The sequence below is a fragment of the Dorea ammoniilytica genome (assembly GCF_025567415.1).
Classification (GTDB): Bacteria; Bacillota; Clostridia; order Lachnospirales; family Lachnospiraceae; genus Claveliimonas; species Claveliimonas ammoniilytica.
Genome location: NZ_JAOQJV010000003.1, coordinates 57,672 through 115,342, shown reverse-complemented (window position 1 = coordinate 115,342; position 57,671 = coordinate 57,672). Strand labels below are relative to the sequence as shown.

Annotated in this window: 62 protein-coding genes and 3 pseudogenes (1 of these 65 only partly in view); 56 read left to right on the top strand and 9 right to left on the bottom strand. The window is 40.5% G+C overall.

Annotation, left to right across the window (positions count from 1 at the left end; all coding sequences use genetic code 11):
* The 6 genes from OCV65_RS04210 to OCV65_RS04185 all read left to right on the top strand — a co-directional run.
* Positions 1-5,719 carry the 3' portion of a non-ribosomal peptide synthetase gene (locus OCV65_RS04210; protein WP_055057319.1) on the top strand. 1,970 nt of this gene lie to the left of the window's left edge, so the window shows 5,719 of its 7,689 coding nt (coding positions 1,971-7,689); the start codon falls outside the window, past its left edge; the stop codon is at positions 5,717-5,719.
* Between the two features lie 101 nt (positions 5,720-5,820).
* Entirely contained in the window at positions 5,821-6,942 is a 1,122-nt protein-coding gene (locus OCV65_RS04205; protein ID WP_055057320.1) for a saccharopine dehydrogenase NADP-binding domain-containing protein, read from the top strand.
* Positions 6,939-7,187 carry a phosphopantetheine-binding protein gene (locus OCV65_RS04200; RefSeq protein WP_055057321.1) on the top strand — a complete coding sequence of 83 codons (249 nt, stop codon included), beginning with the start codon at positions 6,939-6,941 and terminating at the stop codon, positions 7,185-7,187. Before OCV65_RS04205 ends, OCV65_RS04200 begins: the two co-directional genes overlap by 4 nt.
* A gap of 36 nt (positions 7,188-7,223) precedes the next feature.
* The gene (locus OCV65_RS04195; protein ID WP_055057322.1) at positions 7,224-10,541 is read left to right on the top strand and encodes a non-ribosomal peptide synthetase; all 3,318 of its coding nucleotides are present in this window, start codon (positions 7,224-7,226) and stop codon (positions 10,539-10,541) included.
* Between the two features lie 14 nt (positions 10,542-10,555).
* Complete coding sequence (locus tag OCV65_RS04190; protein ID WP_055057323.1) at positions 10,556-11,308, top strand: thioesterase II family protein; 753 nt, start codon at positions 10,556-10,558, stop codon at positions 11,306-11,308.
* Position 11,309: 1 nt separating this feature from the next.
* Positions 11,310-12,803: an SDR family oxidoreductase gene (locus tag OCV65_RS04185; RefSeq protein WP_055057324.1), complete on the top strand. Its 1,494-nt coding sequence runs from the start codon at positions 11,310-11,312 to the stop codon at positions 12,801-12,803.
* 126 nt (positions 12,804-12,929) lie between these two features.
* On the opposite strand, the gene OCV65_RS04180 is transcribed toward OCV65_RS04185, so the two are convergent.
* Positions 12,930-13,895 carry a helix-turn-helix transcriptional regulator gene (locus tag OCV65_RS04180; protein WP_055057350.1) on the bottom strand — a complete coding sequence of 322 codons (966 nt, stop codon included), beginning with the start codon at positions 13,893-13,895 and terminating at the stop codon, positions 12,930-12,932.
* Between the two features lie 230 nt (positions 13,896-14,125).
* On the opposite strand from OCV65_RS04180, the gene OCV65_RS04175 reads away from it, so the two are divergent.
* The 8 genes from OCV65_RS04175 to OCV65_RS04140 all read left to right on the top strand — a co-directional run bounded on the left by OCV65_RS04175 (position 14,126) and on the right by OCV65_RS04140 (position 21,846).
* Complete coding sequence (locus OCV65_RS04175) at positions 14,126-14,707, top strand: MptD family putative ECF transporter S component (protein ID WP_055057325.1); 582 nt, start codon at positions 14,126-14,128, stop codon at positions 14,705-14,707.
* Positions 14,707-15,444 (top strand): energy-coupling factor transporter transmembrane component T, encoded by a 738-nt coding sequence (locus OCV65_RS04170; RefSeq protein WP_055057326.1) that lies wholly within the window; start codon positions 14,707-14,709, stop codon positions 15,442-15,444. Before OCV65_RS04175 ends, OCV65_RS04170 begins: the two co-directional genes overlap by 1 nt.
* Positions 15,445-15,449: 5 nt before the next feature.
* Complete coding sequence (locus OCV65_RS04165; RefSeq protein WP_055057327.1) at positions 15,450-16,964, top strand: ABC transporter ATP-binding protein; 1,515 nt, start codon at positions 15,450-15,452, stop codon at positions 16,962-16,964.
* Positions 16,961-18,706 carry an ABC transporter ATP-binding protein gene (locus OCV65_RS04160; protein ID WP_024720762.1) on the top strand — a complete coding sequence of 582 codons (1,746 nt, stop codon included), beginning with the start codon at positions 16,961-16,963 and terminating at the stop codon, positions 18,704-18,706. The genes OCV65_RS04165 and OCV65_RS04160 overlap by 4 nt, the downstream gene beginning before the upstream one ends.
* A gap of 14 nt (positions 18,707-18,720) precedes the next feature.
* Positions 18,721-20,457, top strand: coding sequence for an ABC transporter ATP-binding protein (locus tag OCV65_RS04155; RefSeq protein WP_024720761.1), 1,737 nt, complete (start codon positions 18,721-18,723; stop codon positions 20,455-20,457).
* A gap of 11 nt (positions 20,458-20,468) precedes the next feature.
* A complete protein-coding gene (locus OCV65_RS04150) occupies positions 20,469-20,849 on the top strand; it encodes a metal-dependent transcriptional regulator (RefSeq protein WP_024720760.1) in 381 nt (126 codons plus the stop codon).
* A 512-nt stretch (positions 20,850-21,361) separates the two neighbouring features.
* The gene (locus OCV65_RS04145; protein WP_024728260.1) at positions 21,362-21,541 is read left to right on the top strand and encodes a hypothetical protein; all 180 of its coding nucleotides are present in this window, start codon (positions 21,362-21,364) and stop codon (positions 21,539-21,541) included.
* Between the two features lie 5 nt (positions 21,542-21,546).
* A complete protein-coding gene (locus OCV65_RS04140; RefSeq protein ID WP_024728259.1) occupies positions 21,547-21,846 on the top strand; it encodes a hypothetical protein in 300 nt (99 codons plus the stop codon).
* Between the two features lie 14 nt (positions 21,847-21,860).
* Here the strand turns inward: OCV65_RS04140 and OCV65_RS04135 are convergent, their stop codons facing one another.
* A complete protein-coding gene (locus OCV65_RS04135) occupies positions 21,861-23,240 on the bottom strand; it encodes a relaxase/mobilization nuclease domain-containing protein (RefSeq protein WP_055057329.1) in 1,380 nt (459 codons plus the stop codon).
* Complete coding sequence (locus tag OCV65_RS04130) at positions 23,207-23,530, bottom strand: plasmid mobilization protein (RefSeq protein ID WP_024720757.1); 324 nt, start codon at positions 23,528-23,530, stop codon at positions 23,207-23,209. The genes OCV65_RS04135 and OCV65_RS04130 overlap by 34 nt, the downstream gene beginning before the upstream one ends.
* A gap of 250 nt (positions 23,531-23,780) precedes the next feature.
* On the opposite strand from OCV65_RS04130, the gene OCV65_RS04125 reads away from it, so the two are divergent.
* On the top strand, positions 23,781-24,155 hold the full coding sequence (locus OCV65_RS04125; RefSeq protein ID WP_024720756.1) for an MmcQ/YjbR family DNA-binding protein: 375 nt from the start codon (positions 23,781-23,783) through the stop codon (positions 24,153-24,155).
* Positions 24,152-24,586, top strand: a complete 435-nt coding sequence (locus OCV65_RS04120; protein WP_024720755.1) for a flavodoxin family protein — start codon at positions 24,152-24,154, stop codon at positions 24,584-24,586. The genes OCV65_RS04125 and OCV65_RS04120 overlap by 4 nt, the downstream gene beginning before the upstream one ends.
* Before the next feature lie 57 nt (positions 24,587-24,643).
* On the opposite strand, the gene OCV65_RS04115 is transcribed toward OCV65_RS04120, so the two are convergent.
* A complete protein-coding gene (locus OCV65_RS04115) occupies positions 24,644-24,844 on the bottom strand; it encodes a helix-turn-helix transcriptional regulator (protein WP_005344265.1) in 201 nt (66 codons plus the stop codon).
* A 56-nt stretch (positions 24,845-24,900) separates the two neighbouring features.
* On the bottom strand, positions 24,901-25,401 hold the full coding sequence (locus OCV65_RS04110) for a S24 family peptidase (protein ID WP_155512137.1): 501 nt from the start codon (positions 25,399-25,401) through the stop codon (positions 24,901-24,903).
* A 1,057-nt stretch (positions 25,402-26,458) separates the two neighbouring features.
* Here OCV65_RS04110 and ltrA point away from each other — a divergent pair.
* The 6 genes from ltrA to OCV65_RS04080 all read left to right on the top strand — a co-directional run bounded on the left by ltrA (position 26,459) and on the right by OCV65_RS04080 (position 30,936).
* A complete protein-coding gene (ltrA, locus tag OCV65_RS04105) occupies positions 26,459-27,928 on the top strand; it encodes a group II intron reverse transcriptase/maturase (RefSeq protein ID WP_055057330.1) in 1,470 nt (489 codons plus the stop codon).
* A gap of 17 nt (positions 27,929-27,945) precedes the next feature.
* Complete coding sequence (gene dinB, locus OCV65_RS04100) at positions 27,946-29,253, top strand: DNA polymerase IV (RefSeq protein ID WP_262581046.1); 1,308 nt, start codon at positions 27,946-27,948, stop codon at positions 29,251-29,253.
* A 14-nt stretch (positions 29,254-29,267) separates the two neighbouring features.
* Complete coding sequence (locus tag OCV65_RS04095) at positions 29,268-29,480, top strand: LexA family protein (RefSeq protein WP_024720752.1); 213 nt, start codon at positions 29,268-29,270, stop codon at positions 29,478-29,480.
* A gap of 12 nt (positions 29,481-29,492) precedes the next feature.
* Positions 29,493-29,732 (top strand): hypothetical protein, encoded by a 240-nt coding sequence (locus OCV65_RS04090; protein WP_024720751.1) that lies wholly within the window; start codon positions 29,493-29,495, stop codon positions 29,730-29,732.
* Positions 29,733-29,982: 250 nt separating this feature from the next.
* Positions 29,983-30,555: an ArpU family phage packaging/lysis transcriptional regulator gene (locus OCV65_RS04085; RefSeq protein WP_008688147.1), complete on the top strand. Its 573-nt coding sequence runs from the start codon at positions 29,983-29,985 to the stop codon at positions 30,553-30,555.
* Between the two features lie 9 nt (positions 30,556-30,564).
* On the top strand, positions 30,565-30,936 hold the full coding sequence (locus OCV65_RS04080) for a hypothetical protein (RefSeq protein WP_008688148.1): 372 nt from the start codon (positions 30,565-30,567) through the stop codon (positions 30,934-30,936).
* A gap of 76 nt (positions 30,937-31,012) precedes the next feature.
* Here OCV65_RS04080 and OCV65_RS04075 read toward each other — a convergent pair whose 3' ends face one another.
* Entirely contained in the window at positions 31,013-31,219 is a 207-nt protein-coding gene (locus OCV65_RS04075; RefSeq protein WP_024720750.1) for a DUF6219 family protein, read from the bottom strand.
* Between the two features lie 179 nt (positions 31,220-31,398).
* Here OCV65_RS04075 and OCV65_RS04070 point away from each other — a divergent pair, with 179 nt between their 5' ends.
* The 10 genes and pseudogenes from OCV65_RS04070 (at position 31,399) to OCV65_RS04025 (ending at position 38,482) form a co-directional block, all read left to right on the top strand.
* Positions 31,399-31,716: a helix-turn-helix domain-containing protein gene (locus OCV65_RS04070; RefSeq protein ID WP_008688152.1), complete on the top strand. Its 318-nt coding sequence runs from the start codon at positions 31,399-31,401 to the stop codon at positions 31,714-31,716.
* 150 nt (positions 31,717-31,866) lie between these two features.
* The gene (locus tag OCV65_RS04065; RefSeq protein WP_024720749.1) at positions 31,867-32,079 is read left to right on the top strand and encodes a sporulation initiation factor Spo0A C-terminal domain-containing protein; all 213 of its coding nucleotides are present in this window, start codon (positions 31,867-31,869) and stop codon (positions 32,077-32,079) included.
* Between the two features lie 4 nt (positions 32,080-32,083).
* Complete coding sequence (locus OCV65_RS04060; protein WP_055057331.1) at positions 32,084-32,515, top strand: hypothetical protein; 432 nt, start codon at positions 32,084-32,086, stop codon at positions 32,513-32,515.
* Between the two features lie 326 nt (positions 32,516-32,841).
* Positions 32,842-33,315, top strand: a complete 474-nt coding sequence (locus OCV65_RS04055; RefSeq protein WP_172677496.1) for a sigma factor-like helix-turn-helix DNA-binding protein — start codon at positions 32,842-32,844, stop codon at positions 33,313-33,315.
* Between the two features lie 244 nt (positions 33,316-33,559).
* Positions 33,560-33,742 (top strand): hypothetical protein, encoded by a 183-nt coding sequence (locus tag OCV65_RS04050; protein ID WP_055057332.1) that lies wholly within the window; start codon positions 33,560-33,562, stop codon positions 33,740-33,742.
* A gap of 153 nt (positions 33,743-33,895) precedes the next feature.
* Entirely contained in the window at positions 33,896-34,261 is a 366-nt protein-coding gene (locus OCV65_RS04045; RefSeq protein WP_055057333.1) for a type II toxin-antitoxin system PemK/MazF family toxin, read from the top strand.
* A gap of 136 nt (positions 34,262-34,397) precedes the next feature.
* Complete coding sequence (locus tag OCV65_RS04040) at positions 34,398-34,577, top strand: hypothetical protein (protein WP_008688169.1); 180 nt, start codon at positions 34,398-34,400, stop codon at positions 34,575-34,577.
* Positions 34,578-34,654: 77 nt separating this feature from the next.
* A complete protein-coding gene (locus tag OCV65_RS04035; protein ID WP_055057334.1) occupies positions 34,655-36,067 on the top strand; it encodes a recombinase family protein in 1,413 nt (470 codons plus the stop codon).
* 121 nt (positions 36,068-36,188) lie between these two features.
* Positions 36,189-36,686 (top strand): annotated as a pseudogene (locus OCV65_RS04030) (sigma-70 family RNA polymerase sigma factor); the annotation flags it as partial.
* A gap of 347 nt (positions 36,687-37,033) precedes the next feature.
* On the top strand, positions 37,034-38,482 hold the full coding sequence (locus OCV65_RS04025) for an ATP-binding protein (protein WP_262581044.1): 1,449 nt from the start codon (positions 37,034-37,036) through the stop codon (positions 38,480-38,482).
* Here the strand turns inward: OCV65_RS04025 and OCV65_RS13495 are convergent.
* A complete protein-coding gene (locus OCV65_RS13495) occupies positions 38,445-38,612 on the bottom strand; it encodes a helix-turn-helix domain-containing protein (RefSeq protein WP_416810574.1) in 168 nt (55 codons plus the stop codon). The two genes, OCV65_RS04025 and OCV65_RS13495, sit on opposite strands and share 38 nt — an antisense overlap.
* Before the next feature lie 117 nt (positions 38,613-38,729).
* Between OCV65_RS13495 and OCV65_RS04020 the strand changes: the two genes are divergently transcribed.
* The 16 genes and pseudogenes from OCV65_RS04020 (at position 38,730) to OCV65_RS03945 (ending at position 48,832) form a co-directional block, all read left to right on the top strand.
* Positions 38,730-38,894 carry a hypothetical protein gene (locus OCV65_RS04020; protein ID WP_199665558.1) on the top strand — a complete coding sequence of 55 codons (165 nt, stop codon included), beginning with the start codon at positions 38,730-38,732 and terminating at the stop codon, positions 38,892-38,894.
* Positions 38,882-39,568: a stage V sporulation protein AA gene (locus OCV65_RS04015; protein WP_262581043.1), complete on the top strand. Its 687-nt coding sequence runs from the start codon at positions 38,882-38,884 to the stop codon at positions 39,566-39,568. Before OCV65_RS04020 ends, OCV65_RS04015 begins: the two co-directional genes overlap by 13 nt.
* A pseudogene (locus tag OCV65_RS04010) lies at positions 39,528-39,950 on the top strand (stage V sporulation protein AB). Before OCV65_RS04015 ends, OCV65_RS04010 begins: the two are co-directional and overlap by 41 nt.
* Before the next feature lie 17 nt (positions 39,951-39,967).
* Positions 39,968-40,429, top strand: coding sequence for a SpoVA/SpoVAEb family sporulation membrane protein (locus tag OCV65_RS04005; RefSeq protein WP_262581042.1), 462 nt, complete (start codon positions 39,968-39,970; stop codon positions 40,427-40,429).
* 83 nt (positions 40,430-40,512) lie between these two features.
* On the top strand, positions 40,513-41,427 hold the full coding sequence (locus OCV65_RS04000) for a hypothetical protein (RefSeq protein WP_262581041.1): 915 nt from the start codon (positions 40,513-40,515) through the stop codon (positions 41,425-41,427).
* 69 nt (positions 41,428-41,496) lie between these two features.
* Positions 41,497-41,946 carry a MarR family winged helix-turn-helix transcriptional regulator gene (locus OCV65_RS03995; protein ID WP_262581040.1) on the top strand — a complete coding sequence of 150 codons (450 nt, stop codon included), beginning with the start codon at positions 41,497-41,499 and terminating at the stop codon, positions 41,944-41,946.
* Complete coding sequence (locus tag OCV65_RS03990) at positions 41,936-42,607, top strand: hypothetical protein (RefSeq protein WP_262581039.1); 672 nt, start codon at positions 41,936-41,938, stop codon at positions 42,605-42,607. Before OCV65_RS03995 ends, OCV65_RS03990 begins: the two co-directional genes overlap by 11 nt.
* Positions 42,608-42,636: 29 nt before the next feature.
* A complete protein-coding gene (locus OCV65_RS03985) occupies positions 42,637-43,296 on the top strand; it encodes a DNA-3-methyladenine glycosylase family protein (RefSeq protein ID WP_262581038.1) in 660 nt (219 codons plus the stop codon).
* A 304-nt stretch (positions 43,297-43,600) separates the two neighbouring features.
* Positions 43,601-44,287 (top strand): TMEM165/GDT1 family protein, encoded by a 687-nt coding sequence (locus OCV65_RS03980; RefSeq protein WP_262581037.1) that lies wholly within the window; start codon positions 43,601-43,603, stop codon positions 44,285-44,287.
* A 91-nt stretch (positions 44,288-44,378) separates the two neighbouring features.
* Positions 44,379-45,728: pseudogene (locus tag OCV65_RS03975) on the top strand (MATE family efflux transporter).
* A 404-nt stretch (positions 45,729-46,132) separates the two neighbouring features.
* A complete protein-coding gene (locus OCV65_RS03970; protein WP_262581036.1) occupies positions 46,133-46,663 on the top strand; it encodes a GNAT family N-acetyltransferase in 531 nt (176 codons plus the stop codon).
* Positions 46,664-46,799: 136 nt separating this feature from the next.
* Complete coding sequence (locus tag OCV65_RS03965) at positions 46,800-47,165, top strand: HD domain-containing protein (RefSeq protein WP_262581035.1); 366 nt, start codon at positions 46,800-46,802, stop codon at positions 47,163-47,165.
* Entirely contained in the window at positions 47,134-47,499 is a 366-nt protein-coding gene (locus tag OCV65_RS03960; RefSeq protein ID WP_262581034.1) for a VOC family protein, read from the top strand. The genes OCV65_RS03965 and OCV65_RS03960 overlap by 32 nt, the downstream gene beginning before the upstream one ends.
* A gap of 1 nt (position 47,500) precedes the next feature.
* Positions 47,501-47,638: an HAD family hydrolase gene (locus tag OCV65_RS03955; protein ID WP_262581033.1), complete on the top strand. Its 138-nt coding sequence runs from the start codon at positions 47,501-47,503 to the stop codon at positions 47,636-47,638.
* Positions 47,629-48,096 (top strand): YbaK/EbsC family protein, encoded by a 468-nt coding sequence (locus tag OCV65_RS03950; RefSeq protein WP_262581032.1) that lies wholly within the window; start codon positions 47,629-47,631, stop codon positions 48,094-48,096. The genes OCV65_RS03955 and OCV65_RS03950 overlap by 10 nt, the downstream gene beginning before the upstream one ends.
* Before the next feature lie 7 nt (positions 48,097-48,103).
* Positions 48,104-48,832: a nitroreductase family protein gene (locus OCV65_RS03945; RefSeq protein ID WP_262581030.1), complete on the top strand. Its 729-nt coding sequence runs from the start codon at positions 48,104-48,106 to the stop codon at positions 48,830-48,832.
* 57 nt (positions 48,833-48,889) lie between these two features.
* Here the strand turns inward: OCV65_RS03945 and OCV65_RS03940 are convergent, their stop codons facing one another.
* Both OCV65_RS03940 and OCV65_RS03935 read right to left on the bottom strand, forming a co-directional pair.
* Entirely contained in the window at positions 48,890-50,218 is a 1,329-nt protein-coding gene (locus OCV65_RS03940; protein WP_262581029.1) for an FtsW/RodA/SpoVE family cell cycle protein, read from the bottom strand.
* A gap of 3 nt (positions 50,219-50,221) precedes the next feature.
* Complete coding sequence (locus OCV65_RS03935) at positions 50,222-50,551, bottom strand: PadR family transcriptional regulator (RefSeq protein ID WP_334307819.1); 330 nt, start codon at positions 50,549-50,551, stop codon at positions 50,222-50,224.
* A gap of 132 nt (positions 50,552-50,683) precedes the next feature.
* Between OCV65_RS03935 and nudC the strand changes: the two genes are divergently transcribed.
* From nudC to OCV65_RS13310, 8 genes are all read left to right on the top strand, one after another.
* On the top strand, positions 50,684-51,598 hold the full coding sequence (gene nudC, locus OCV65_RS03930) for an NAD(+) diphosphatase (protein WP_317258777.1): 915 nt from the start codon (positions 50,684-50,686) through the stop codon (positions 51,596-51,598).
* A gap of 504 nt (positions 51,599-52,102) precedes the next feature.
* Positions 52,103-52,885: an EFR1 family ferrodoxin gene (locus OCV65_RS03925; protein ID WP_262581027.1), complete on the top strand. Its 783-nt coding sequence runs from the start codon at positions 52,103-52,105 to the stop codon at positions 52,883-52,885.
* An 83-nt stretch (positions 52,886-52,968) separates the two neighbouring features.
* Positions 52,969-53,247, top strand: coding sequence for a helix-turn-helix domain-containing protein (locus OCV65_RS03920; RefSeq protein WP_262581026.1), 279 nt, complete (start codon positions 52,969-52,971; stop codon positions 53,245-53,247).
* Entirely contained in the window at positions 53,234-54,367 is a 1,134-nt protein-coding gene (locus tag OCV65_RS03915; RefSeq protein WP_262581025.1) for a type II toxin-antitoxin system HipA family toxin, read from the top strand. Before OCV65_RS03920 ends, OCV65_RS03915 begins: the two co-directional genes overlap by 14 nt.
* 37 nt (positions 54,368-54,404) lie before the next feature.
* Positions 54,405-54,893: an HD domain-containing protein gene (locus OCV65_RS03910; RefSeq protein WP_330666876.1), complete on the top strand. Its 489-nt coding sequence runs from the start codon at positions 54,405-54,407 to the stop codon at positions 54,891-54,893.
* 22 nt (positions 54,894-54,915) lie between these two features.
* A complete protein-coding gene (locus tag OCV65_RS03905) occupies positions 54,916-55,536 on the top strand; it encodes a methylated-DNA--[protein]-cysteine S-methyltransferase (protein WP_262581092.1) in 621 nt (206 codons plus the stop codon).
* A gap of 41 nt (positions 55,537-55,577) precedes the next feature.
* Entirely contained in the window at positions 55,578-56,537 is a 960-nt protein-coding gene (locus OCV65_RS03900; protein WP_262581023.1) for a ketopantoate reductase family protein, read from the top strand.
* A gap of 13 nt (positions 56,538-56,550) precedes the next feature.
* Positions 56,551-57,588, top strand: coding sequence for a GNAT family N-acetyltransferase (locus OCV65_RS13310; RefSeq protein ID WP_317258775.1), 1,038 nt, complete (start codon positions 56,551-56,553; stop codon positions 57,586-57,588).
* Positions 57,589-57,671: the final 83 nt, after the last annotated feature.

The window sequence follows — 57,671 nt, the reverse complement described above, 5'->3', positions numbered from 1 at the left end:
ACTGGACTGGCCGGAAGGTACGGAAATCCTTGTGATGGAAGGTATGGAAGAGGGACAGGAAAATGTGAGACTGCCAGAGGTGTCGCCGAAGGACAGCGCCTATATCATCATGACGTCAGGCTCTACAGGTGTTCCGAAGGGTGTAGAGATTGCGCATGAAAGCGCATGGAATACGGTTCAGGATATTAATGAAAAGTACCATGTGACAAGTGCAGATCGGGCGCTGGCTGTATCAGCTATGGATTTTGACCTGTCGGTATATGATGTTTTTGGAATTTTAGGCGCAGGAGGAACATTGGTATTGCTTCCAGAGCAGGAGAGAAGGAATGCGGATTACTGGCTGGAACAAGTGTTGAAATATCAGATTACCGTTTGGAATTCAGTGCCGGTGCTTCTGGATATGCTTTTGATACGGGCGGAATCCATGAAACAGAAACTGCCGATCAGGGCGGTTATGCTTTCCGGAGATTGGATTGGGATGGATCTCCCGCAGAGGGTTGCGGCATGGACAGAGGATTGCCAGTTTGTCGCTATGGGAGGAGCTACAGAGGCAAGTATCTGGTCCAATTATCAGAATGTTACCCTGCCGATGCCGAAAAACTGGAAATCTATTCCTTATGGAAAGCCACTCAGATATCAGGCATATCGTGTTGTGGATGAGTATGGAAGGGATTGCCCTTACTGGGCAGAAGGCGAACTCTGGATTGGCGGTTTTGGTGTAGCAAAAGGATATAGGGGAGATTCTGCGCTTACGGGGCAGAAATTTATCACAGATCAGTATGGAAGATGGTATCGGACCGGAGATCTCGGAAGAATCTGGGATGATGAGACAATTGAATTTTTGGGAAGAAAAGACCATCAGGTAAAGATCCGCGGACACAGGATTGAATTGGGAGAAATTGAACATGCGATTCAGGAGTTTCCGGGTGTGGCTCATGCAGTTGTTGATACAGTTAGTGATGGTCATGGCAATAAAACGCTGGCTGCTTATATCGGAGCGCCGATACAGGAAGATTCTAAAGTTACAACGTATTTGTACGGCACAGATATCTTTGGCGGAGGCTGGAAAGAACTGAAGGATGATGTCAGCAATTGGCAGATGCAGCAGGAACGGAAGACAGCATACAAAAATTTCCTTGCCTATGCAGACCAGAGATGTGTACAGCTTATGCTGGAGACACTCATAGAGTTAGGCATTTTTGTATCAGAGAAGGAAGTTCTTTCGCAAAAGGAAATTTTTGAAAAAGGGAGCATTACGGAAACACAGAAGAATACTGTGGCAAGATGGTTGGAAATTTTAAAGAAGGAAGGAATCCTGAGAGAAGAGGACGGCAGACTATCGCGTACCGGGAAGGAAGTGGCTGTACCGGAAAAAGCTGGAGATGCGGAAACGTATTTTAAGAAACTGAAGCCGTATCTGAAGCATATGGTTACTGGGAATGAAGTTCCGCTGGACGTATTCTACCAGAAAGAGCCGGCTTTGGCTCCGAATATGCTGCTTCGGAGGATTCCGGGCTGCGAGGAAACAGTGGAAAGACTGGTGCAGGGATTAAGGCTTCTGGCAGAAGAACGCAGAAAAGAGCCACTCCAGATTATAGAAATTGGTACAAGGGACACTGCAATTACAAGACAGTTTTTGAATGCACTGGAAGATGTAAGCGTGGCTTATACATATGCGGATTCTTCAAAATATTTTCTGCAGGAAGCAGAGAAAGAACTTGCGGGATATGAGAGAGTCGAGTTTGAGATGCTGAATCTGGAAGAAGGCATGGATAAGCAGCAGATGTCCTTGCATAGTTATGACGTTGTGATATCGGTAAATGCTTTACATAGAAATATTGATGCTGCGGATGCGGTAAAGAAAGTAGCGGAATTACTGAAGCCAAACGGAATATTGCTGATGACTGACCTTGTGGTAAGGACATACCTTCAGGAACTTACAGCGGCTTTTTTGGAAAAGGGTTTTGCGGATATTCGGGACAAGAGAAAAGAAGCAGGGCTGGTTACCCCGGACTGCCTGCTGTGGAGAGAATGTTTATCAGAGGCAGGATTGGGCGAAGACTGTGCTGTGACAGAGAGATATGGAAGATGTATATGCTGCAGCAGACAGCAGGCGTCTGTCCTGTCCTATCATAATGGAGCACTAAGGGAATATCTGTCAGAAAAACTGCCGGAGTATATGGTTCCACAGAACTATCATTTCATGGAGCAGCTCCCAACATTGTCCAATGGGAAGATTAACAGGAAGCAATTGCGGGAAGATTTTAAAGAAGAAACTGCGGTTATCCGATTTTCAAAGGCAACGACAGAAACAGAAGAAAAGCTTTTAGATATCTGGAAACAATTATTTGGATATGAAAATATCGGAATTGAAGATAATTATTTTAGCCTTGGGGGAGACTCGCTGATTGCCACAAGGTTGATCTCGGAAGTACAGACAACCTTCGGCTGCAAAATAACGATCAGTACGATTTTTGAAAATCTGACCGTAAAATCTCTGGCAAAAGCTATTGAACAGTCCGAACAGAAAGAAGATACACTGCAGATCAAACCGAATCTGGAGGAAGCATATCATCCGTTCCCATTAACCGATGTGCAGTATGCTTACTGGCTTGGCAGAAGCGGATTGTATGAATTGGGAAATGTTGCAACGCACTGTTATTTTGAACTGGATGCAGACGGCCTTGATACTGAGTGCGCAGAGGCGGCATGGAATCTGTTGATACAGAGGCATGGGATGATGCGTGTTATTATCCAGCCGGATGGTATGCAGCGCATACTGGAGAATACTCCACAGTATCATATTGACGTGACGGATATCCGACAATTGGAAGTGACAGAAAAAGAAAAGGCATTGGATGAAAAACGGGCAGAGATGTCTCATCAGGTAATTCAGACAGATGAATGGCCTCTGTTTGATGTGCGAATCACTAAAATAGAGAACCAGAAGCATAGAATCCATATCAGTTTTGATAATATTATCTTTGATGGCTGGAGTATGTTCCATCTCTTAAATGAGTGGGCAGAAGTATATCGAAATGGAAAAGCGGAAATGCCGATTACTTTGTCTTTCCGGGATTACGTGCTGGGACTGGAGCAGATAAAGTCTACCTCTGCTTATGAGAAAGATAAAAAATATTGGGAAGACCGGGTGGAGACTTTTGCGGACGCACCGGATCTGCTGCTTGCAAAGAACGAAAGCCAGATTACAGAGCAGCGTTTCTGTCGCCGGAGCGCAAAACTGTCACAGAAAGAATGGCTGTCTGTAAAAGACGCGGCGGGAAGACTGGAGGTAACGCCTTCTGTTCTTTTGATGAGTGCTTATGCGGAGACTCTCCGCTTGTGGAGCAGTAATAAGGATTTTACACTTAATCTGACGCAGTTTGACCGGAAACAATTGCATCCGGAAGTGAACAATCTGGTTGGAGATTTTACAACACTGACATTGCTGGAGATAAAGAATGCAGGGAATAATTTTGCGGAAAGGACAAAGGCAATTCAGAAGCAGCTTACAGAAGATCTGGAGCATACAGCTTATGGCGCGGTTGAACTGGAGCGCGAATTAAAGAAAAAGACTGGAAATATGCGGGGCGCTATTATGCCGGTAGTGTTTACCAGTGGTCTTGGCGTGGAGCAGTGGAATGAAGGCAAGTGGCTTGGAAAACTGAATTATAACATTTCACAGACACCGCAGGTGTGGCTGGATCATCAGGTGGTTGAAATGGATGGCAGCTTATGCCTGTTCTGGGATTCTGTAGATGAATTGTTTTATCCGGGAATGCTGGATGAGATGTTCCGGGCATATACCGGCCTGCTTCATACGCTGGCAGTTCATCCGGAGATCATGCAGGAAAAAACGGCAAGTTTGGTAACAGCGGAAATTTCAGATAAACGGCGTCAGGCGAATGAAACGGCGATTGAATTTGAAGAGAAAACATTGGATGGATTATTTTTGGAGGCGACAGACAGATTCCCGGATAAGGAGGCGCTGGTAACGTGCAGCAGGCGGATGACATATAGGGAGATAAAAGAAGAGGCGTTTTACATTTCCGGGCAGTTGAAGAGCATGGGAATAAAAAAAGAAGAGACGGTAGCTGTATTTATGGAAAAAGGGTGGGAGCAGGTAGTTGCTGTTTATGGAATCATGTTTGCCGGAGCCGCATATCTTCCGATAGATATCCATAATCCGAGAGAACGAGTTGAAAAGATTCTCCGTGACAGTGGAACAAGAATCATTCTTGTGCAGAATCAGGCGGATGAGCAGGATACCGAATGGATGCACGAGTGGGATTGTATTCCTGTGTCGGGATTAAAAGGTAATTCTGAATACAAAGCACAGGAGAATAAGGTGGGAGATCTTGCGTATGTGATCTATACGTCGGGAACAACCGGGACGCCGAAAGGAGTAATGATTACCCACCATAATGCAGTTAATACAATACTGGATATCAATGCACGCTATCAGATTACTGAGCAGGATACTGCGTTTGGAATTTCTAATCTTCATTTTGACCTGTCTGTTTATGATGTTTTTGGCATTTTAGGCGCAGGCGGAAAATTGGTCCTTCCAGATCCGGAATATGGAAAAGATCCGGCACATTGGATTCAGTGGATGAATCAGGAGAACATTACCGTATGGAACAGCGTGCCAGCTTTTGTAGAAATGCTGGCTGAATATGAGGAATATCAAAGACAGGTAACTTCACAATCACTGAGGTTGGTAATGATGAGTGGCGACTGGGTTCCGGTGTCACTTCCGGGGAGAATCCGTAATCTGTTCCAGAATGTTGAGATTGTTGCTCTTGGAGGTGCAACAGAAGGCAGTATCTGGTCCAATCATTTCGAGATCCCAGAGGTCGTGCCGGAAGATTGGAAGAGTATTCTGTATGGGAAACCGCTTGCAAACCAGAAGTATTATGTTCTGGATCAGAATATGGAAGATTGCCCTGACTGGATACCGGGAACGCTTTATATTGCCGGAGATGGCGTCGCGCAGGGATATTTAAACGATAAAGAAAAAACAGAGGAAAAATTTGTTGTCTTAGATAGAACTGGGGAACGGTTGTATTGTACAGGGGATATGGGACGGTACTGGAATGACGGTAATATTGAATTTCTTGGAAGACTGGATAATCAGGTGAAAATCAATGGGTATAGGGTAGAGTTGGGCGAAATTGAAGCTGCGATTAATAGATTTGTTGGCATAAGACAAAGTAAGGTTGTGTGTGTTGATAAGAAAAATTTAATAGCTTTCTATTGCGAAAACGAGCAGGTGGACAGAGATAGATTAAAAAAATATCTAAAAAAAGTATTACCGTTATACATGGTTCCAATAAAGTTTGAAAAAATAAACATCTTACCACAAAGCAAGAACGGAAAGATAGATGTAGGAAATTTATATAAGCGCGCACTTGCTATATCAAAAGACAAGCATATAAAAAGCAAAAAGGAGCCTATAACAGCTGAAGAAAGGAAATTGGCAATAATTTGGCAGAGGGTTTTGGAAGGCGAAAATGTGTCTGTGTACGATAATTTCTTTAGCTGTGGTGGAAATTCATTAAAAGCAATTCAATTGGTTAATGAGATTAATAAAGACTTTCAAAAGCAAATTGCTATAAACGAATTGTTTGAAAATTCGACAATAGAAAAATTGGCAAAACTATTAACAACATCGACTGATGAGCTAGAAAGCGATGAGCAAGAAGAAGGTTTTTTATAATAATAGAGAATCTTACTTTTGGGAATAAAAGAAAAAATGTTACTCCTAAAAGTAAGAGACTTTCTTCGAATATTGGACATATTAGAATGGGAGGCAGATTTATGAGCTTAAATACAATTGGAATTTTGGGTTGTGGAGGGCATATAGGGAAATACGCGACTGAAAAGTTGCTAAGATTGGGTTTTCAAGTTTTGGGTGCACAAAGAAATAGTGTTACATATTTTGATGATTATAAGAATTATTCATTTACAAATATTGATGTAATGGATAAGGGACAGCTAGATGGTTTTGTTGAGAAATGCGATATAGTTATCAATTGCATAAGTCCTTCCCATTTATATGGGAAAATCGTTAAAGACGCCGTATGCAAGAAAGATAAGATATATATCGATCCTTCTGATATGAGTTTTGAGCAAGAGGAAAGAAATGTAACTGGAAAATGTGTAACATCTTGTGGATATATTCCTGGTATTTCCGAATTTTTACCATATATCGTTGCACATAAACAGTTCGATAAAATAAGAAGAACTGTTATATATCAGGGTGGTTTTGATGGTTGTTCACCAGGAGCATTTGTTGATATGATTCTGGGCGCTGCGAATAAGAACCTTTTTGGAGATTCTTATATTTTACATGGGAATATATGCCCTTTGTCAATAAATATTAAAAAGACATATGAAACTCCCTTCTCAAAAAATAAAGTTATTTTTAAGCCACTTATAAATAGAGATACAATTAGATTACAGAAAAAAATTGGTTCGGATCAGCAATATTTCTTTTGTGCATATGACAATATGGAAACACTTCGCTTTTTTATGAAACTGCTTATTGAAGGATCAAGGTATGAATCTAATGTTGCTGCTGAAAATATTAAGCGAAAATTATACGAGAGAATAGAGCAGGATGAAACTTTTGGGAAGGAGGAAGTAGGTGCATATTTATTTTTTGAATTAATTGGAGAAAAATCAGGATATGAAAAATGTATATCGGGGAAATTATTTTTAAAAAATGTGAATAGGTTGTGTGGTAATTTTTTGGGTGAAGTTGTGAAAGAAATTGCTATGAGTCCGGGAAAGGTATTATCAGGGTTAAACTATGGATTTGAAATTTTGAATCCAGAATATTTAGAGAAAATTTCAACTGAATTGGAAAATGGAGAATATATGAAAATTAATGAGATACCAATAAAAAATAAGATAGCTATTGAAGAGTTTATAAGATGAATTTAAGAGGAGAAAAAATGGAAAGAATAATGCAAGAAATATGGAAAGAAGTTTTGAAACTTCAGAAAATGCCGTCAATTGGAGATTCATTTTTTGATTTAGGGGGCAATTCTTTTTTGGCAGTTCAAGTTATAGCTATTTTAGAAGAAAAATATGGAAAGACAATAGATATTATTGCATTTTATGAGTGCGAAACTATAGAGAATTTAGTTGCCAGAATCGAGAATAAGGAATCGTTGGACTAAAGACATCCCAATAAATAAAATAGAATTGGAGAAAAAATGAAAACAGAGAAATTGATATTAAATTATCAAAGAAGAGGAATTAAATTATCGGTCAGTGATAATAAATTACATTTTTCTGCACCTCAAAATATACTTACTGATGAGGATAAAGACATTTTAAAGAAAAATAAGAAAGAAATTATAAAATTTCTATTAGATCACACAGAAAGTGAAATCATTGTTGACGAAGAAGATAAATATGAAAAGTTTCCTTTAACTGACATTCAATTATCATATTTAGTCGGACAGGATAATGTTTATAAATTTGGTGGGACAAACTGCAAAATTTATACGGAAATAGAATATGAGCAAATAGAGTTGAACAAAGCACAATATGCGTGGGAGCAGGTTATTAAATATAATGATATGCTGCACGCTGTTATTAATCAAGAGGGAACACAAGAAATATTATCATCATATACAGTGCCACAAATAGTATTTTCGGATTTGTCAGATATGGAAAATGCAGAAGTTATTATTGCCCAAAAAAGGGAAAGTTTAACCAAAAAGCAATATCGCGTAGGCACTTGGCCTTTATTTGATGTTGAGATAACAAAATTGAAAAACAAATATATTTTACATATTTCATTAGATATGCTTGTTGCTGATTTTGTAAGCATAAATGTTATTTTGAATGAATTTGAAGAAGTATATTATAACGGTAAACTTTCATTTAAACAACAGTTATCATTTAGAGATATTGTACTATACAAGGAAAGCCTGAAAAAAACAGTAAATGGGAAGAAAAAATACGAGGAGGATAAAAAGTATTGGGAAAAAAGGATTCCTAGATTGTCAGAAGTACCAGAATTCCCAGTGGTAGAACAGCAGGAAAAAGAAGTCCTTTTTACACAATATAAATTTTTCCTTGAATCAGATGAATATGAAAAGTTATGTGATTTGGCAAAGAACTTTCAGCTTACCACTTCAAGCTTAATATTAACAGCGTATGCAGAGGCATTGAGAAAAATTTCAAAAAACCAAAGTTTTTGCATCGACGTTACGATGGTTGATCGCCCTCCATTTCATCCGAGTATTGACAGAGTTATAGGGGATTTTACAACTGCTAATATTTTGGAAGTTGAAGATCTTGATTATACAAATTATTTTGAAAAAGCCAAAAAAATTCAATATAGATTATGGGAAGATTTAAGCCATAATTCTTTTTCTAGCAAAGAAGTTTTAAGGGAAATGGGAAAACGAATAAAAAAGGAGATTACAGTTCCGGCAGTATATACAAGTACACTTGGGGCAGTTAAGTATAGTAATCAACGAAAAGGAAAAATCCTTTATACGATTAGTCAGACACCTCAAGTCCTTATAGATTGTCAGGTTTTAGAATTGGAAAAAGGAGTTCGTTTAAATTGGGATGTGCGTTTAGGCGTGTTCCCGAAAGGATTAATAGAAGAAGCTTTTGAAAGTTTCCGTGAATTAATATATAGGATTATTGATAATAATACTTTGGATATTTCGTTAGAATCAATCTTACCAAAAGCTGTTAGAAAAATCAGATGTGTTACTAATAATACGAGGAAAGAATTTGAAACTAAATATTTGCATGAAGGTTTTTTTGAAACTTTAGAATGTTGTCAAGAGAACAAAGCCCTTTATTCAAATGGGAAATATTATTCATATAAAGAACTTTCGTATTATGTTGATACAATAATTGAAGTTCTTGAATCTGAGGATGTATTTAAAGGGGATATTGTCGCGGTAGCAGTATCTAAGGGAGTTTGGCAGATTGCAGCAGTTCTTGGCATATTGTCAAAAGGAGCGGTTTACCTTCCTTTGGACATTCATCAACCATCAGAAAGGGTCGATAAAATTATAAAAAGTGCTCACGTGAAATGTTGTATACTTGAAGAAGATAATTTTATAAGCCATGATTTAACAAAAAAGTTGAATATACGAGATATTAAGAGGAAAGAGAGGTCTGGCAATGATTATAAACAGATAAACATAGATATAGAAGCACCAGCATACGTGATTTTTACATCAGGAAGTACAGGAAATCCTAAAGGAGTAATTATTTCTCATAGTGCTGCAACTAATACTATATTGGACATTAACAATAAGTTTAAAATTAACTCCGATGACAGGATTTTGAATATTTCTAATCTGAGTTTTGATTTGTCTGTGTATGATATTTTTGGAACTTTTTTTGCTGGTGCAGAACTGGTTCAGGTGAATGAGGAGCAGGCGAAAGATCCTGCACATTGGTATGATCTTCTGAAACATGAAAATATAAGTGTGTTTAATGGGGTTCCAGGACAGATGAAAATGCTAACTATGTTTTTGAAAGGGAAGGAAAAACCTATATTAGATGCAGTAAGGCTTATATTACTTTCTGGAGACTGGATACCTGTAGATTTACCGAAGGAGATTAGCAAGTACTTTCCAAATGCTGAAATTGTAAGTTTAGGAGGAGCAACTGAGGCTGCAATATGGTCTATATATTATCCGATTAATATAAAGCAAAATTATATTCGAAGCATTCCTTACGGAAAGCCATTGGCTAATCAAAGGTTTTATATATTAAATGAAAAGGGAGAAGAGACGTTAGACTGGATTTCTGGGGATATTTATATTGCCGGAAAAGGGTTGGCAATTGGATACTTGGGAGATCCGGAATTGACAGAGAAAAAATTTATATATTCGAGGCAGTTGAAAGAACGCTTATATAAAACAGGAGACATCGGGAGATACATGCCAGATGGAACTATTGAATTTCAAGGACGATCTGATTTCCAAGTAAAAATACGTGGACATCGGGTTGAACTGGGCGAAATTGAAATGGCAATAGTAGAGATATTGCATCCTAAAGATTTGAAAGTAATAACTGTAAATAATAATGATGTAATTTCTGTATGTATGTTTGCTGTTTTGGAAAATGAAAGTGATGCGCTCTCTAAAGAAGAATTAGGAAAATATTTATCCGAAAAAATTCCACAGTATATGATCCCGGTATATTGTGAATATCTTAGTGAAATTCCATTAACGGTAAACGGGAAAATTGATATCAAGGTTCTTACGTCAAGAGCAATTGAAGGAATGAAGAAGAGCAGAAGTAGAGGGAAATCTGAACAAAAATTATCAGAAACAGAGGAGAATATATACAAAGTTTGGTGTGAGCTATTCAATACAACGGATATTTCAGTTGATGAAGATTTCTTTGAATGTGGTGGAGACTCTATTCTTGTTGTAAAACTTCTCACAGAACTTGAAACTAGATATCAGTATAAAATGTCGTTAATGGATGTTTATTCATCACCCACAATATATAAGATGGCAGAATGCATAACAAACCAGCAATAATATAGGAGGAACGTATGTACGATAATAAATGGATAGCGCATGGTAGAATGTCAGAAGAGAATAAAATTAATTTATTATGTTTTTCTTATCCAGGAGGGAGTGCAAGTAATTTTGCTACTTGGAAGAAATTAATAGATTCAAGAATAAATTTGCTCCCTATATTATATCCAGAAAGGGAACTTAGAAAAAATGATCCAATGGAAGAGAATTTCGAGTTGTTTGTAGATGATTTTATAAACGAAAATAAGGAACTCTTTTCTGTTCCATATGCTTTTTTTGGGTATTGTGGAGGGGCGGTTTTGGCTTATGAAATTTCTGCAAAAGTGAAAAAGGTATATGATAGAGAACCTATAGCAGGCTTTATAGCTTCGAGCGAGTCCCCAGAATATTTAAAAGGTTCTATTTTGGAGTTTCCTGCAGAAGGAACAAGAGAAGATGTAATTGAATATTTATTGAGATTGGAAATGTTTGATGAGGCTATTGTTAAAAATAAAGTGTTTTTAGATTATTATATTCCTATGTTAAGAGCAGATTGTAATATGCTTGCTACTTATCAATATAGATCGCACGAAAGAATGTCTTGTGATTTTGATATATGGTATGGAAAGGAAGACAAAAATATTCATCGTGAAAAAATAGAAAAATGGAGAGAATGTACCAATGGAAATGTAAAAATAGAAGAAATGGCTGGAGGACACTTTTTTGTAGATATAGAAAAACAGTGTATATGTGAAATGATAAATCAGAAATTATTGGAGGTTCAATAATATGGACGAGAAAAGAAAAGAACAGTTTTATCAGAATATTGTGTATGATGCTTGGAAAGATACACTTCAAGATAATACATTTGATATTGATGATAATTTCTTTGATCTAGGAGGAAGTTCTTTACAGGCGATTGCCATTATAAGTAAATTGAGCGAGCGTTTTGAAGTGGATATACCACAATTTTTTGCCAATCCAACAATCAGAAACATTGCAGCTAATTTAAAAGAAGATGCAAACATAATGTTAAGAAAATTTGAACAGACTTTTGCGTTCAAACAGTTAAAAGAAATTAATGAAACAGAGAAGCGAGAATATCAAAAGAAATATGCAAAAGTAAATAATGTAAAGAAAGAAGACGATAAATATAAAGATGTATTATTGCTAGGAGCAACGGGTTTTTTGGGCATATATCTTTTGCACCAATTGTTACTAGAAAGCGTGGCAACCATTACTCTTTTAATCCGTGCAGATTCTATGCGTCAAGCTCAAAATAGAATAAAGAAGCATTATGAATACTATTTTGGAAATGGAAGTTATGATCAATATTCACATCGGATAAAAATAATTATAGGTGATTTGACATTAGATATGTTTGGGTTAACAGAAAATGAATATAAAGAATTAGCAAATCATATAGAAGCTATCATTAATTCGGCTGCCCTAGTTAAACATATGGGTAAAAATTCGGAGTTTGAATTAATCAATGTTAAAATTGTTGAAAATATAGTAGATTTTGCAAAAAATGGTATAAATAAAGATATCCACCATATGTCTACAATAGGAATTGTATACGGAGCTAATATGGAAAAAAGTAAAACAATTTTTACAGAATATGATGAAAGCACTTTAGATGGGTTGGAAAATCAGTATTTACGCTCTAAAGTAAAAGCGGAAAAGGTATTAAAGAATGCTAAAAATCAAGGGGTTCAAAGCAGTATATATCGTATGAGTGGTATTCTGTTTGATTCAAAAACGGGAAAATATCAAATAAATGTAAATGAAAGTTCTGCCTATATTTATTACCGTAATTTGTATAGATTACGAATAGTACCGTCTGAAATTCAAAGAAAAATGGATATTTCATGTGTGGATAAAATTAGTGAAGCTGTTGTAAAGTTGATTTTGTCGGACGATAGATCTAATGATGTATATCATGTTATAAATCCTAACGGTCTTACAATTAAGGAAATTCTAAATTGTTTCAAGGACTGTGAAAATAACAAAGATATTATTATGAAAGAGTTATCGGTGGAAGAAATTTATAATTATTATAAGAAAACAGATACAAAAGAACAGGAATTATTTAAACAACTGGTTTTTGAGTGTGAAATAGTGAATGATATTGGAAAGTGTGACCTAAATATAGGGGGTGACAGAACAATATTTATATTGGAACAATTGGGGTTTAAATGGGAGAAAGTGGGTAGAGAAGAGATAATCCGTGCATATCATGCGATTAGAGAGTCAAAAAAGAGTGGTAAAAAACAATATTAAAAAACGATATACGATTTTGAACTGAATAAAGAGAATAAAATTATAACGATTGTTATCTATGGAGCCACCAGTCTAGTCGACAAGTGGCTCTAAGAATTGAATAATCAGTTAAAAAGTATAATATTTTCAAGATTTATCTAAGTTTTTTAAACGCCGGTATTCCAAAGGCGATAAACCAAATCGTTTCTTAAATACTGCTGCAAATTTCCCCTGATTGGAATATCCGACCTGTTCAGAAATCTCAGCGATCGGACGCTTCGTATTTGACAAAAGTTCGGCAGCTGTATCCATGCGGATTTCACGCAGCCAGGTTGAAATGTTCTGACCATATACTCCTCGGAAATAGTTTTTCAGGCTCGTTTCACTAACGGAAAACCGTTCGGCTATCTGGCTTATGGGGATATGTTTGTGCAAATCTTCACTGATAATCTGTGCAGCCCTCTTTGCAATTTCAACCTGAGTTTCTGTATAGAAGCCGCAGGTTTTGGACGGGTGGATCTCCATGCAGAGAAGCTCGTGCAGCAGTTCAAGCGTATAGATCCGCAGGTAAAAAGGAGAAGGGTTTTCTGAAAGAGACCAGAGTTTTTGAAAAACCGCTGTTAGGTCATGGTCCGCTTCATTGATATAGGTCTTTCTTTTTCTGCAATAGAGTTCTTCTAATTGGGCGGGGTCAATATCAAAAGTCTCCATGATCTGTCCGCTGGATTGCGAAAGCAGCGCAAGGTCAAAATATATCTTTATCCCCTGATACTTGCCTGTGGGGAAAATGTATTCTTTTTGTGCGGTCTGTTCGCTGACACAAAAATCATTTTCTTTCAGATAGATATAGCTGCCGTCATCTAAGAGCAGCTCACTCCTTCCAGAAATGCAATAATTGATCAGCAACGGCCTTAAATCAGAGTTTTCGTCAGACTCCGGCCATGCGGGAGCATTCACAAAAATAAACGCAACCGTCAGGCCGGGGAAAAGAGTATAGAATGTCATGCGCCCTTTTCCAGTGGCTTGGTCTAATAGTAATTCTCTGCTGTTTGGGGTATTTTTTAAAGCCACTCCTGAAATCGAGTGGCTGTTCTCTAAAATGCTGTCTATCATATCCCGCAATGGTATCCTCCCCTTTCGTCCTGTTATGGTTCCAAATTTGTTGAAATTATTATAAGCGTATTTTTGTGTCTGGTCAATCCAATACCCGGACAGACAGAAAAACTCGTTGCTATTTGGGCTTAAAACACCGAAACGGGCATAGAAGCAATTCCAGATGTGTGCTACTATTATAAATGGTTAGCTAAGTCTAATCAATAGAAAGCAATCGAGGAGGTTTCGCAATGAACAACAAATTGCAGGGCAAGGACTTAATCAACATCGGTATTTTTACGGCAATCTATTTTATTGTCATTTTTGCAGCGGCATCCATCGGGTTTATCCCGATCTTCATCCCACTCATCAGTGTGATCGTCCCGCTGGTCGGAGGCATCCCCATGATGCTGTTTTTCTCTAAAATCAAGAAGTTTGGGATGCTGACTATCTGCGGCGTGCTGTTGGGAATTATTATGCTGCTGACAGGCATGGGTTATTGGTGCATCCCCACTGGCTTGATCTTTGGGTTGATTGCCGATTTCATGCTGAAGGCTTGTGATTACAAAAATGCAAAGCGCGAAGTGCTGACGCATGGCGTTTTTTCCATGTGGGTCATCGGCGCATTTATTCCCATCGTAGTAACCCGCGACGCTTACTATCAGAGCCTTCTTCCCGGCTATGGCAAGGAATATGCCGATACGCTCATGGCTTATATGCCGGACTGGATTCTGCCGATCCTGCTGGCGGCGTCCTTTGTCAGCGGGATTGTGGGCGGCCTGATCGGGCAGAAGATTTTCAGGAAGCACTTTGAACGGGCGGGAATCGTATAATGAGCCGCGAACTTCTTGCAAGCCAGAAAAGCAACAGCGGGATCATACTTGACCCACGGACAAAGCTGGCGGTACTGATTACCATAGCCGTTTTTATCCTGGGCGGTTCGTATGAGGGTATCATGCAGTATTACATAATCGTACTTGCTGCGATTCCGCTGCTGCTTCTGCTGGCGGCAAAAAAATGGAAAGATTCAGTCCTCTACATCCTGATTTTTGGCGGTAGCCTGTGCCTGAAAATGTTTGGACTGTCACGGCTGACCGGCGTTCTCAATTATATTGCGGTTGCCGTTGTCGGCATACTGCTGCGGTTTACGCCCGGCATAGTAATGGGATATTTTGTTGTCACCACGACAACAGTGAGCGAATTTGTGGCGGCTATGGAACGGATCCATCTTCCAAAGCAGATCACAATCCCCATGTCCGTGATGTTTCGGTTTTTCCCGACAGTCGCGGAGGAATGGAGCGCGATTGGGGACGCCATGCGGATGCGCGGCGTCCGTTTTGGCGGTGGCAAAGCAGGCACGATCCTGGAATACCGCATGGTTCCCATGATGATATGCTCGGTAAAGATCGGGGAAGAACTTTCTGCCGCTGCCCTTACCAGAGGTTTGGGCGGTCCTGTAAAACGGACAAATATCTGCAAGTTAGGGTTTCATGTGCAGGATGTGATTCTGCTGCTGATTTGTATCGGTGCATTTGCCGCACAGATTTATGTGCTGGTTGCAAGGGGGTGAATATCATGATCGAATGTCAGAATGTGTCGTTTTCCTATCCGGCCAGTGGGATTCCTGGCAATGATACGCAGACTGGAGGGGCATTACAGAATATTTCCTGTACGATTGAGGATGGTTCTTTTGTCCTGCTTTGCGGACCCTCCGGCTGTGGAAAAACTACGATGACACGTTTGCTGAATGGCCTGATTCCCCATTACCATGAAGGGAATTTTACCGGTTCTGTCCGGTTGGACGGAAAGGATACCCGCGAATTATCACTGTTTGATATTTCATTGAAGGTAGGCTCTGTATTCCAAAATCCCCGTTCCCAGTTCTTCAATGTGGATACGACCAGCGAGCTGGCCTTTGGGCCGGAAAATCACGGGATGCCGGAGGAAATTGTACGGGAACGGGTAAACCGTGTGGCAGGGCAGTTAAAACTGGAGCCGTTGCTTGACAGGAGCATTTTCTCCCTATCCGGTGGGGAAAAGCAAAAAATCGCCTGCGGCTCGGCTGCGGCGGTTGATCCCCGGATTTATGTTTTGGACGAACCATCATCCAATCTGGATACCTACGCCATATCCGATTTCCGGCAGCTCCTTTCCATCCTGAAAGCACAGGGAAAAACGATTATTATATCGGAACACAGGCTCTATTATCTGTCCGGTTTATTTGACCGCGTTCTATACTTGAAAGACGGGGAAATCCAGGGCGATTATTCGGCGAAGGAATTTACGGGCCTGTCTGCAAAACAGCGGGATGAAATGGGACTTCGTCCTTTATCACTGGACGGGTTGAAAGAGATAACGGGACCGGTTTCGCACAGATCGGATTCATCTTGGATGCTATCCAATATTTCATTTTCTTATAAACATGAGCCGGAAATCCTGCATATTCCAGAAGCGGTCTTTCCGGTTGGCAAGGCAACTGCGGTGATCGGGCATAATGGGGCTGGGAAGTCAACCCTTTCCCGGTGTCTGTGCGGATTGGAAAAGCGGTGCCGGGGCTTGGTACAGGATCAGGAAAGGGCGTATTCCCAAAAAGAAAGGCTCCGGCTGTGTTATATGGTCATGCAGGACGTAAATCATCAGCTTTTTACAGAAAGCGTCCTGGATGAAATCCTGTTGAGCATGAGAGATGAGGACAAAGAAAAAGCAGAACAGATTCTGGATGGAATGGATTTATTGCCATACAAGGACTGCCATCCAATGAGCTTATCCGGCGGGCAGAAGCAGCGCGTTGCGGTTGCCTCTGCGATTACATCGGAGAGGCCCCTTGTATTATTTGATGAGCCGACCAGCGGCCTTGACCTCCTGCACATGAGGCAGGTTGCAAAGGTTGTCAATCAGGTAACGGATACAGGGAGGACTGCTGTTGTGGTAACGCATGATCCGGAATTTATCCTGCGGTGCTGCGAATTTGTCCTTCATTTGGAAAACGGACAGGTTCAGGAGAGCTATTCCATAGAGGACAGCGATGGCAGGAACCGTCTGCTGAAATTCTTCCTGAACGATATGGAGAAGGAGGTGTCCATGAAATGAAAGAAGAAAAGAAAGCGTCGCCAATAAGTGTTTTATTGGGCTGGGGCAAACCGTATCACGGGAAATTCATCGGCAGCGTCGTCCTTGCGGTTTTGGGCGTTGCCTGTCAGATGGTGCCTTATTTCTGTGTGGCGCATATCGTCACAATGATGTTGGACGGGGAGCAGGATTTTTCCCGTTATGTGACAGCTTGCATGGTCGCACTTTGCGGATACCTGGGGAAAGTGCTGTTTTCCAGTCTGTCAACGACTATTTCCCATACAGCGGCCTATTACACGCTGCGGGATATCCGGGAGAGGCTGACAGGGAAACTGGCCCGCGTTCCGATGGGGACGATCCTGGATACTCCGTCCGGTCAGTATAAAACAACGATTGTTGACCGGGTGGAAGGGATGGAATCCACGTTTGCACATCTCATCCCGGAGATGACCGCAAACATCCTGGTTCCGGTGGTAATTGTCGTGTATCTTTTCATTATGGACTGGCGCATGGCGCTGTTGTCCCTTGTTACGCTGGTAGTCGGTCTTGCCGTAATGTCTGTCGGTATGATGAGTTACCCAAAGAAATGGGAGGGCGCGGTCAAAGCCGGGAAAGATATGGCGAATGCCATTGTGGAATATATCGGCGGGATTGAAGTCGTCAAGGCGTTCAGCCAGTCAGCCGGTTCCTACAAGAAATATTCGGACGCCGTGAATTACAATGCGAATTACTATGTGGAATGGATGCGGGAAAACCAGAAAACCATGAGTGCCTACAATGCGATCCTTCCCTCAGTGCTGATCTGTGTGCTGCCCTGTGGGTTTGCCTTCTGGCTGTCCGACAGCCTGGAATTATCTGCGTTCCTCTCCATTGTGATTTTCTCCCTGGGGCTTGTGGGACCGATCATGTCCGTCTTTACCTTTACGGATGACCTGGCTGTACTGGGAACCAATGTGGAGGAAATCAGCCAGCTATTGAACGCGGAAGAACTGAACCATAAAGATACGCCGGTAAATCTGGCAGATACCAGTATCGGACTCGACCATGTTTCCTTTTCCTATGATGGGGAAACTGAGGTGCTGCATGATGTGAGCCTTTCCATTCAGCCGGGAACCATGACCGCCCTTGTAGGACCGTCCGGTTCCGGAAAATCTACCGTGGCGAAGCTGATCGCTGGGTATTGGGATGTTACGTCCGGTAGTATTACCCTGGGCGGCCATGAACTGAAGGAGATACCGCTGTCTGAAATTGTCGCCCAGATTTCCTATGTATCGCAGGATAATTACCTGTTTAACCGCAGCATCCGGGAAAATATCCGCATGGGCAGGCCGGACGCCACAGATGCGGAGGTGGAGCAGGCAGCAAAACAAAGTGGCTGTAACACCTTTATCCGCAAGTTGGATCAAGGGTATGATACCGTTGTCGGCAGCGCCGGTTCCCATCTTTCCGGCGGTGAGCGACAGAGAATCGCCATTGCCCGCGCCATGCTGAAGGACGCCCCTGTGGTCATTTTGGACGAGGCGACAGCATATATCGATCCAGAGAATGAGGCAGTTGTGCAGAAAGCAATCTCTGCCCTGACAGTGGGTAAAACGCTGATCGTGATTGCCCATCGCCTGTCTACCATTATCGGTGCGGACAATATTGTGGTGGTCAAGGATGGAACTATCCATGCCCGGGGAACGCATGATAAGTTACTGGAAACCTGTCCCCTTTACCGGGATATGTGGCAGGCGCATATCGGCGCAAAGGATCATATGTAAGGGGGTGTTGTCAAATGTATGGAACATTGAAAAAAATTTTTGCGTTTGCTGGCAGCAAAGAGGGACTGCTGAAAAAATCCCTGCTGTTTGCGTTCCTCTCCGGCCTGTTTGCGGCTTTACAGTTTGCCGCCCTCTTTATCGTGGTGGAGGCGTTGGTATCCGATAACCGGGACAGCCGGTTTATCTGGATTTCTTTGGGCATCATGGCTGTTTCCCTGGTTGGAAGGATCATCACGACCTATTTCTCCACGATGGAGCAGACGGAAACCGGCTACTGTATGGTGGCGGAAAAGCGTATCCACATCGGAGACCGGCTGCGTTACATCCCGATGGGATATTTTAACAAGAACAGTATCGGGAACATTACCGCTATCGTTACCACCACGTTAGGGGATGTGGAAAATTCGGCGGCGCGTGTGCTGGTATCTGTGTTGGGCGGATTTTTCAATTCGGTGGCGCTTGTCATCGTTTTGGTGGTTTTTGACTGGCGGATCGGTCTGATTGCCGCAGTCGGCGTCCTGCTTTATCTTGCAGCGGCGGAACTGGCGCTCCGCAAATCTGAGCGCTTAAGCGGAGTGCGGCAGCATACACAGGAAAGCCTTGTGGAATCCGTCCTGGAGTATATCCAGGGGATGGGGATCGTGAAAGCCTTCGGTATGGAGAAGGACAGCACACAGTCCATTGACAGCGCAATCAAGGCAAGCTGCCGGGACAATTTGAAACTGACAAAAGCCAGTGTCCCCTATGATGCCCTGAAACAGGTTGTTGTCCGGGTGTTCAGTGTTTTGCTGCTCCTGGCCTCCATTTACTTCTGGCTGAACGGTTCCCTGTCATTGGCCTATGGCGTGATTTTGGTGATCGCTTCCTTTATGGTGTTCAATGATCTGGAAAACGCCGGAAACATGGCCTCCCTGCTGCAAATGCTGGCGGCTTCTATGGATACGGCAAACTCTATTGACGATACGCCGGTCATGGATGAAAAGGGCGCAGATGTGGTTCCGGCATCCTCGGAAATTATATTTGATAATGTGGACTTTTCCTATGCAGACCGAAAAATTCTGGATCATGTCAGCTTTACGATCCCTGCCGGAACGACCACTGCCATTGTCGGCCCGTCCGGTTCTGGCAAGACGACTATGTGCAACCTGATTGCCCGATTTTGGGATGTAGACGCCGGGAGAATTACGGTTGGCGGCAAAGATGTCCGGGATTTTAAACTGGACAGCCTGATGAAGAATATCGGCATGGTATTTCAGAACGTGTATCTGTTTGCCGATTCGATTGAGAACAACATCAAATTCGGCTGCCCGGATGCCACGCACGAACAGGTGGTAGAGGCGGCGAAAAAGGCTTGCTGCCATGAATTTATTTCCGCCCTGACCGACGGGTATGATACGGTGATCGGGGAAGGCGGAGGAACCCTGTCCGGTGGTGAGAAGCAGCGTATTTCCATTGCCCGCGCCATATTGAAAGACGCCCCGATTATCATTCTGGATGAAGCCACAAGCAGCGTTGACCCGGAAAATGAAGAAGAATTGCAGCGGGCGATTGCGGAATTGACGCACGACAAGACTATTATTATGATCGCCCACCGCCTGAAAACCGTCCGGGGTGCGGATCAGATATTGGTATTGGATGATTCCCATATCGTTCAGCGCGGCACTCATGCAGAACTGATCCAGCAGAAGGGTCTGTATGCGGACTTCGTATCCGAAAGGCAGGAAGCTATCGGCTGGAAACTGGCACAGTAAAGGAGGCGGCAATGAAGATTTATGCGTCGGGCGAGGATTATTTGGAAGCAGTCCTTGTATTGCAAAAGGAAAAAGGCATGGTTCGCTCCGTTGACCTTGCCCGACACATGGGATTCAGTAAACCGAGTATCAGCCATGCAGTAGGTGTGTTAAAGAATGGCGGTTTTCTGACCGTGGATGAAGATGGATATCTCCATCTGACCGAAGACGGGCGGGAGGTTGCTGAGAAAATTTATGAACGGCATCAGTTCTTTACGGAGCAGCTTGTAGCTGTCGGGGTTGATCGGGAAACCGCAGAAAGGGATGCCTGTCGGATAGAACATGCAATCAGCGAAGAGACTTTTCAGAAATTGAAAGCTTCGGTTGAAAAACAGAGCAATGATACAGCATAACTTGAATGAATTATTTAGCACAGAAATTTGCATCTAATCAACAGATATTATCTATATATTGTGATTGAAATGTTGACGCAAACAAAATACAGTGCTATGATAATTGCGTAAATAGTTTTATTTGGGAAATATCCTGAATAAGAAATTTCATTCTGGAGAGGTCCGGGATTTGAAAGTAGATTGTGCGAAAAGTACAGGAGAAGTCTGTTCGGACTTCTGTAATATTGATTCGGGCATCAGCCTGAAAAGACAGAAAAGACATCAAAAAGCAAAGAATTGTTTTTTGGTGTCTTTTTTTATGTTCAGGCTGGCAAAAGGAGGGAAGACAAGAACAACCTTTGATCGAATATATTTATATAATGGATTGGAATGTGGAAAAGTGGAGAACCCAAATACCTTTTACCCGATTTGTATTGTACGGTAAGGAACCTGGAAGAGAGATTTTTCAAAGAAGCGGCCGAAAGAATTACAAGGGATTGTAGGAAATAAAAGATTGGAGGAAACAGAAACGTATGGCAAATACCAGATTATTTGACAGCTGGCAGATTGGGATGGATCTGCCGGCACCTTTTGACAGGGCGATAGATGGAGGCGTGCGGTATTCAACGAAGGAAGAGGACTGTTCCTGCTACAACAAGGCGATAAGGGGGAAAAAGCAACACTCTTTCCCGTCGTGCTCCGTGCGGTGCTGAACCTGATGCGGGGAGGACTGGTCGATGGAAACATCGCTGCGGGAGCGCAGCTTGCCGCAGACCGGCAGGCTGCGTTCTACTGTATGGAGTACACGAAAGCATATCAGGGAAAAGCAGCTTTTGCGAAACAAAAGAAGCAGCAGAGGCGAGCAAGACAGAAAAAAGAAACAAGAGATAATCTGGCTAAAGAAGAAATCTTGCAAGATGACAGATTTTTCTTTATTGCCGGTTATACCTCCGGAGGTGCACCGTATGGTGTCACCTGGGAGGAAATGGGTCTGAAACCTTGGGAAGAAAATGAGTGAGTTGCAGTGCAATCTTATTGACCTCTTGTGACAGAAACGGATTCCCGTTTTGCCGGAAGTAAGTCTGAATTGATTTCCGGAGCATCGAGCAGCACAGAGAAATTTTGCTGAATGATTTCCAAGGTTTTCTGCTTTTTCTGCAATTCCTGTTTTTCCCGGACAGTAGCAGCCTGTTCAGATTCAAGATTTTCAATCAGCTTTTGGACTTTATTAGGGCTTGGGATTTTGGTAACGCCGAGATCCTGAAGCTCTTTTTTTAGTGAATCGTGGAGCTGGTATTCTGCCTGATGTTTGGTGCGGTATGCTTTTGGATTTTTAGCAGATTTACAATCTTCAATTACTTTACGGCAAAGCCGATAAGAATCACAGTGTTTCTGAATGACTTTCTGCGTGCTCAGTTCACTGTTGATTTGTGCTATTCTTTGGTCGGCAACTTTCACAGAAGCTTCAATGTCAGATACATGCTGCCTGAAATCGTCATAATTCAGCAAGTTATTTTCGGAAAGATAGTTGAAGGTGCGGGCCGCCTCTTTCAAATTATTGAGCTTTGCCCATCGTTCAAATCCTTCTCGATTGCCGGTTGTAACATACGTGGAGATATTGATATACAGGCGGGCTTCTCTGGACAGATGCTTTGGAGCTTTTACTTTGCTACGATTTTTTGCCAGGCGGATGCGAACATTTTCTTCGGAATAATAGCTTCCGAGAGATTTCATATAAGTGAAGTTTTTCTGCTCTGGTGCACGGAAGGACAGGTGCTTTCCTTGGCGGATTTCATATCCGGCTAACTGCATCTTTTGCAGAAATTCCTCATAGTTGATGGAAACCCAGATTGCCTTATCAACCGCAACACGTAGCTTGGCTTTCCAACTGGTGCCACGATGATATTCCATGTTCTCTTTATAGTTTTTACCTTTTTCTCCGGTTGGCATACTGGTGGCAAGTCCATTTTCATGACAGATACGATTGCTGATTCTACAAAGTTTGTGGTAGCTCCGTTTATTGGAAACATACTTGTGATGATCAACAAAGCTTGCAGCGTTGAAGAGGATGTGATTGTGAATATGATTTTTGTCAACATGAGTACTGATCACGTATTCATATTTTCCTTTCAGTACTTCGTCTGCAAATTGTTGCCCTAAGCGATGAGCGGTTTCGGCATCAACTTCTCCAGGCTTGAAGGACTGGATCAGATGAAATGCCAGGTTATCACCTTTGTCCATTCCATTCTTTTTTGCCATTTCTCTTGTCATAGAAAATTCAAGATCTGCAGTTTCCGGGGAACAGCCAAAACTGGAAACTAACAGTTTTTCAGCTGTTTTATCTGGATTCGTGATGTAGTCCAGAGCTTTCTTGTCTGTTACTTTAACGGGGAAGATCTTAAGATACGCCATAATTCTTTCACCATCTCTTTCAATTCTTGCATTTCTTCCGGATATAGATCTCCGGTGATATTTACCTTTTTTGCAATCTGGTTTATATTTACACCAATCTTGTGCATTTCCTCATACTGTTTCTTCAGTGGAGTGGTATCGGTGTTGACGATATAACCGTCGATTGCCATTTTTCGCAGATAAGCTCCCATGTTTTTGGTTTTTGATTCTATCATCTTCCTGCGGATTAGCTTCCTTTCTTCTTCGGTGACATAAAAATGAATTTCTTTGTTTCTCTTTCTTTCAGCCATTGGTGGGTTCTCCTTTCTGAGAGGGCAGTAGTATCGTTGCTTTCAGCGTTTTTTCAATTTAGGGCAGGGTACCCTAAATTGGGATTTTCCGGAAGTGTATCCTCACTTCCTGTCCTTGCTGTTTTACCCCTCTATTAGTTAAAGTCAGGAGAACCGGAAAAATGCAAAAGAATTTGGCAGGTAGTATGGGATACGAAAATGTGGTATGATTATGGGCAGGATATCAGAAAAATCAGGAGTTGAATAGATTGTGAAGAAAGAAGAAATTTTTGAATATGTGCAGAAACAGTATGGCACAATGCCGGAATATTTATGGAGTAAACTATCGGACAGTGCAGTACTTCGACATAAAAATGGAAAATGGTATGCAGTGATCATGACGGTTGAAAAATCGAAACTGGGATTAGAGGGAAATGATCTGGTTGACATTATGGATGTAAAGTGCAATCCAGAAATGACCAGCATGATTATTCAGACTTATGGATTTTTACCAGGATACCATATGGATAAACAGCACTGGATCACGATTTTACTGGATGGTTCAGTCAGTGAAGCGAAGATATTGGACTTTTTGGATATGAGCTATGACCTGATTGACGGAGCAGACGGAAAGGAAGAAAAATGAGAACAGCGATAGTATACGCATCTGTGCATCATGGAAATACAGAAAAATTAGTAAAGAGGATCGCAGAAGAATGTCAGGTGGATTTGATTGATGCTGTGAAACAGCCAGATGCAGACCTGAGCAGTTATGATATGATTGGGTTTGCATCAGGAATCTATTTTTCAAAGTTTCATCAGTCGATATTGGAATTTGCAGAGAAGAATCTACCGGACGACAAAAAGATATTTCTGATCTGTACTTATGGCGGGAGTGCGAATTATAAAACCATAGAGCAGATTTTGGATAAAAGACATGCCAGTGTGGTTGGAAAATTTGGTTGTAAAGGGTATGACACATTCGGACCATTTAAACTGGTTGGAGGTATTGCTAAAGACCATCCGAATGAAGAAGATATGAAAAACGCAGCGGATTTCGTAAAAGGATTACACTGATTTTTGAGCAAAAGGAAAACCGGGGATTTTACTCCTCGGTTTTCTGGCAGCTGTGTTTCAGTCTTCAACCTGAAAAATATCTTCTACAGGCACTTTCAGGTAATGTGCCAGCCGGATTGCAATCTCAAGAGAAGGATTACGTTCTCCACGTTCGATGCGGCCTATAGTCTGGCTGCAGGAACCTATGGCTTCAGCCAAATCTGCTTGAATGAGATTCCGTTCTTCACGAATATCTTTTAGTGTATTATTGATTGCCATTCAATCACTTCCTTTGCTTATTGTTATCAGCAGGATCATGAACCTGCTGTTGAAGTCTAATGAAATCCCGGAATTTCTGCACCTTTGCATTTCCCGATTACTTTTCCAAAAATCTTAAAAGAGTCAGATTCCAAAACCTGGATAGGACGATATTTTTGATTTAAAGAAATCAGATAAACACCATCTGGCTCATCGTGTAATTCCTTGATGTAAGTATTGCCGTTGAGATAGAAGATTCCAATTTCACCATTAGCAAGAGAATCTTTTTTCTGAATCCATGCAACATCGTCTGTATGATAAAGTGGCTCCATACTGTCACCGGAAATCCGTACACCAAAGTCAGTCTGCTCAGGAGCAAGGTGTCCTACATCATAGGTTTCTTTTACAGAATCCTCCAGGTAATTTCCAGTACCAGCAGAAACTGGTTCCCAGGTAATTTCTACAGGATGATGGAATGGGATAATTTTTGCAGACAGTGGAGAAAACTTTTTAGAAGCTTTCAAAATATCAGCAAATTCAATCAATTTATTTCTGCCTTCTTCATTCAATCCACTCATAATGTTATATGGGTTTTCTCCAAAGAAGGATTCATATATATCTTCGATATCAAGTAACTGGCAAAGTGTCAGGAAAACATGTAAAGCTGGTTCTCGTGCATTGGTCTCCCATTTGGAGATTGCTTTTGTAGTGACCTGAATACCTTCCTGAGAAAGCAGGTCTACCAGATCTGATTGAGAGTATCCTTTCTTTTTTCTATTTTCTGCTAATATTTCCCCGAAATCACGCATTTGTTCGCCTCATTTCTATTTGAATTTTCTATATGCATTATACCGTATGTTAGAAATAAAATCAACAATAATCTCCAAAATGGAGAAAATACAACCAAGATGTTACTTGACTATCTCCGGAATGTCGATATATACTAAACATACAAAAATTGATAAGACATCATGTTGAAGGAAACAGCTGGGAGGTGAAAAGTTTGAGTGAGCGTGTGATCCTGCATAGTGATATGAACTGTTTTGTGTGACTTGAAAGTCACTACATTTATTGTCTTACCGTAAGGTGTAAGACCTGCTGTTCCGTCAGTTGAGTCTAATATCTACAAAGTAGCGGGTAACTGCTATGAGGAAACGAGATATGAAAAATCATCTTTACAGAGATGTAGAACTGATTCCGTGAGGATAAGAACAAGTAAGAGCAACACTGACTTGAGATGATGACTGGGATAGAATGGCTAAGATATCTGAATCACTGGTAAATGTCGTTATGCGCGAACAGGCCAAAGGTTGCTGGGCCTGGCCCAAAATGGGAATGCGGTTTGGTTGGGGGTTGAAACAGCCACCACACGGACTATAGAACCGTCGGCAGAAAGGTGGAGCCTAATCTACCAGCATAAATGTAGTGGAACAAGGTAAGCCCGTATATCTCCATAAAGATACGGAAAGTAACCCGTAAGGGAAACCGATAGATGTGCGGGTAAGGAGGACGGAGAAAGCGAATGCCTTCTTGTAATGAGAAGGATAGAGAATATACTCACCCGAAAGGGGGCAGACTTCCGTCTGGTCTTATGTTGCAAGAGAATTAGCAGAATTTCTGAAAGGAGAAATGCAAATGTACGAGAAATCGTGTGCATCTTCAAATCACATTAAGAGCTGGAAGGATATTGATTTTGGAACAGCTGAATATGAGGTTAAGAAACTGCAGATGCGTATTGCAAAGGCTGTAAAGGAGAACAGAGTAGGAAAAATCAAATCCTTACAATGGACTCTGACTCATTCGTTTTATGCAAAAGCAATTGCTGTAAAAAGAGTAACAGAAAACAAGGGTAAAAGAACACCTGGAGTAGATGGCGTGTGTTGGATAAGTAATGAGGACAAATTTAACGCCATATTCACACTTCAGAGAAGAGGATACCAACCTCAACCGCTCAGACGAATCTACATTCCAAAGAAAAATGGAAAAAAGAGACCACTGAGTATTCCTACAATGAAAGATAGGGCAATGCAAACATTACACAAAATGGCACTGGAACCAGTCACAGAAACTCTGGCAGACGGCACTTCATACGGATTCAGACCCAACAGATGTGTTCAAGACGCTATAGAGCAATGTTTTGTCGACTTGGCTCGAAAAACAGCACCAGAATGGGTGTTGGAAGGTGACATAAAAGGATGTTTCGATAACATAAATCATGAATGGATGCAAAAGAATATCCCTATGGACAAAGAAATTTTGCACAAATTTCTTAAAGCTGGATTTGTGGAAAAGGGAAAACTCAATGCTACTGACCAAGGAACACCACAGGGAGGTACTATTTCACCGACGCTGTGTAATTATGTATTGGACGGATTAGAAAGATTATTGAAGAATAAGTTCAAACGGTATTGGTCGAAAGGTAGACAGATAAATCCAAAAGTAAATCTGGTGCGCTATGCAGATGATTTCATTATTACAGGAGTATCAGAGGAACTATTAAGAAACGAGGTACTACCTTTAGTAAAAGAGTTCATGCATGAAAGAGGATTAGAATTATCGGATGAAAAGACAGTTATTACGAACATACACGATGGATTTGACTTTTTGGGTTGTAATATTCGTAAATATGGGGATAAATTACTTACCAAACCATCAAAACAGAATGTTAAATCAATTATGCGTAAAATTCGTGGAACAATTAAGAAGTTCCGAACGGGCAAGCAATCCGATCTGATCAAATGCCTGAATCCTATTATCAGAGGATGGGTGAACTTTCAGAAGTATAACGTATCTTCGGTTGCATTTAGATATGTGGACTGGCAGACATTCAAGGCGCTATGGAGATGGTGCCGACGTAGACATAAAAACAAACCAGCCGCATGGATAAGAGATAAATATTTCCACAGAATCGGAAACCGTAGCTGGACTTTCTCTGAAAAGCTGACGGAGGATAATTATCTCGCATTAGTATATGCAACCGACACAAACATTACCCGTTTTACATGTATTAAAGCGGAAGCGAATCCCTACGATGAAATTTGGATGGAATACTTCGCTGAACGCAAAAATAAATCCTACAGCAATTTCAAATTTGTATACGAATGATATACAACCGGCTTATTGTGGCAGCAATAGGCTTTATAAGGCTTGAGCCGTATGATGGGAAACTATCACGTACGGTTCTTAGGGGAGGGAAGGACAGTAATGCTCTTCTCTTACCCGACTATGCCAGTGTAGAAATGCTGCATCATCCGGAATTTGCCGGAATGCCGCTGGCAGTCGGTGGCGATCCGGAAGCCAGACATGGGATTGTGCTGACAGCAAATTATATTGCAAAGCAAAAAGGTGTAAAGACCGGAATGGCATTATGGCAGGCAAAACAGATTTGTCCGGAAATCATATTTGTACCACCACGGATGGATTTGTATTTGAGATTTTCAAAGATGGCAAGAGAAATCTATTCGGAGTATACGGACAAGATTGAGCCATATGGAATTGATGAAGCCTGGCTGGATGTATCGGACAGCAGAAATCTGAAAGGAAGCGGAATGACGATTGCAAGAGAAATCAGCCATCGGATTAAATACGAACTGGGTGTAACGGTAAGTATTGGAATTTCCTGGAATAAGATTTATGCGAAACTTGGTTCAGATTATAAAAAGCCGGATGCAATCACAGAGTTTAATCGAGAAAATTATAAAGACAGGATATGGCAGCTTCCAGCGTCAGATTTGCTTTATGTCGGAAGACAGACAAATAAGAAATTGCAAAAACTTGGAATCCGGACAATCGGGCAACTTGCGGAATCAGACGAAAAGTTGTTAGAGAGTCATTTTGGAAAAATAGGAAATGTATTATGGGCTTTCGCAAATGGCTGGGATGAAGATCCGGTTTGCAAGGAAGGATATGAAGCACCAGTAAAGTCGATAGGTAATAGCACTACAACACCGAGAGATCTGGAAAATGATCTGGATGTCTGGATCATTCAAATAGCATTGGCAGAAAGTGTAGCTGCACGATTGCGGAAACATGGATTTAAATGCAAAACAGTAGAAATTACAGTTCGAGATAATCGATTGTATAGTTTTTCCAGACAGATACATTTACGACAGCCAACGAATATTACAAACGAGATTGTAACTGCAGCATTTCAGCTATTTAAAGATAATTACAAATGGGAACATCCCATTAGAAGCCTGGGAATCCGAGCTGCGGATCTTGTGTTAGATGATATTCCCGTGCAGTTGGATTTATTTGGAAATCAGGAGAAAAAGGAAAAGTTAGAGAAGCTGGATCGTACTGTAGATGAGATCAGACGAAGGTTTGGTTATTTCAGTATACAGCGAGCGGCAATGTATCAGGATAAAGTCTTATCCCACTTAGACGCTGGTACGCACACGATCCATCCACATAGTTATTTCCATGGGTAATTGGAGGGATAGATTTGAAAAAAGCATTAACCAGAAAACAGGAAGAAAGTTATCAGTGTATTTTACGATATACCAATGAACATGGATATCCACCGACAATACGGGAATTTGGAAAATTGATCGGGGTGAAATCAACATCATCAGCATTTTCCAGAATCAAGCAGTTGGAGTTAAATGGATATATCCGCAGAATCCCGGCATCGCCAAGAGCAATTGAGATTTTATAGTGAGGTGTCGGCATGAACAAAGTATATGTAGATGTAGTAGCAGAGTTTCGGAAAAACGGACAGCTGGTTCCCATATTTTTTACATGGGAGGATGGAAGAAAGTATAGCATTGACAGAATTTTGAAAATCGAGCGATGCGCCAGCAGAAAGGCAGGCGGTGTAGGAATGATGTACACCTGTATGATACAAGGGCAGGAAAGCCACTTGTTTTACGAAGTGGATAAATGGTTTATGGAGAGAAAAACAGCATAAGGAGAGCTTGGTATAGACGATATTATTTGGATTATTAACCGGCAGGGATAGTCACTTTCCCTTTTTATTCCTGCAGGTTTTACATAAGAAGATGGATTCCGGTCAGCAAAGGCAGCTCCCACAATGCCTTTTGGATATCCGCTTCTGCAAGTTGTAGTAAGTAATTGCTTCCCATCAAAATCATGGGGAAAGCGAACTGGTCTGAAAGACCGCCAGTTAGTGTGATGATGATAAGGAGATTTTGAAACTGATGACAGACAGAGATTATGCAATTAAATCAATGAAAGAGATTACCTTCCAGATGGCAAGCCATGCACAGGATTATTTGGAAGTAACGATTGAAAGACATTATACTGATATTAAAGAATTGATGACAAGCTATCAGAAATTGATTTTGGAAAATCAGATTGTGTTAGAAGAACTGGATATGGAGTGCCAGGAGAAAATCAATGAAGATATGGCATATGCGTTGAGTTATCTGAGCATTTATAACAATCAGCTGAATGTGCCAAAGATGCACCGGGAAATGAATAACCTGATGATCATTTATGGCTTGTCAGATATGATCTATCGTGGAATGACACTGGTTAAGTTCTATGCACCGAATGGTGTGATGCTCAGTGAGATCCTTCATTCCTGTTTTTGCAGTCATTATAATAAGACAGATGTGGAAGTACAACAGGAGTTAGGAATAGGCAGGACTTCATTTTATAAAATGAAGAAGCAGGCACTTGGGTATTTAGGATTTTATTTTTATGAGATCGTGGTACCGCAGGCAAAGGATAAAAGATTTAAACCGTCACTGGGCGTAGAGGAAGAGTAGGTGAATAATATGAGATACGAAGATTCGATGAAAGGTGTAGCTGATCAGATAATCAAAGAACAGCAACGAGCCAGTAAAATTAAAAACAATCCAGAAGAGTTCCATTGGCATGACGAATATGCAACGTTGAATTTCTTTCGGTTTATCTGCAAAAATATCGGTAACTTGGGAAATGGAGAAATTGAAAAAATGGTCACACGCTTAAAGAGCATAGATCAGAAAGCAGTGGAAAACCATGTGAATGGTGCTGTTTGGGCATTTGATTATGATAAGATGTTCTGTGTATTGATGGAAAATGAAATTTGCCGAAAGGTGTGTGAAAAGAATAAATATAATAGTTGGACGAAGCTGATTGGACAGTATTGTATTTCAATGGCTTAAAGATAAAGAAAGTTGCTGGAGAGAAAAAATATTCTCCAGCAACTTTGTCTTTGATGAATAAAGGTCAAATTTTCATTTAACTATTCTCACTATTATTTGATTCAGTGATTTTTTTCTTCTTTGGAGAAACCAGTTTGTGACCGGAATAAATGGACATGCCAATACAAAGCAATGAAGAATAGGCAAAGTATTTATGTGCAGTCATAGATTTTTTGATTCCAGAATAAATGCATCCCAACATACAGAAAAGTGCGCCTAAGGACCAGTATTTATGTGATTTCATGATTTGATACCTCCTTTGATTTAACTGATTCAATCATAACGCTTTTTTACGAAAATGCAAAGAAAATCTTGAAATATAGTTCTATAGAATTAGAACTTGGTTTTGCGATTCTGTATATTGAAGACATCCACAAGTATACTAAATCCAGAACGATTATTCGTTCCGGAGGAGGTGTTACGATGGATTTGAAAGCAGTAGGACAGCGAATCAAATCGGCACGAGAAGCAAAAAATCTCACACAAGAGGAACTGGCTGCATTAGTAAATTTAAGCCCGACGCATGTGAGTGTAATAGAGAGAGGCTTGAAAGTTACAAAATTGGATACCTTTGTTGCAATTGCAAATGCGTTAGATGTTTCTGCAGATACTCTTTTAATTGATGTTGTGGCACATTCAGTTACAGGTGTTACAAATGAACTGACAGAAAAAATTGAAAAACTTCCAATCAAAGAACAGAAAAAAATCATCAAAGTAATTCACACATTATTGGAAGAGTGATATGACAAACTGGGAAGAGCAAGTAGCTCTTCTTTTTTTGACCATTTATTCAGATTTAAGTTGTAAAGTGTCTTTTCATGATAATAGAAATATGCTAAATTGGTTCTATAGAACAAGTTGTAAATCCAGTTATATATCGGAGGAAAATGAATGAGAGAAAAAACTATTTATGAGAAGATTGCAGAAAAGTACAACACAACACCAGAAGAAGTACGCAGAGAAATGCAGATAGCCATAGATGCAGGATTTGATAATCCTGATCCGGCTGTGCAGGAAGAATGGAAGAAAATGACACTTAAAGGAGAAAGACCTACACCGGAAGAAGTAATCAATTACGCAGTAAAAAAACTAAAAGGAAAATAAAAATATGAAGAAAAAGATAATTGCATTGATTTCAGGAGCAGTGATCTTGATAATTGCTGCAGGAAGTATTTATGGGAAATCTGAATCTGGTCATGAGGAAGGCGAACCGGATGTAGTTGGAACATTTTCCGTAAATCGGGATGAAAATTTAACCGTGGTTGCTAACCGGAAAAATATTGAGGATAGAGAAGCGTTTGTAAGAGAGCTTTTGCAGATGTACAAGGATGATTCTTTTTATTCGACAAAATTCTCCACAGACAGGGGATATGCGACGAGTCTTGATATGAACATCTATTTATGGAAAGAGGATATTGAAGATGGGGAATCGGTAATGACAGCCGAATACAGACCTGTAGAATATGGAAAGGACTATGATGTAGTCAATAATCCTGATAAATTTCAACTATATATAGATGGAAAAGAAGTAGAAGAATAACACGGTGAACTTTTTATACTGAAATATGTACGATTCCAATAATGATATGAACTTATGGGAACATATTGCGGATACTTTGTGAACTTTATCCTGATACAATGATTATGCTGATGAAAGAAGGCATAGATAACTGAATACAAGAAAGAGACGAAAGCCTCAGTAGTTAAGAAAAAACTACTGGGGCTTTTTTTCGTGCCTGAATTTCTCAGCCAATAACTGCGGGCGTATCCCGGCAGGATAAAGGCGGAGCAGGCATGATTCTAAACAGAGGTCCGCCTTCTGGATTTGAAACGAGCAACAAGATTTCAAATTCAGGAGGAACGGATATGTATATTGAACACCCATATTTTTATGAAGGAAAGTATTACGCAAATATTGATGGAGAAATGATCGAGATTACAAAAGAAGTTGCGTATGCGATGAATAATTTTTATAGAAGCAGCAAGGCAAAAAAAGTTGAGATTAAGAACGAACTGGGTGAGGTTGTGGATAAGATGCTGAGAGAAGTACCTTACAGTGGTCAGTCCATTGATGGAGAAGGCTTCATGATTGAGGATTTTCCAGATCTGAACTGCGATGTGGAGCACTGTGTACTGACAAAAATGGAACAGCAGGATATTCACAAAGTGATCAATCAGCTGAACTCAGAGGAACGCATGATTATTTATGGCATTTTCTTTGAAAACAAGACACAGACACAGATGGCGGAGATTATGGGGATTTCCAGACAGATGCTGTCATACAAGCTGAAATCCACTCTTAATAAGATGCGTGAAATGTATATGAATAAATTTTTTTAAAAAATTTTTCAAAATCTTTTGCATCTGCCAAAGTCATTTGACTTTAGTAATTAGAGGAAGTTAAAGGACTTCCTAAAATGAACCATGATAACTGAATATCCAATAATAACTGACGTGACATTTCATGCAGAGAGCACGAGGAAGATGCCGCTATAGGATTATAAGACAAAACCAAGATTTTTAGTTCAGTCTGTAATGCTGCGAAAAAGCACTGACCGAAGCCAGCTGGCAGGCTGGTGATGCGATGATATGTATGAGATGCGATACACTTGCAGATCCTGAGAAGTCTGTAACTGGTAAACCTATGAACTGCTGGAGCCTGGAAACGAGAGTTTTTGGGTTGTGGTCCGGAGTATGCATTCGGGCAGGTTATTATTCCCTTCCTGCATATGCAGGAGTAACGATTCGGGGTATCGAGGATAAATAGAATCGAGCGAGCACTGTTTAATAATCAAATTGGCTATAGAGGTTATGCGGCAGAGCTTTCCTTATGGGAAAGAAACTCTGCCGTATTCCTGTGGAGCCAATATAGCGCTATGGATGCTTTACAAATAAAAATAATAGATTGGAGAGAGGACAAATGACAATCCGCAGAGGAGATATTTTATGGGCAGATCTCGGTATGTTTCCTACAACATCTGTTCAGGGTGGTGTAAGACCGGTGATCGTAGTGAGCAATAATAAAGCCAATACATACAGTTCAGTCATTACAGTAGTTCCGCTGACATCAAGAATATATAAGAAGCGATATTTACCAACACATGTATTTATCAGTAAATACGATATGACAGGGATTCGAAAAGGAAGCCTGGCATTGGCTGAACAGGTTATGAGCATTTCTACAAAATGCATTATTGAGAAATGCGGAAGAGTAAATAAGTGGAGCCTGGATCGGGTGCTGAAAGCGGTACGGATTCAAATGGGAATGAACGAAAGCGAGAAATGATATTCCTGCTTTCGACAATTCAACAGAAAACGACGTCATAAAATGTAGACAACACAAAAGAATGACAATACAGGACGAGAGGTTCTGGTGATTTTTTAGAGACGATTGAATATGATTTATAAAGGGAGGGATTGCGATGGCATTAAAAATTGTAAGAAGATATGATGCAAATGGTAATGTGATCGAAGATAAAGATTTAGAAAGATTCAAATTGGATTCCCCGGTAGTTCGTCAGATCTTATATCAGATGAATAAAGAGATGGGAGCAGTTGATAATATTAAAGTCGATGCAGCTGAAAGAAGAAATTTTATATAACTTACTTTAATAAATAAAATAAGTTGAAATTTCTCTGAAAAGATGGTATAGTGTACGTGAGAGGAGGAAAGAGCGAGGTGAGAAACATAAGAATTGGAAAGAATACCTCAAATAATAAAAAAACAGGATTGTATATCAGAGTTTCTACAAATTTTCAGTTTGAAGAAGGATATTCAGTAGGTGCTCAGACGGAGAAGCTTGAAAAGTATTGTAATTATCAGGAGATTGATAATTATGATTTGTATATTGACGGTGGCTATTCAGGAAGCAATTTGAATCGACCGGAGATGAAACGTCTTATTAAAGAAATTCAAGAGGGCAAAGTGGAATCAGTTGTAGTTGTTAAACTTGATCGTTTGTCCAGAAGCCAGAAAGATACGATTTATCTTCTTGAAGATGTGTTTGAAGCAAATGATGTTGGATTTATTTCTTTAAATGAGAACTTTGATACAACAACACCATATGGAAAAGCAATGGTAGGTATCTTATCTGTATTTGCTCAGTATGAACGTGAAAACATTCGTGAACGTACACAGATGGGAATTACAGAGAGAATCAAAACCGGAAAATGGAGAGGGACGAAACCACCATTTGGTTATGACTATAATAACGGTGATGACGTTCTTGTGCCAAATAAAGATGCAGAAACAGTCAGAAAGATTTTTGAATTATATAAGGAAGGCTATTCCACGTATGCACTGGCAAAGATGTTCGATTTAAAAGGAGACAAGCAAGTGTCCGATATGTTGTCCAGAGTGACATACATTGGAAAGCTCAAATATAATAAAGAAATCGTTGATGGTCTTCATGAGCCGATAGTTGATAAAAAACTGTTTGATGAAGTTCAGGAATTACGAAAAACAAGAACGAGAGCAACTTCTCATAAATCACAGTATTTACTTACTGGGTTAATATATTGTGGATTATGTGGGGCAAAGATGCGTTATCAAAAATGGAGCGGTGGAAGAGTGATGATTTACTGTTACTCATTAGACCATAGTAAACCGCACTTGGTTAAGAATCCAAATTGCCAGAACGGAAAATTGGATGCAGCTGAAGTTGAAGATGTTGTTGTTAGTGATATGCTGAAATTATCAAAGGAGTATGAGGTAATCGAGGAAAAATCAGAACAGCAAAATCAAAAAGGATTTGAAGCTATGAACCAGAGAAAATCAGTTCTTGAAGGTAAGCTGAAATCCCTGTATAATTTATATGCATCCGATACCAATAATAGTGTCCTGCTGGAGACAATTGGTGAGATCAATAAAGAACTGGAAAATCTGAATACACAGATAGAACAGTACACATTAAAGAACACCAGAGCTAAAGATATGACAGCAAGAGCTAAAGCATTCAAAAGTGTTGCTGACAGCTGGGAGTTCATGTCTTTCAATGAAAGACAGAAGACTGTACGTGAATATATCAAAAAGATTAAAATATCGAATGATTATGTTGAAATTGAGTATAATGATCTTTTGACACTACAGTAAATTACATTTCTATAGTTAATACATCGCAAGGGGATATATCTTCTTGCGTGTAAAATTTCATATATCTTATTCAAGATAATTACCCTATTGGATAAAGGAAATTTCAAAATTTCCACTATAATACATTATCCCTTTGATCAGTGGCGAGATCAAACGTTTTCTCAGGGATGACGGAATGATCAAAGTCAGCAGGTCACTGAAAGAACTGGCATACAGAGCGTACACCTGTCAGGATAAGCTGCGCAAGAAATGGGGGCGCGATCCGACACTTCTTGAACTTGCGAGAGCGTTGGAAGTGGAGCCGGAGGAACTGACCGCAGCCTTAGAGGCAAGCTCCGATGTGGAGTCTCTGCACAAACCCATTTACCAGAAAGACGGACATGAGATTGAACTTATGGACAAGCTGGAAGAGAAAGAATGCAGGGAAGAAGAACTGCTGAATCATATTGTGCTGGGAGAATTGCTTAAGCGGCTGGCGGGAGAAGAACGTCAGCTCATCTATCTCAGGTATTTTGCCAATAAGACACAGGCAGAGATCGGAGAAGTCATGGGAATCTCGCAGGTGCAGGTGTCACGGATGGAGAAGAGGATATTAAGGAATCTGCGGGAGATGCTGTAAACGCATGGCATGATTAGAATGAAAAGCTGTAAGATTTTTAGAATGGAATCTTATAGCTTTTTCTTTAGATAAATTAAATTGAAAAGGCAATATTGATAGGGTATAATTTTAGTAATTCATATGTTGATAAAAATAGAAATAATTGCGAGAAAGCTGAATATGACACAATGTGAGGAAATAAAGAAAAAATTACAGAAAGCTTTACTGGTTCATACACTTGATGGGAAGAGATCAATAGATTTCGCTAAAAAGTATAAGAGAAAATATTTGAGTTCATGGATTCGGGAACATATGTGATGGTTAAAATATAGAATTATGCTGGAGTTGTTTGGACAGGGGAGGAAAATATGAGTATAAAGGACTGGATTGGTGAAACAACAGAATACGATAAAAAGCTGGCTTTGGAAGTGAAGAAACCAAAAAGTTGGTGTAAAAGTGTCAGTGCCTTTGCTAATACACTGGGTGGAGCATTGATTTTTGGAATATCCAATAGCGAGGAGATTGTTGGACTTGAAGATCCAAATGAGGATGCTGAGAAAATAAGTGAAATTATTAAGACAAGACTAGATCCGATTCCAGAATTTCGTCTTAGATTTGAACAAATTGATAAGGGAAAAGTGATAATCATTCTGGATATTTTTAAGGGCGAAGAGACACCATATTATTATTCTGGTGATGGTGTGCTGGAAGCATATGTCCGTATTGGAAATGAAAGTGTGAAGGCAACTGCAACAGAGTTAAAAAGACTTGTGTTACATGGCAGAAACACATCATATGATTCACAGATTTCTGTGTATAAGGTGGAAGATTTTGCTTTTTCGAAACTCAGAGAAAGATATAAAAAATGGACAGGAAATAGTTTTGATGAGAAAGATCTTGTCTCTTTCGGGTTGGCGAATGAGCAGGGGTATTTGACTAATGCAGGAGCGTTGATCGCAGATGAAAGTCCAATTTACTGGTCCAGACTATTTTGTACCAGATGGAATGGATTAAATAAGAGCGGTGGAACGATAGATGCCTTTGATGATGCGGAATATTCGGGAAGTGTACTTTCGTTGATTGATAATGGAGAAGCGTTTATTAAAAGAAATGCAAAATTAATGTGGAGAAAGACAGCTAATTCCAGAGAGGAAATGCCGGAATATGTAGAACGTAGTTACCATGAGGCGTTAGTCAATGCATTGGCACACAGGGATTATCTTGTGAATGGTAGTGAAGTGCATATTGATATTTACGATGACCATATGGAAATCTATTCGCCGGGAGGTATGCCGGATGGTTCAGTCATTCAGGATAGAGATCCTTTAACAGTTCCGTCTACAAGAAGGAATCCTGTTTTAGCGGATGTATTTAACCGTTTGGGATATATGGAACGGAAAGGCAGTGGATTTGGAAAAATCATTGGCGGATATGAATTTCAGATTAATTATGATGAAAGCAAAAAACCAACTTTCCGTTCAGACAGGTATCAGTTTACGGTTGTGATGCCAAATCTGAATTACAATGTCCCCCAGGATGTCCCTCGGAATGTCCCTTGGAATGTCCCTCGGAATGTCCCTCGGAAAAACAGAGATAATCCTTTGGATATTCAAATATTAAATATGATTAAAAAAGATAATAAAGTAAGTACAGAAAAAATGGCCATGGCATTAGGCATAAGTTCAAAGACTGTTAAAAGGCATATTAAAGATTTAGATATTATTCAATTTGTTGGTCGTGGACGTAGTGGTCACTGGGAGATTATAAAAAAAGAAAAAGTTATCTCCCAGCAGAATTCAGATACTCCGCAGGCGTAACGTGGTATTTTTTCTTGAATAACTGAATAAAGTGACTTTCATTACAGAAGCAGAGTGTATAGCTTATCTCGTAGAGGGATTTCACCTGAGAGAGCATATGCTGTGCTTCTTCTAATTTCTGATCAACAATATATTGATGCAGAGTGATTCCGGTTTCTTTATGTATAAAATTTTTTTAACGGCTCATACTAACTTCACGTACTAAAAGAAGATAAATAGTGTGAATGCGGTAAAAGGAGAATGTGGTATGGAAGAAGCCAGAAAGAAGTTACGGATCTGTATGGTGCTGGTGGTGGCAGCAGCGATCATCGTGGGCTTGATCTACTATTTTCATGATGTGAGAGGGAAAGACTATGCTACAGAGGGAACACTGGTGCAGAGATATGAGGTGCAGACGGTATGTCGGCGGTAAAAGAAACGGTATATATCAAAGGTGACGAATCGGTAGAAGTAACCAGTCAAACGGTGAATCTTGGAGATCTGGTAGAACTGGAATGTTCGGATCCGAAGATTTTGCCCCGTCTTAGGACAATCCATGTGTTGAAATTTGTTGATTCATCGAAGAAATATTCTTATCATAGACGGAGCAGAACGGTTGTATCCGTGCTGAAACTGATTCAGTGCATTCACGATGTATATCCGGCTGTGGATGTACAGAATCTTGGTGCACAGGATATCATCGTCACCTTGGAAAACCAGAAGACAGCAGGGGGGGTCTTACACTGGCTGAAGATTATCACCGTGGTGCTCATATCATTTTCCGGATCCGCATTTTCTATTATGGCTTTTAATAATGACGTGGATGTATCCAGATTATTTAATCAGATCTATGAATGGATGACAGGGCAGCAGTCAAGTGGTTATACGATGCTGGAGATCTGTTACAGTATTGGAATTGCTTTGGGAATATTGATCTTCTTTAATCATTTTGGAAAGAAGCGTTTTTCGGTAGATCCGACTCCGATGGAGGTGGAAATGCGTCTGTATGAAAATGATATACAGACAACACTGATTGAGAATTATTCCAGAAAGGGGAAAGAAGTAAATGTGGATACCACAGATATTGTCAGCAATCATCGGACTTAGCGCAGGGATGCTGGTGGCAGCAGGGCTTTTCTCCTTTATTACAGGACTCGGTGTAATCTCAGATTTTGCAGACCGGACACATACAGGGGAGCATGTGATGCTTTATGAAGATGCCATTGTAGTTGGCGGAATCCTGGGGAATCTGCTGTTCGTGTTTAAGATTCATATTCCGGGAGGCGGATGAATCTTACCGATATTCGGACTGCTTGCCGGAATCTTTACCGGATGCTGGGCAATGGCATTGGCAGAGATGCTGGAAGTATTTCCAATCTTTGTGCGCAGAGTGAAGCTGGTGCAATGCATTCCTTGGGTGATTCTGGGAACTGCACTCGGTAAAACAGCAGGCGCATTATTATTCTTTTCCCGGCACTGGGGAAAATGACGGAGGTCAAGACAAGTATGGATCAGAATGCAAAGAAACAAAGAGAACAGAAAGAATATCAGGAGTATGTAAAAGCGGTAACACCTGTGCACAATTTGTGGATGAATATGACGAAGGCATTTGTAACCGGAGGTGTAATCTGCATGATCGGGCAGGGAATCCTGAACTATTGCAAAGTAGCTGGGCTGGACAAAGAAATCAGTGCCAGCTGGTGTGCAGTGATATTGGTATTTTTATCGGCACTTCTGACCGGATTGAATATTTATCCACGGATTGCCAAATGGGGAGGCGCAGGAGCATTGGTACCGATTACCGGCTTTGCCAATTCAGTAGCGGCTCCGGCAATTGAATATAAAAAAGAAGGACAGGTCATGGGCATCGGTTGCAAGATATTTACCATAGCAGGACCGGTAATCCTGTATGGAACGGTAATCAGCTGGGCCCTGGGACTCGTGTGGTGGATAGGAAGTTTCTTATGATAAAAGCTATTGACAAAATGATAAAACCTCCATATATTTACCAAAGGTAATTAACCAAGGTAATTATATGGAGGTTTTCTATTATGGACAATAGAATGAGAAAAGATATTGCATATTATCACCTTCCGGGACTGTTTGAATTTTATGAATTGTACCGTGTGTTTCTGCCGTTATTTCATGAACATAGAGAATATTTTTATGACTGGTGTGAGATAGCTTCTATTTATGGTGCTCCGGCAGACTGCCTGTGGGGCGGTGGTCGTGCAGGATTTGGAGACTGTGCTCCACAGAAAGTACTGGAACTGATGCGACAATATGAAGTCTCTGCCAGACTGACGTTCAGTAATTCGTTACTGAAGAAAGAGCATCTTTCAGATAAGAAATGCAATACGCTCTGTGCAATGTTTGAGAATAGTGGGGAAGTGAAGAATGGTGTGATTGTTCACTCAGATTTGCTGGCAGAGTATTTACAAGCAAATTATCCGAAACTTTATCTGGTGTCTTCGACAACGAAGGTGCTGACAGAGTTCGGACAATTGCAGGATGAGATTAATCGGGATGAGTTTCGGTATGTTGTACCGGATTTTCGACTGAATAAAGCATTTGACAGATTAGATATGCTGTCCATGGAGCAAAAAGATAAAATTGAATTTCTTTGTAATGAATGTTGTTGGTTTGGATGCAAGGACAGAAAATATTGTTATGAAACAGTCAGCCGTAGGAATCTGGGAGAAGAACAAGGAGATTTTCATTGTACTGCACCGGATTCAGAGTATGGATATCTGTTCTCGAAAGCCATGACAAATCCGGGATTTATCGGTATCCGGGATATTCAACATATATATCTGCCAATGGGATTCTCTAATTTTAAGATTGAGGGCCGGAGTCTGGGAAGTGCACTGATTCTGGAATTTTTATTGTATTATATGACCAGGCCGGAATATCAGCTTCAGGTCAGAGAGAAGATATATCTGGACAATATGCTGGATTTGTTTTAGAAAAAATAATTGACACAGAAGAAGTCTTATATTATAATCGTTCTAAAAAGAACGATAAAGGAGGCGGAGATGTATTTCTGGGATAAGCATAAAACAATTACAAGTTATTATGAATTGCTTTCCGGTGAGGTATGTGAACGGTATGAGTTGACGCAGATGGAATACGATATACTTATGTTTTTGAATAATAATCCTCAGCACAATACCGCAGCAGAGATAGTAAAAGTTAGAAAATCAACAAAATCACATGTTTCAACTTCGCTGAAAAAATTGGAAAACAAAGAACTTGTTGAAAGAAAACAAAGTGAAGATAATAAAAAGCATATTGAGATTTTTTTGTTAGATAAGGCAGAGGAAATTGTAGAAGCAGGAATAAACGCACAGAAACAATTCGCACAAAATGTTTTAAAAGGATTGACAGAAGAAGAAAAGGATATGTGTATCAATGTATTTGACAAGATCTGTGATAACGCAGAAGAATATTTAAGAGAGTATAAGGAGAACACAAATGAAACATAAACCACAGATTCCAGATGTAATGGAAGCAATATTTGATGCAGCGTATTTGATTTTTGATTTAGTTGCTGCAATTTTATTTTTTATATACTCGCAGGGAAATGTATTATTTATTCTTTATGGAATATTAACATTGACTCTTTGCGGAGGAGACGCTTTTCACCTGGTGCCAAGAATTATCAGAGCAATATACGGAAGTAATGATAAAATAAAAAGACAGCTTGGAATCGGATTGCAGGTATCATCTATTACAATGACAATATTTTATATTATTTTAATGTATATCTGGAAATTTACATTTCTGGAACTTATAATACCAGCAGCAATTGAAGCTATCATATGGATATCAGCAGTTGTCAGAATTGTGATATGCATGTTCCCGCAGAACAACTGGTGTACAGATGAAGGAAATATGAAATTATCTGTTATCAGAAATGCAGTCTTTGCAGTTACCGGTATAGGGGTAATTATCCTGTATTGGATTTCAGGGAATACTTATGGATATCATATGACAAGAATGGTCGCAGCGATAATTATTTCTTTTGGCTGTTATCTTCCGGTAACTTTATTCAGTAAAACCAAACCGAAGGTTGGACTATTAATGATTCCAAAGACTTGTGCATATATGTGGATTATTGCAATGGGATTACAGCTTTTATTTTAAAAGCTGTAGTATTTAAAAGGAAAACTCAAATGAAAACTTTTGAATATGGAGAAAAAGAAATTTCATATCTTCGAAGTAAAGATAAAAGGCTTGCGGAAGTTATTGACCAGGTTGGATTGATACAACGAGAAGTAGATGTTGACTTGTTTTCTTCAGTTGTACATCATATTATCGGACAGCAGATTTCTACAAAGGCACAGGCAACAATCTGGAAGCGGATGCAGGAAACGCTGGGTGAGGTTAATGCGGAAACGATACTTTCTGCGGACATTTCCAGGCTGCAGTCTTTTGGGATGACGTTCCGTAAAGCGGAGTATATCTCGGATTTCGCAAGAAAAGTTCACGATGGCACAGTTGATCTGGATGCAGTGTGGCAGATGTCCGATGAGGATGCCATCCGGGAATTGAGCAGTCTGAAAGGTATCGGAGTCTGGACGGCGGAGATGATCTTACTGTTTTGTATGCAGCGTCCAGATATTTTCAGCTATGATGATCTTGCAATTCAGCGTGGACTGCGTATGGTCTATCATCACAGGAAAATTGACCGGAAACTATTTGAAAGATACCGTCGCCGTTTCAGTCCATATTGCAGCGTGGCAAGCCTTTACCTTTGGGCAGTGTCGGGCGGTGCGATTCCGGGAATGAAAGATTATAAACCAAAAATGAAGAAAAAGGAAATAGAGAAATAACCGGTTTTCTGATTGACAAGACTGCATCTATTTGATAATCTTTATTAAGTAATTTCATATTCCATGAGGGAGTAGTTAGCGCGAAAGTGTGGTTTGTCAACATTCTGATTATATGACACGATATAATCTGGCAAATCTTAAATAATGAGACTCATGTATATTGATGAACAGTTTATGTATGATACATCGACTGATAATTGATATACATGAGTCTGTTTTTTTGCACAGCGGGCTTTTGCTCCCAACATCATTTTATATGGGATACGCGTTTTACATCATAACAAGATAAAGGAGAAATCAGGAAATGTTGTTATTTTTAAAGGTATTTTTTACGGAATTTATTGCAGAGATGGGAGATAAAACCCAGCTCATGCTTATTGCTCTTACGTCCAAATATAAGTTAAGAGACATTATAGCAGGAACTGCTGTGGCAATCCTTGTGTTGAATGGACTGGCTGTTCTTGCGGGCGGACTTGTCAGCAAATTTATTCCTGATTGTCTCATTAAGATGATCGCGGCATTCGCATTTCTTTATTTTGCAGCATCAACGATTGCCGGTGACGATGAAGATGAAGAGGAAGAGGGCGGCAAAACAAAGATTAGGTTTGCTCCGCTTGCAGTGTTCTGTACATTTTTTGTAGCAGAACTTGGAGATAAGACACAGCTTACGGCGATTACATTTGGTGCTAATGAAGGGATGAGTGCTGCAGTTATTGTGTGGATCGCCTGTTCTCTGGGACTGTTTGCGGCAGATATTCTTGGCATGTTAGTCGGTTATCTGCTAAAGAGTAAGACCCCGGATGGATTGCTGAATACACTTGCAGTTGTGATATTCTCCGTATTCGGCGTGTTTACTCTTTATCAGGGACTTAAGCTTATAAGTGCAGATGTCTGTCCGCTGCCGGTGTGGCCGGCACTGATAGCCGTAACGGTTGTATTTGTTATCGTGTGTGTCTGTCTCTTCGTGAAGAGAGAGAAGAAAAAGAATTGATTCATTCTTTATGTCATTGCAGTGAGAAATATGATACAATAAGCAGGATATTTAAGAGTATTTTGACAGGAAGTAATCAGGTATTTGTAACATGGAGAGAGACTTAACAACAGGAAATGTATTTAAAACAGTTGTATATTTTTCACTGCCATATCTGTTATCGTATTTTTTACAGACGCTATACGGTATGGCAGATTTATTTATTGTCGGACAATTTGGCCGCGTCAGCAGTACGACTGCAGTGTCGATTGGAAGCCAGATCATGCATATGCTGACAGTTGTGCTTGTCGGGTTGGCAATGTGAGCAACCGTTATGATCGGACGCTGCATCGGTGCAAAGGATTGTAAGAAGGCATCGGAAGCAATTGGAAATACAGTGACCATGTTCATGGGAATTGCTCTCGTATTGATGGTTGTGTTAATTGCAGCAGTAAGACCGATTGTCAGTGTAATGTCTACTCCGGCTGAGGCGGTAGAAGGAACGATTCGATATCTGACTATTTGCTTTATCGGGATTCCATTTATTACAGCACATAATATCATCAGTGCGATTTTTCGGGGGATCGGAGATTCGAAAAGCCCGATGTATTTTATTGCGATAGCCTGCGTGGCGAATATAGGACTGGATTATTTGTTTATTGGTGCGATGGGGCTGGATGCAGCCGGAGCAGCGCTCGGAACGACAATCGCACAGGCGATAAGCGTAATCATCGCATTAAGTGTGATTGTGAAAAGAGGAACCGGAATTAAAATGGTCAAATCCGATTTCCGGCCAAAAGCATACACGATGAAGAATATTTTAAAAGTCGGTGTTCCGGTTGCATTGCAGGATGGATTTATACAGATATCCTTTATTATAATTACCATATTTGCCAATCAGCGTGGATTAAATGATGCGGCAGCTGTGGGTATTGTGGAGAAGATTATTGGAATTCTGTTTCTGGTTCCATCGACGATGCTGTCAACGATATCGGCACTGGCATCACAGAACATCGGAGCCGGCAAACATGACCGGGCGCGTCTTACGCTTAAATATGTACTTGGCATGACGGTCGGGTATGGGCTGCTCGCAGCAACGATCGTACAGTTTGTATCCGTTCCAATGGTTGGATTATTTAGCAGTGACGGATTAGTGCAGATTCTTGGAGGACAGTGCCTGAGAAGCTATGCGTGGGATTGTGTATTTGCAGGCGTGCATTTTTGTCTGAGCGGATATTTTTATGCATATGGATTGTCAATCGTATCATTTATCCACAATTCGATATCCATTATCTGTGCAAGAATTCCGTTGTCGTATTATGCTGCAACACATTTCCCGGATACGTTATTTCCGATGGGATGTGCAGCCCCGGCGGGATCAATTTTGTCTATTATCGTTTGCGTGATCGTACTGGTATGGATGGACAGACATCCGGATAAATATATGGGAAACAAAGATTAGATGTAAACTGCTATGAATGTGTATTGTCTTAGTAAGGTATGCAATTAATGTAAAGGAACACATTGTAACAGGCTTTATAAAAGGATTGTATTTCTTGCTAGTTCAATATTAGTGACATTAACAAGAAGAGTTGCGAGGAATGAAGAGAGCAGCTTAAAAGATCTGTACTTTAAGTGGGAGAAAATGATATGATTTCGATATATTATAATCTATAATATGGTTTTCTAATTGTACCTAATGTTATTGAAAGAGCTATGGGGTATTACATTTCTATCGAGCCTACAATAGAAATTATGGCTGAAGATACAATAGATAAGACAGGCAGTGCAATTAGAAGATGGGAACGGAATAATAGGGGAGGCTATTTGAGAAAAGCAGAGGAAAAAGTGGGAGGGATGTAAATTTTGAGAAGCATACAAATGAATACAGAGCGTTTGACTATCCGCTATATCGAAGAAAATGATTGGAAAAGTATTCAGTCTATCTGGCTGGATTTTAAACAGTCGGAATATGTTATCTATGATAATTATAAAGAGACGAATTCAGAGAGTGTAAAGCAGAGAATTGCCAAGTGGACACAGTTTACCCAAAGCGGAATTGAACATATATTTTTTACCGTGTGTCTTGGAAATGAAGTGATAGGTTATGTTTCGTTGAATATTGAAGGCGATGGTTATGAGATAGGCTATGGATTTCTTGATAAGGTTCATGGAAAGGGCTATGCAAGAGAAAGTATCACGGCAATTCTGGATTACATGAAAAAACTGGGAGTGAAAAGAATCGTTGCGAGAACAGCGTTGAAGAATGTACCCTCTGTCAGATTGCTTGAAAGTCTGGAATTCAAATTAACAGGCACGGAACAGATTTCTTTTTATCAAGACAGTGAAGGTAAGGATATTTATTTTGAAGGCGGAATTTTTGATAGGATGTTATAATGGGTATGAAATAAAAAAGTGCAAGGAGAGACGTTTATGTTGACCTTGCAAATGGTGCTGTATCTGTTTGTTGCGTTTTTGATAGCGGGAATTGTGGTGCTGATTGGCAAGATATAAAGGGGATAGCAGGGAGCATATGATTGCGGAAGCGGTTAATTATATAAAGAATATTTTCCAAAATGATTTCAGTGGGCATGATTATTTTCATTCATTGCAAGTGTATCGTGTGGCCAGAGCAATCGCAGAGCAGGAAAATGCGGATAGGGAGATTGTTTCGAAGATTGGGATGGTTAAAGAAGAATATCAGGGGTACGTTACCATCTCAGTCGATCATTTTTATGAGAAGTTATTTTTGTTGAAGGATATGATGAATACGAATACCGGAAAGAAAATCGCTGAGAAACGAGAAGAATTCATGAGAGCATACGTGGATGAGTTCATGGCAGAGTGGGATGGAAAGGATGCGGACTATGAAGTTGAAGAACATTTTGATCGTGGTTAAGGATATTGAACAGTCGAAACGATTTTACCATGATCTGTTTGGTTTGGATGTGGTACTTGATAATGACGGCAATGTGATCTTGACGGAAGGACTGGTGCTTCAGGATGAACAGATCTGGAGCAGATTTATAGAAAAAGATATCATTCCAAAGAGTAATGCATGTGAACTGTATTTTGAAGAGCGGGATATTGAAGCATTTGCAGAAAAACTAGAAAAGCTATATCCGTCTATCCAATACGTGAACCGTCTTATGGAGAATAGCTGGGGACAAAAAGTGATCCGTTTTTATGATTTAGATGGTAATTTGATTGAAGTGGGGACACAGATGGTATAGAGTGAAAAAAGAAGAAGCACTGATGGTTGACGATGGAAAGTTGACGGACATTGAAGGTGCACTCGGCGTAGGCTGGCGGGCATGCTGGTTTCATGATAAGAAATACATTATGATAGAGGGGAAGGAACAATGTCGTTAGAAAAAGCTGAAAGATATCTGGAACATAAAGGAATGCTTGACCGCGTGATCAGGTTAAAAGAGTCTACTGCAACTGTGGCAGAGGCAGCAGAAGCGTTGGGCGTGGAGCCGGGGATGATAGCGAAGACCATGTCATTTCTGCAGGATGGACAGGCGGTACTGATTCTGACAGAAGGAACAGCGAGGATCGATAATCGCAAATATAAGGATGCATTTCACATGAAGGCGAAAATGATTCCGTTTGAAGAGGTAGAGCAGTGGATCGGACATGTGCCGGGCGGTGTATGTCCGTTTGGAATCCGGGATGGCGTGGAAGTTTATCTGGATGAGAGTTTGCGTCAGTTTGAGACGGTTTATCCGGCAGCAGGAGATGACCATAGTGCGGTTAGATTATCTGTAGATGAATTAGAACAGATTGCCGGAGCAAAAGGATGGGTAGATGTGTGCAAGGAGGCGTAAAGTAAAAATGAATGAGATTATGGAGAGTCTGTATCAGAGAAAGTCTATGAGAGCCTATGAGGACAGGGAGATTCCGGAAGAAATGAAGAAGCTGATCCTGAAAGCAGCATCGCAGGCACCGACAGCGGGATGTCAGCAATTATATACAATTCTTGATATTACGGATCAGAAATTAAAAGAAGCGTTATCGGAAAGCTGCGACCATCAGCCGTTTATTGCAAAAGCACCGATGGTATTAGTGTTCTGTGCTGATTGTAAAAAATGGTATGATGCATACCTGGAAGCAGGATGTGAGCCGAGAAAACCAGGCGTCGGGGATCTGATGCTTGCGGTAACGGATACAGTAATCGCAGCGCAAAATGCGGTAGTTGCAGCAGAGAGTTTTGGATTAGGATCCTGCTATATCGGTGATATTATGGAAAACTGTGAAGAACAGCGGAGATTGCTATGTCTTCCTGATTATGTATTTCCGGCAGCAATGTTGGTATTGGGATGGCCGACGGAACAGCAGAAGCAGCGTCCGAAGCCGGAACGGTGTGAACAGAAGCATATCGTGCATGAGAATACATACCGCGATATGGACGGAGAAGAATTACGTGAAATGTTTGCATACAAATGTAAAAACCGTACATATGAAGAGTGGTGTAATGCATTTTGTAATCGTAAATATAACTCTGATTTTTCCAAAGAAATGAGCAGATCAGTTGAAAAATATCTGGAACAGTTCGGATTATAATCATATGAATAGAGACCTCCTGACAGTGCCGGGAGGTCTCGTCTGTTGTGAAGAAGTTTAACTATTTAATATTTTTACTTTTATATGCGCCGGGTATACATTTTTATATCGATAGACACTGAGCACGATACCGAGCAGTCCATAGCATGTTATGATATAACTTCCACCGGAAGATATGAACGGCAGGAATGTCACCGTTGGTGGAAAGATACCGATATTTTCCAATACATTGATTAGAAGGCTCATGAGAAATACCATGCCGCAGCCACATCCCATCAGCATACCTAACTGATTCTTTTGTCTGATAGCGGTGTTAAAAATGCCAAATACTAATGCCGCTAAGATACAGCACAGCAGAACCGCAGGCAGGATTCCGTACATTGAAGTCAGACAGGTCAGGATATAATCGGAGTAAAATCCAGGCAGAGCTTCTGCGATATTCATGCCGTTATTTCCAACGAAATTGCTGGATGACAGGAAGTCTTGCAGCATCAGCTGTATATAGTTTTCGCTGCCGGAGGAAAACATTGCCTGTAAACGTGCCATCTGGTATGGTGAAAAACGTTGTTGCCAATACAATACCAGAATAAGTACGACCGGTGCGATTGTGAAAATACTCCAGATTGTACAGAGTGATAATGCTTTCTGTACATGAAACCAGCCCTTTCGAACCGCAATGGTCAGCATGACGAGCATGGATACTAACATCAGTCCGGCGGTCATCACAGATGGCAGATATAATACCAGCCAGGCAGGAATGATCATCCACAGAAGAGACTTGACAAGTCCTGCATATCCGGTTCCGCGGTATTTATAAAGGATACCTCCGTAAATGGGAATGTAGAGTAGCATCAATGCCTGAATAGGAATACGGAAGCCTCCAAATAATCCAGATGAAATAAAGTAATGCATACCATTTATTACATTTCCGAAGAGCAGCGTTGAGCAGCACATGGCAATTAATATAGCTGCGATTATCTTAGAAAATCTTGCCAGTAATGTATAATCTAAAAAATATAAAATCATCATGACTACGACTCCGGTTATTACATGGAATGCATATCTGGGTGCCATAGCTGTTCCGTCTCCGGTTACATACAGATCGATCGCCATATGGATCAGGATGCCGATGACACTGATCATAGAGATGATGAGTAACAGCTTCCATGCAATCTGAGGCTTATGGATCCGATCAAGAGACAGTCCGGCTTCAACCGGATCACCCATATCTTTTACCGCTTCTTTTTCGGCATCAGTGCGATTTAATCCAGCAGATATATTTGCTTCAATCTGATCTTCGATATGATCCTGCAGTTCCTGACGGATGTAAGGTCTGGCTTTTTTACATCGGATCTGTTCCAATACTATCTTCAAATATTCATCCATAAGTTATACCTCCAATGCAAGTACATGTTCAACTGCGGTTGCATATTCTTTCCATTCTGCGGTTTTCTTTTCCAGAAGTCCTTTACCATCTTTGGTAAGTGAATAATATTTTCTCGTCTTCCCACCAGCTGCCTGTTCGTATACGGTGAGTAGTCCTTTATCTTCCAGACTGTGAAGAAGCGGGTATAAAGTGCCGGCTTTCATTTCAAATACATTCTGTGATTTCTGACGTAGAGTGTCGATCATTTCGTAGCCGTACATATCCTTTTCGGATAATAATTTTAAAATAAGCATTGTCATACTTCCTGAAACTAATGATTTTTCAATAGCCAATTGATTCACCTCCCATTAATATATCGATAATCTATATATTGGTCATCTATATAATAAGCGAACAGATATGCAGTGTCAAGGGTTTTTTAAATGATTAAATTGGTATATAATTGATGTCAGGATTGTGGGAGCATGAAACGCGAAACAATCCGTAGACATCATTTGAGTAGAATACAAAAAATGAAAGGAATTAAGATACCAATGATACAGGACATTTATCCACACAAATTACACAATGAATACAATCCGTCTGCCAGAGTGCAGGAAAGCAGTCCTATTTTAAATATTTCTAATGGGAAAGTACTGGTTCACACAGAGCAGTTTGATAACGGCATCGTAGCAGTTCCTCTGAAAAAGGAACTGCCGGAGGAATTAGAATATACCTATCTTTTTAAAGTGGACGACAGAGAATATTTTCTGTGGAATGAAGAACTTTCGGAAGATTCGATACCAGAGGGATATTCATACATTGAGGAAAGAAGTATACGTAAAGAAAGCAAGGGTCCTTGTGAGGAAGTCTTTGCAGTTACGACAGCGAAGCATCTGTCAGATTGGTACAGAGATACCTGCTTTTGCGGAAGATGCGGCACGAAGATGGTGCCTCATGATAAGGAACGTGCAATGAGCTGTCCGTCTTGTGGATATATAGCGTATCCAAGAATTATGCCGGCGGTTATCGTGGGTGTGAAAAATGGAGATAAATTATTACTTACCAAATATCGCACCGGATTTGCACATAATGCGCTGATTGCCGGTTTTACAGAGATTGGAGAAACGGCAGAAGAAACGGTTATGCGTGAAGTAATGGAAGAAGCCGGAATTAAGGTCAAAAATATCCATTATTATAAGTCGCAGCCGTGGGGAACTGCGAATGACCTTCTCCTTGGGTTCTACTGTGAAGTAGATGGGGATGATACCATTACCATGGACCGCCATGAGTTAAAATATGCGGAGTGGGTACAGAGAGAAGAGATTGTGCTTCAACCGGGTAACTTTAGCCTGACGAATGAGATGATGCGCAGATTTAAAGAAGGGTATGAAGTATAAATTATATATATAAATTGGGATTAAAAGAACAGGGTACTTGAAACTCCAAGCACCCTGATGTATAATTTACTCAGAAAGTGAATCGGATGTGAATCCGATTTGCCCTCGATTAAAAATGAATTAAAAGAATGACATCCTTAACTTTGAGCGGTAGGGGATGTCATTTCTTTTTATTATTATGATTATCTATGTAAGATAGAGCCGCAAAAATTACTAGCAATAAAGTGAGAACTTCCATTGTGTTCATAGGGCATCACCCTCCTTTATAGAATAGAGGGCATCTGATAAGTGGAAAAACATCCTGCCTTCGTTTCGATTATACGATATGAGTATAACATAAATGCATTTGGTACACAAGCAATTAGTGACAATTGGTTACCATACCTGTTTTTTGTGTTATAATATATTATAAACGAGATGGACAGAGTATAAGTTGTTTGAATTTATGCTGCCATTTTTATAAATATTGATTGCACAAAATTGGAATTGCAGGAGGTGCAGGATATGATTATATACTTTTCGGGAACAGGAAACAGCCGTTACATTGCGAATCGGATCGCAGATAATATTCGTGATGAATTGATTGATGCAAACGATAAGATTAAGAGACGTGACACAAGAACTATAAAAGTGAATGACCGTCTTGTTGTCGTTACACCGACATATGCATGGAGAATTCCATGGCTTGTACGGGATTGGATTAGAAAAACACATTTTCAAGGTGTCAGGCAGGTGTGGTTTGTAATGAGCTGTGGTGCTGAGATTGGTAATGCGGCAAAATATAATCGGCTGTTGTGTGAGGAAAAGGACTTTGATTATATGGGAACAGCACAAATTGTGATGCCTGAAAATTATATTGCGCTGTTTCATACACCTGAAACGGAGAAAGCAAGACAGATCGTATCGGATGCGGAACCTGTGATAGATAATGTGTGCAGACAGATTGTGACCGGACATGCATTTGCAGCACCTCGCAATAATCTGTATGACCGTGTTATGAGCGGACCTGTAAACAGGCTGTTTTATCCTTTATGCGTAAAAGCTAAAGCATTTCATGTCAGTGATGATTGTATTGGATGTGGAAAATGTGTAAAGCTATGTCCGTTAAATAATATCACATTGGAAAATGGTAAGCCGGTCTGGGGCAGAAAATGTACACATTGTATGGCGTGCATTAGTTACTGTCCGGAGAAGGCAATTGAGTACGGTAAAAAGAGTTCGGAGAAGGAAAGATATTACTTTGAAAAGTTAATCTGTTGCTATTCGAAAATAGAAATGATAAAATAATAATAGATAAAATATTGTATAAAACAGTGTAAATCAAGCGATTTTGGATAAAATATTATCTACTGATAAAGAGGTGAAAACACATGGAACAATTGCTGTGGGAAACAGCGGAAGAGTTGGATCAGAAGCTGGCACAAAGGATAAGAAATATCAGAAAACGACGTTCCATTTCCCAGGAGAAACTATCTGCTATGAGTGGCGTAAGCTATGGTTCCATCAAAAGATTTGAAGCGACTGGACAGATTTCTCTGATCTCCCTGACCAAGATTGCCATGGCTTTGGATATTGCGGATGAACTTAGGAGTATTTTTACGCAGGTATCATATAAGAATATTCAGGAGGTTATTAATGAAACCAAATAATGCATTGCAGGTTCTCTACGATGGGAGGCTCGTTGGAACGCTGGCTATGACCGCAGATCATAAAGTGGCATTTCAATATAGTGAAGAATGGTTGGAGTATGGATTCCCAATCAGTCCATTTTCTCTTCCAATGAAAAATCAGGTTTTTGTTCCAAACAAAGACTATTTTGATGGACTTTTTGGAGTGTTTGCAGACAGTTTGCCAGATAATTGGGGAAGATTGCTGTTGAGCCGGCTGTTGCGAGCCAATGGGCAAAATCCGGATAAACTTACGGCTTTGGACCGGTTGGCTATTGTTGGAACTGCAGGAATGGGGGCGCTTACCTATTATCCAGAAAAGGAAATACAGGAAAAACAGGATCATAGTAATCTGGATGAACTTGCGGAGCAATGTCAGAAACTGTTGAATACAGAGTATTCCGATAAACTGGATGAATTATACCGCCTGGGAGGTACCAGCGGCGGAGCCAGACCGAAAATCATGACAATCATTGAGGGGGAAGAATGGATTATTAAATTTTCAGCCCATGTAGATGGAAGGAATGCAGGAAAGATGGAATATGACTATTCCTGCTGTGCCAGACAATGTGGCATTACCATGAGCGAAACCAGATTATTTCCATCGGACAAATGTGAGGGGTATTTTGGAACCAAACGATTTGACAGAGTGATGGATAACGGCGGTCAAAAACGAATCCATATGCTGACTGCCGCTGCTCTTCTGGAATTAGATTTTGAACAGCCGAGTCTGGATTACCATAGTTTGATGAAGCTGACGAAAATATTAACCAGAGATCATCCAGAAGATGTGAAAAATATGTTCCGCAGGATGTGCTTTAATGTATTTGCGCATAACCGTGATGATCATTCTAAAAATTTCACATATTTATACCATGAAGCAGAGGATTGCTGGCGGTTGAGTCCGGCATATGATCTCACTTATAGTAATACTTATTACGGAGAACATACAACTACCGTTGATGGAAATGGGCGCAATCCTGGAGAAAAAGAGATTCTGGCAGTCGGCGTCGCCGCTGGGATGGAGAGAGCGGAATGTAAGAGGATCATGAACCAGATCGAGGATTGCGTGAATCAGATGCTGGGGAAATATCTTATGTAGGGAAAAAGGGTATAAATCGGATTTGAGGTGACAGATTATGACAATTGCAGAGATTATGAAGAAAATGATAACTTTTTCGAATGGAAATATACATGATATTGATCATTTTTTGCATGTGTGGTCGTATGCAAAAATGATTGGCGAACTGGAACAGATAGACCCAGAGACGCAGTATATTCTTGAAGTGGCAGCGATTACGCATGATATTGCCTGCCCGTTATGCAGGGAAAAGTATGGCAATACCAATGGCAAGTATCAGGAAGAAGAAGGAATCCCATTAGTGACAGATTTTCTGTCAGATACAGGCATGACGAAAGAACAGATTGAGCGTGTGGCATATCTGGTAGGACATCATCATACATACACGGATATTGATGGAATCGATTATCAGATTCTGATAGAAGCAGATTATATTGTGAATGCCTGTGAAAGTGGATATAGTAAACAGAATATCAGTGATTTTATGGATAAGATTATGAAGACAGCAAGCGGTAAAACGATTGCGAAAGAGGTGTTTCATGTCTGAGTGTTATGAGGAAGAACAGACTATGATGACAAGAGAGGAAGCACTGGAATTTGGTATGTCATTTCCAAATGTATATGAAGAAAGACCGTTTCGTGATCCGAATTGGCAATTGGTGAGAGTTAAGGGAAGCAAAAAAGCTTTTTTATGGATTTATGAGCGCGAAGGTTATACAAATCTGAATGTGAAAGTTGATCCGGAATGGAGAGACTTCTGGCGGAATACATATGATGCTGTGATCGCAGGATATCATCAGAATAAGGAGCATTGGAATACCATTATTCTGGATGGTACGATACCGGATAAAGAGATTCAGAGAATGATATCAGAGAGCTATGATCTGGTCACGGACAGTCCGACAAAACGGATATACGAAGCGGTCAAACGGATTCCCCAAGGCCATGTTGCGACATATGGGAAGATTGCAGAGATGGCAGGCAATCCTCGGATGTCAAGAGCGGTGGGGAATGCGCTTCATAAGAATCCGGATCCTGAGCATATTCCATGCTTCCGGGTGGTGAATTCCAAAGGAGAACTTGCCGGAGCATTTGCATTTGGCGGAGGCAATGTACAGAAAGAATTGCTGGAAGCGGATGGAGTCGAAGTGATTGATGGGAAAGTTAATCTTGAAAAGTATGGGATATAATACCGTGAAATGTGTCGGTTAGATTACGGAGGTACAGAAAGATGAAAATCAGATCAGTTGCAGTACTCGGAGCAGGGGCAGTTGGAGCTTATATAATCTGGGGTGTTTCAAAATGTAAGGATATCAAACTTGGCGTGATCGCAGAAGGAGAACGCGCGGAGCGTCTGACGCGGAATGGTTGTATGATCAATCAGGAAACCTATCATCCGGAAGTATGGACACCGGAAGAAGCCAAGGGTGTAGATTTAATTATTGTAGCATTGAAATATGGTGCATTGCCGGGAGCTCTTGACAGTTTGCGAAGAAGTGTGGGAGAGCATACGACTGTAATGAGTCTTATGAACGGAATAGACAGCGAGGAACTGATCGCGGCAGAAATCGGCGCGTCGCATGTATTACCATCGCTGATTAAAATAGCATCTCACAAAGAAGGAACCGGTTACTGTTTTAATCCGGAAACTACGATTGGGATTATATTTGGTGAACTTGAAGCACCATATTATAGCGCACGGGTGCGGGCGATAGAAGAGTTATTTGAAAATGCAGGAATGCGTTACCGTATTACGGAAGATATAGAGGCTGAAATCTGGAGCAAGTTCCGGTTAAATGTTTCTAACAATCTGCCTCAGGCAGTTTTGGGAGCGGGAGTAGGATGTTACCAGGACAGTGTACACATGAGAGCCATTAGTACAGGACTTCGTAGAGAACTGGAAGCGGTTGCGGAAGCGAAAGGGATTGATCTGAGTAAAGCAGATACATCATCTAACCATGGAAGTGCCGTACCACCGACAGCCAGATATTCTACGTTGCAGGATCTGGATGCCGGCCGCCATACGGAGATTGATATGTTTTCAGGAGCACTCATGCGCATGGGACAAGAACTTGGCATTCCGACGCCGTATAACGAATATACCTATCATATGATCAAAGCACTGGAAGAGAAGAATGACGGGAAATTTGATTACACTGGGCAGAGCAGTGAGACAACCTGTGCAAAATAAAAGGGGGAAGCTTATGATATTAACTACTGAGAGACTGATTCTTCGTCCGTGGAAAGAGACTGATGCAGAGAGCCTTTATGAATACGCAAAAGATCCGGATATCGGACCAAGTGCAGGATGGCCGGTGCATCAGAATATTGCGGAAAGCCGTGAAGTAATACAAAATGTATTTCAGGGAAAAGAGTGCTATGCAGTCTGCGAAAAGGGAACCGATCGGGCAATCGGTGCGATTGAATTGAAACTGAATGGCAGTACAGATATGACAGAGCAGGACAAAGAGTGTGAGCTTGGATACTGGCTTGGAAAGCCATTCTGGGGTAGAGGTTATATACCTGAGGCGGCGGAAGAACTGATCCATCGTGGATTTGAAGACCTCGGAATGACAACAATCTGGTGCAGATATTATGATGGGAATGAAAAGTCTAAAAGGGTACAGGAAAAGCTTGGATTTTTATATCATCATACCTGTGACGAAGTGCCGGTACCGTTGTTAAATGAAGTACGAGTGGAACATACAAATTATATGACGGGAAATCAGTGGAAAATGCGACATGAACGAAGGGAGAAAATTAAAATGTTCAGACCAATCAGAAGAAAGAAACGTATGATTTCAGAGAAAGATGCAAAGAAACTGCTGTTACACGAAAAACGGGCAGTCCTGGCAGTAAATGGGGATGACGGGTATCCATTTGCATTTCCGATTAATTATTTTTATGAACCGGAGAGTGAAAAGATTTATTTTCATGGAGCGAAAGCGGGACACAAAGTAGATGCGCTGAAAAAGGATGATAAAGTATGTTTTACAGTCTATGGAAATGAAAAGCATGAAGAAGGTGACTGGGCACCGTATCTGCAGAGTGTGGTTATATTTGGCAGATGCCATCTGATTGAAGATAGTGGGATTACAGAGGCAAAGGTACGGGAGCTTGCTGAAAAATATTATCCAACAAAAGAAGAAATAGATGCCGAGATAGCAGCGGATATCAAAGCAGTACAGCTCTATGAGATTACGATTGAACATATGAGTGGCAAACAAATCCACGAAAAATAAAACCTGCTGCTTATTGCAGAATGCATGAGAAAACGGGGCGTGGCAGCTATTGTTAGCTTCCACGCTCCGTTTATTATAGTTGT

What these genes read in the sequence shown, in the direction of transcription:
- OCV65_RS04205 (WP_055057320.1), top strand. Translation starts at nt 5,821, where the DNA reads ATGAGCTTAAATACAATTGGAATTTTGGGTTGTGGAGGGCATATAGGG.
- OCV65_RS04200 (WP_055057321.1), top strand. Translation starts at nt 6,939, where the DNA reads ATGAATTTAAGAGGAGAAAAAATGGAAAGAATAATGCAAGAAATATGG.
- OCV65_RS04195 (WP_055057322.1), top strand. Translation starts at nt 7,224, where the DNA reads ATGAAAACAGAGAAATTGATATTAAATTATCAAAGAAGAGGAATTAAA.
- OCV65_RS04190 (WP_055057323.1), top strand. Translation starts at nt 10,556, where the DNA reads ATGTACGATAATAAATGGATAGCGCATGGTAGAATGTCAGAAGAGAAT.
- OCV65_RS04185 (WP_055057324.1), top strand. Translation starts at nt 11,310, where the DNA reads ATGGACGAGAAAAGAAAAGAACAGTTTTATCAGAATATTGTGTATGAT.
- OCV65_RS04180 (WP_055057350.1), bottom strand. Translation starts at nt 13,895, where the DNA reads ATGATAGACAGCATTTTAGAGAACAGCCACTCGATTTCAGGAGTGGCT.
- OCV65_RS04175 (WP_055057325.1), top strand. Translation starts at nt 14,126, where the DNA reads ATGAACAACAAATTGCAGGGCAAGGACTTAATCAACATCGGTATTTTT.
- OCV65_RS04170 (WP_055057326.1), top strand. Translation starts at nt 14,707, where the DNA reads ATGAGCCGCGAACTTCTTGCAAGCCAGAAAAGCAACAGCGGGATCATA.
- OCV65_RS04165 (WP_055057327.1), top strand. Translation starts at nt 15,450, where the DNA reads ATGATCGAATGTCAGAATGTGTCGTTTTCCTATCCGGCCAGTGGGATT.
- OCV65_RS04160 (WP_024720762.1), top strand. Translation starts at nt 16,961, where the DNA reads ATGAAAGAAGAAAAGAAAGCGTCGCCAATAAGTGTTTTATTGGGCTGG.
- OCV65_RS04155 (WP_024720761.1), top strand. Translation starts at nt 18,721, where the DNA reads ATGTATGGAACATTGAAAAAAATTTTTGCGTTTGCTGGCAGCAAAGAG.
- OCV65_RS04150 (WP_024720760.1), top strand. Translation starts at nt 20,469, where the DNA reads ATGAAGATTTATGCGTCGGGCGAGGATTATTTGGAAGCAGTCCTTGTA.
- OCV65_RS04145 (WP_024728260.1), top strand. Translation starts at nt 21,362, where the DNA reads ATGGCAAATACCAGATTATTTGACAGCTGGCAGATTGGGATGGATCTG.
- OCV65_RS04140 (WP_024728259.1), top strand. Translation starts at nt 21,547, where the DNA reads ATGCGGGGAGGACTGGTCGATGGAAACATCGCTGCGGGAGCGCAGCTT.
- OCV65_RS04135 (WP_055057329.1), bottom strand. Translation starts at nt 23,240, where the DNA reads ATGGCGTATCTTAAGATCTTCCCCGTTAAAGTAACAGACAAGAAAGCT.
- OCV65_RS04130 (WP_024720757.1), bottom strand. Translation starts at nt 23,530, where the DNA reads ATGGCTGAAAGAAAGAGAAACAAAGAAATTCATTTTTATGTCACCGAA.
- OCV65_RS04120 (WP_024720755.1), top strand. Translation starts at nt 24,152, where the DNA reads ATGAGAACAGCGATAGTATACGCATCTGTGCATCATGGAAATACAGAA.
- OCV65_RS04115 (WP_005344265.1), bottom strand. Translation starts at nt 24,844, where the DNA reads ATGGCAATCAATAATACACTAAAAGATATTCGTGAAGAACGGAATCTC.
- OCV65_RS04110 (WP_155512137.1), bottom strand. Translation starts at nt 25,401, where the DNA reads ATGAGTGGATTGAATGAAGAAGGCAGAAATAAATTGATTGAATTTGCT.
- ltrA (WP_055057330.1), top strand. Translation starts at nt 26,459, where the DNA reads ATGTACGAGAAATCGTGTGCATCTTCAAATCACATTAAGAGCTGGAAG.
- OCV65_RS04090 (WP_024720751.1), top strand. Translation starts at nt 29,493, where the DNA reads ATGAACAAAGTATATGTAGATGTAGTAGCAGAGTTTCGGAAAAACGGA.
- OCV65_RS04085 (WP_008688147.1), top strand. Translation starts at nt 29,983, where the DNA reads ATGACAGACAGAGATTATGCAATTAAATCAATGAAAGAGATTACCTTC.
- OCV65_RS04080 (WP_008688148.1), top strand. Translation starts at nt 30,565, where the DNA reads ATGAGATACGAAGATTCGATGAAAGGTGTAGCTGATCAGATAATCAAA.
- OCV65_RS04075 (WP_024720750.1), bottom strand. Translation starts at nt 31,219, where the DNA reads ATGAAATCACATAAATACTGGTCCTTAGGCGCACTTTTCTGTATGTTG.
- OCV65_RS04070 (WP_008688152.1), top strand. Translation starts at nt 31,399, where the DNA reads ATGGATTTGAAAGCAGTAGGACAGCGAATCAAATCGGCACGAGAAGCA.
- OCV65_RS04065 (WP_024720749.1), top strand. Translation starts at nt 31,867, where the DNA reads ATGAGAGAAAAAACTATTTATGAGAAGATTGCAGAAAAGTACAACACA.
- OCV65_RS04060 (WP_055057331.1), top strand. Translation starts at nt 32,084, where the DNA reads ATGAAGAAAAAGATAATTGCATTGATTTCAGGAGCAGTGATCTTGATA.
- OCV65_RS04055 (WP_172677496.1), top strand. Translation starts at nt 32,842, where the DNA reads ATGTATATTGAACACCCATATTTTTATGAAGGAAAGTATTACGCAAAT.
- OCV65_RS04050 (WP_055057332.1), top strand. Translation starts at nt 33,560, where the DNA reads ATGATATGTATGAGATGCGATACACTTGCAGATCCTGAGAAGTCTGTA.
- OCV65_RS04045 (WP_055057333.1), top strand. Translation starts at nt 33,896, where the DNA reads ATGACAATCCGCAGAGGAGATATTTTATGGGCAGATCTCGGTATGTTT.
- OCV65_RS04040 (WP_008688169.1), top strand. Translation starts at nt 34,398, where the DNA reads ATGGCATTAAAAATTGTAAGAAGATATGATGCAAATGGTAATGTGATC.
- OCV65_RS04025 (WP_262581044.1), top strand. Translation starts at nt 37,034, where the DNA reads ATGAGTATAAAGGACTGGATTGGTGAAACAACAGAATACGATAAAAAG.
- OCV65_RS04020 (WP_199665558.1), top strand. Translation starts at nt 38,730, where the DNA reads ATGGAAGAAGCCAGAAAGAAGTTACGGATCTGTATGGTGCTGGTGGTG.
- OCV65_RS04015 (WP_262581043.1), top strand. Translation starts at nt 38,882, where the DNA reads ATGTCGGCGGTAAAAGAAACGGTATATATCAAAGGTGACGAATCGGTA.
- OCV65_RS04005 (WP_262581042.1), top strand. Translation starts at nt 39,968, where the DNA reads ATGGATCAGAATGCAAAGAAACAAAGAGAACAGAAAGAATATCAGGAG.
- OCV65_RS04000 (WP_262581041.1), top strand. Translation starts at nt 40,513, where the DNA reads ATGGACAATAGAATGAGAAAAGATATTGCATATTATCACCTTCCGGGA.
- OCV65_RS03995 (WP_262581040.1), top strand. Translation starts at nt 41,497, where the DNA reads ATGTATTTCTGGGATAAGCATAAAACAATTACAAGTTATTATGAATTG.
- OCV65_RS03990 (WP_262581039.1), top strand. Translation starts at nt 41,936, where the DNA reads ATGAAACATAAACCACAGATTCCAGATGTAATGGAAGCAATATTTGAT.
- OCV65_RS03985 (WP_262581038.1), top strand. Translation starts at nt 42,637, where the DNA reads ATGAAAACTTTTGAATATGGAGAAAAAGAAATTTCATATCTTCGAAGT.
- OCV65_RS03980 (WP_262581037.1), top strand. Translation starts at nt 43,601, where the DNA reads ATGTTGTTATTTTTAAAGGTATTTTTTACGGAATTTATTGCAGAGATG.
- OCV65_RS03965 (WP_262581035.1), top strand. Translation starts at nt 46,800, where the DNA reads ATGATTGCGGAAGCGGTTAATTATATAAAGAATATTTTCCAAAATGAT.
- OCV65_RS03960 (WP_262581034.1), top strand. Translation starts at nt 47,134, where the DNA reads ATGAAGTTGAAGAACATTTTGATCGTGGTTAAGGATATTGAACAGTCG.
- OCV65_RS03950 (WP_262581032.1), top strand. Translation starts at nt 47,629, where the DNA reads ATGTCGTTAGAAAAAGCTGAAAGATATCTGGAACATAAAGGAATGCTT.
- OCV65_RS03945 (WP_262581030.1), top strand. Translation starts at nt 48,104, where the DNA reads ATGAATGAGATTATGGAGAGTCTGTATCAGAGAAAGTCTATGAGAGCC.
- OCV65_RS03940 (WP_262581029.1), bottom strand. Translation starts at nt 50,218, where the DNA reads ATGGATGAATATTTGAAGATAGTATTGGAACAGATCCGATGTAAAAAA.
- nudC (WP_317258777.1), top strand. Translation starts at nt 50,684, where the DNA reads ATGAAACGCGAAACAATCCGTAGACATCATTTGAGTAGAATACAAAAA.
- OCV65_RS03925 (WP_262581027.1), top strand. Translation starts at nt 52,103, where the DNA reads ATGATTATATACTTTTCGGGAACAGGAAACAGCCGTTACATTGCGAAT.
- OCV65_RS03920 (WP_262581026.1), top strand. Translation starts at nt 52,969, where the DNA reads ATGGAACAATTGCTGTGGGAAACAGCGGAAGAGTTGGATCAGAAGCTG.
- OCV65_RS03915 (WP_262581025.1), top strand. Translation starts at nt 53,234, where the DNA reads ATGAAACCAAATAATGCATTGCAGGTTCTCTACGATGGGAGGCTCGTT.
- OCV65_RS03910 (WP_330666876.1), top strand. Translation starts at nt 54,405, where the DNA reads ATGACAATTGCAGAGATTATGAAGAAAATGATAACTTTTTCGAATGGA.
- OCV65_RS03905 (WP_262581092.1), top strand. Translation starts at nt 54,916, where the DNA reads ATGATGACAAGAGAGGAAGCACTGGAATTTGGTATGTCATTTCCAAAT.
- OCV65_RS03900 (WP_262581023.1), top strand. Translation starts at nt 55,578, where the DNA reads ATGAAAATCAGATCAGTTGCAGTACTCGGAGCAGGGGCAGTTGGAGCT.
- OCV65_RS13310 (WP_317258775.1), top strand. Translation starts at nt 56,551, where the DNA reads ATGATATTAACTACTGAGAGACTGATTCTTCGTCCGTGGAAAGAGACT.